The sequence below is a fragment of the Parabacteroides distasonis ATCC 8503 genome (genome assembly GCF_000012845.1).
Taxonomy (GTDB): Bacteria; Bacteroidota; Bacteroidia; order Bacteroidales; family Tannerellaceae; genus Parabacteroides; species Parabacteroides distasonis.
This window is the reverse complement of sequence record NC_009615.1, coordinates 2137501-2195171: the sequence shown is the minus strand read 5'-3', so window position 1 is coordinate 2195171 and position 57671 is coordinate 2137501. Positions and strand designations below refer to the sequence as shown.

The 57671-nt window shown below is 46.4% G+C and carries 45 protein-coding genes, 5 tRNA genes and 2 rRNA genes (2 of these 52 only partly in view); 33 read left to right on the top strand and 19 right to left on the bottom strand.

The genetic code is table 11. The features are described 5' to 3' along the window. The 8 genes from BDI_RS09215 to BDI_RS09180 all read left to right on the top strand — a co-directional run. Nucleotides 1-427, top strand: the end of a protein-coding gene (locus BDI_RS09215; protein ID WP_011966608.1) for a glycosyltransferase family 4 protein. The gene continues 686 nt to the left of window position 1, outside the view; 427 of the gene's 1113 nt are visible here — the last part of the coding sequence; the start codon falls outside the window, past its left edge; it ends in the stop codon at nt 425-427. Between the two features lie 20 nt (nt 428-447). After that, nucleotides 448-1818, top strand: a complete 1371-nt coding sequence (locus BDI_RS09210; protein WP_011966607.1) for a bifunctional cytidylyltransferase/SDR family oxidoreductase — start codon at nt 448-450, stop codon at nt 1816-1818. A gap of 2 nt (nt 1819-1820) precedes the next feature. Further along, on the top strand, nt 1821-2729 hold the full coding sequence (locus BDI_RS09205) for a LicD family protein (RefSeq protein WP_011966606.1): 909 nt from the start codon (nt 1821-1823) through the stop codon (nt 2727-2729). 33 nt (nt 2730-2762) lie between these two features. Next, on the top strand, nt 2763-3590 hold the full coding sequence (locus BDI_RS09200) for a glycosyltransferase (protein WP_011966605.1): 828 nt from the start codon (nt 2763-2765) through the stop codon (nt 3588-3590). Nucleotides 3591-3651: 61 nt separating this feature from the next. Continuing rightward, a complete protein-coding gene (locus BDI_RS09195; RefSeq protein WP_011966604.1) occupies nt 3652-4851 on the top strand; it encodes a DegT/DnrJ/EryC1/StrS family aminotransferase in 1200 nt (399 codons plus the stop codon). A gap of 15 nt (nt 4852-4866) precedes the next feature. Further along, nucleotides 4867-5457: a sugar transferase gene (locus BDI_RS09190; protein WP_011966603.1), complete on the top strand. Its 591-nt coding sequence runs from the start codon at nt 4867-4869 to the stop codon at nt 5455-5457. Nucleotides 5458-5514: 57 nt separating this feature from the next. Beyond that, nucleotides 5515-7428, top strand: coding sequence for a polysaccharide biosynthesis protein (locus BDI_RS09185; protein WP_011966602.1), 1914 nt, complete (start codon nt 5515-5517; stop codon nt 7426-7428). 144 nt (nt 7429-7572) lie between these two features. Next, complete coding sequence (locus BDI_RS09180) at nt 7573-10872, top strand: AsmA-like C-terminal region-containing protein (RefSeq protein ID WP_011966601.1); 3300 nt, start codon at nt 7573-7575, stop codon at nt 10870-10872. Here BDI_RS09180 and rfbB read toward each other — a convergent pair. Together rfbB and rfbC are read right to left on the bottom strand one after the other, a co-directional pair. Next, nucleotides 10864-12003: a dTDP-glucose 4,6-dehydratase gene (gene rfbB, locus BDI_RS09175; RefSeq protein WP_005854971.1), complete on the bottom strand. Its 1140-nt coding sequence runs from the start codon at nt 12001-12003 to the stop codon at nt 10864-10866. The two genes, BDI_RS09180 and rfbB, sit on opposite strands and share 9 nt — an antisense overlap. A gap of 13 nt (nt 12004-12016) precedes the next feature. Beyond that, entirely contained in the window at nt 12017-12574 is a 558-nt protein-coding gene (gene rfbC, locus BDI_RS09170) for a dTDP-4-dehydrorhamnose 3,5-epimerase (RefSeq protein WP_005865007.1), read from the bottom strand. 165 nt (nt 12575-12739) lie between these two features. On the opposite strand from rfbC, the gene BDI_RS09165 reads away from it, so the two are divergent. The 4 genes from BDI_RS09165 (at nt 12740) to guaA (BDI_RS09150) (ending at nt 16213) form a co-directional block, all read left to right on the top strand. Continuing rightward, nucleotides 12740-12811 (top strand) — tRNA-Cys (locus BDI_RS09165). A 59-nt stretch (nt 12812-12870) separates the two neighbouring features. Beyond that, nucleotides 12871-12942: transfer RNA gene (locus tag BDI_RS09160), tRNA-Cys, on the top strand. 391 nt (nt 12943-13333) lie between these two features. Beyond that, nucleotides 13334-14854 (top strand): glutamine-hydrolyzing GMP synthase, encoded by a 1521-nt coding sequence (gene guaA, locus BDI_RS09155; protein ID WP_005854975.1) that lies wholly within the window; start codon nt 13334-13336, stop codon nt 14852-14854. Nucleotides 14855-14905: 51 nt separating this feature from the next. Then, a complete protein-coding gene (gene guaA, locus BDI_RS09150; RefSeq protein WP_005854978.1) occupies nt 14906-16213 on the top strand; it encodes a glutamine-hydrolyzing GMP synthase in 1308 nt (435 codons plus the stop codon). 88 nt (nt 16214-16301) lie between these two features. Here guaA (BDI_RS09150) and BDI_RS09145 read toward each other — a convergent pair whose 3' ends face one another. From BDI_RS09145 to BDI_RS09115, 7 genes are all read right to left on the bottom strand, one after another. Further along, nucleotides 16302-17039, bottom strand: a complete 738-nt coding sequence (locus BDI_RS09145; RefSeq protein WP_005854980.1) for a 3-keto-disaccharide hydrolase — start codon at nt 17037-17039, stop codon at nt 16302-16304. A 109-nt stretch (nt 17040-17148) separates the two neighbouring features. Then, the gene (locus BDI_RS09140) at nt 17149-17847 is read right to left on the bottom strand and encodes a 16S rRNA (uracil(1498)-N(3))-methyltransferase (protein WP_005854983.1); all 699 of its coding nucleotides are present in this window, start codon (nt 17845-17847) and stop codon (nt 17149-17151) included. Between the two features lie 38 nt (nt 17848-17885). Further along, nucleotides 17886-19202, bottom strand: coding sequence for a NupC/NupG family nucleoside CNT transporter (locus BDI_RS09135; protein ID WP_005854986.1), 1317 nt, complete (start codon nt 19200-19202; stop codon nt 17886-17888). Next, on the bottom strand, nt 19199-19840 hold the full coding sequence (locus BDI_RS09130) for a bifunctional nuclease family protein (protein ID WP_005854990.1): 642 nt from the start codon (nt 19838-19840) through the stop codon (nt 19199-19201). Before BDI_RS09130 ends, BDI_RS09135 begins: the two co-directional genes overlap by 4 nt. A gap of 72 nt (nt 19841-19912) precedes the next feature. Beyond that, nucleotides 19913-20521, bottom strand: a complete 609-nt coding sequence (locus BDI_RS09125) for a sensor histidine kinase (RefSeq protein WP_011966600.1) — start codon at nt 20519-20521, stop codon at nt 19913-19915. Nucleotides 20522-20973: 452 nt separating this feature from the next. After that, nucleotides 20974-21771 carry a M48 family metallopeptidase gene (locus BDI_RS09120; protein ID WP_005854995.1) on the bottom strand — a complete coding sequence of 266 codons (798 nt, stop codon included), beginning with the start codon at nt 21769-21771 and terminating at the stop codon, nt 20974-20976. Between the two features lie 8 nt (nt 21772-21779). Continuing rightward, entirely contained in the window at nt 21780-22703 is a 924-nt protein-coding gene (locus tag BDI_RS09115) for a DUF5106 domain-containing protein (RefSeq protein ID WP_005854998.1), read from the bottom strand. Nucleotides 22704-22790: 87 nt separating this feature from the next. On the opposite strand from BDI_RS09115, the gene BDI_RS09110 reads away from it, so the two are divergent. From BDI_RS09110 to BDI_RS09085, 6 genes are all read left to right on the top strand, one after another. Further along, nucleotides 22791-23678: a LysR family transcriptional regulator gene (locus tag BDI_RS09110; protein WP_005855000.1), complete on the top strand. Its 888-nt coding sequence runs from the start codon at nt 22791-22793 to the stop codon at nt 23676-23678. A gap of 109 nt (nt 23679-23787) precedes the next feature. Continuing rightward, entirely contained in the window at nt 23788-24843 is a 1056-nt protein-coding gene (locus BDI_RS09105) for a YeiH family protein (protein ID WP_005855002.1), read from the top strand. 86 nt (nt 24844-24929) lie between these two features. Beyond that, on the top strand, nt 24930-27275 hold the full coding sequence (locus BDI_RS09100; protein WP_005855004.1) for a transglycosylase domain-containing protein: 2346 nt from the start codon (nt 24930-24932) through the stop codon (nt 27273-27275). A 230-nt stretch (nt 27276-27505) separates the two neighbouring features. Next, on the top strand, nt 27506-29071 hold the full coding sequence (locus BDI_RS09095; protein ID WP_011966599.1) for a glycerol-3-phosphate dehydrogenase/oxidase: 1566 nt from the start codon (nt 27506-27508) through the stop codon (nt 29069-29071). Nucleotides 29072-29103: 32 nt separating this feature from the next. Next, on the top strand, nt 29104-30603 hold the full coding sequence (gene glpK, locus BDI_RS09090; protein ID WP_005855008.1) for a glycerol kinase GlpK: 1500 nt from the start codon (nt 29104-29106) through the stop codon (nt 30601-30603). A 56-nt stretch (nt 30604-30659) separates the two neighbouring features. Then, entirely contained in the window at nt 30660-31397 is a 738-nt protein-coding gene (locus tag BDI_RS09085; protein ID WP_005855011.1) for an MIP/aquaporin family protein, read from the top strand. Here BDI_RS09085 and BDI_RS09080 read toward each other — a convergent pair. The 7 genes from BDI_RS09080 to BDI_RS09050 are packed head-to-tail and all read right to left on the bottom strand — an operon-like array spanning nt 31363 to nt 37801. Next, entirely contained in the window at nt 31363-31842 is a 480-nt protein-coding gene (locus BDI_RS09080) for a HyaD/HybD family hydrogenase maturation endopeptidase (RefSeq protein WP_005855012.1), read from the bottom strand. The two genes, BDI_RS09085 and BDI_RS09080, sit on opposite strands and share 35 nt — an antisense overlap. Beyond that, the gene (gene cybH, locus BDI_RS09075) at nt 31839-32576 is read right to left on the bottom strand and encodes a Ni/Fe-hydrogenase, b-type cytochrome subunit (protein WP_008773316.1); all 738 of its coding nucleotides are present in this window, start codon (nt 32574-32576) and stop codon (nt 31839-31841) included. The genes BDI_RS09080 and cybH overlap by 4 nt, the downstream gene beginning before the upstream one ends. Before the next feature lie 14 nt (nt 32577-32590). Next, a complete protein-coding gene (locus BDI_RS09070; protein WP_005855015.1) occupies nt 32591-34312 on the bottom strand; it encodes a nickel-dependent hydrogenase large subunit in 1722 nt (573 codons plus the stop codon). A 15-nt stretch (nt 34313-34327) separates the two neighbouring features. Continuing rightward, the gene (locus BDI_RS09065) at nt 34328-35425 is read right to left on the bottom strand and encodes a hydrogenase small subunit (RefSeq protein WP_005855017.1); all 1098 of its coding nucleotides are present in this window, start codon (nt 35423-35425) and stop codon (nt 34328-34330) included. A gap of 19 nt (nt 35426-35444) precedes the next feature. Further along, nucleotides 35445-36494 (bottom strand): hydrogenase expression/formation protein HypE, encoded by a 1050-nt coding sequence (hypE, locus tag BDI_RS09060; RefSeq protein WP_005855019.1) that lies wholly within the window; start codon nt 36492-36494, stop codon nt 35445-35447. Between the two features lie 6 nt (nt 36495-36500). Then, nucleotides 36501-37580: a hydrogenase formation protein HypD gene (gene hypD / locus BDI_RS09055; RefSeq protein ID WP_005855021.1), complete on the bottom strand. Its 1080-nt coding sequence runs from the start codon at nt 37578-37580 to the stop codon at nt 36501-36503. Then, nucleotides 37568-37801 (bottom strand): HypC/HybG/HupF family hydrogenase formation chaperone, encoded by a 234-nt coding sequence (locus BDI_RS09050; protein ID WP_005865048.1) that lies wholly within the window; start codon nt 37799-37801, stop codon nt 37568-37570. Before BDI_RS09050 ends, hypD begins: the two co-directional genes overlap by 13 nt. Nucleotides 37802-37960: 159 nt before the next feature. Here BDI_RS09050 and hypF point away from each other — a divergent pair, with 159 nt between their 5' ends. The 4 genes from hypF (at nt 37961) to BDI_RS09030 (ending at nt 43525) form a co-directional block, all read left to right on the top strand. Then, complete coding sequence (hypF, locus tag BDI_RS09045; protein ID WP_005855025.1) at nt 37961-40243, top strand: carbamoyltransferase HypF; 2283 nt, start codon at nt 37961-37963, stop codon at nt 40241-40243. Nucleotides 40244-40255: 12 nt separating this feature from the next. After that, on the top strand, nt 40256-40603 hold the full coding sequence (hypA, locus tag BDI_RS09040; protein ID WP_005855027.1) for a hydrogenase maturation nickel metallochaperone HypA: 348 nt from the start codon (nt 40256-40258) through the stop codon (nt 40601-40603). Nucleotides 40604-40632: 29 nt separating this feature from the next. Further along, nucleotides 40633-41385: a hydrogenase nickel incorporation protein HypB gene (hypB, locus tag BDI_RS09035; protein WP_011966598.1), complete on the top strand. Its 753-nt coding sequence runs from the start codon at nt 40633-40635 to the stop codon at nt 41383-41385. Nucleotides 41386-41464: 79 nt separating this feature from the next. Then, nucleotides 41465-43525 (top strand): acetate--CoA ligase family protein, encoded by a 2061-nt coding sequence (locus tag BDI_RS09030; protein ID WP_005855031.1) that lies wholly within the window; start codon nt 41465-41467, stop codon nt 43523-43525. Between the two features lie 62 nt (nt 43526-43587). Here BDI_RS09030 and BDI_RS09025 read toward each other — a convergent pair whose 3' ends face one another. Together BDI_RS09025 and BDI_RS09020 are read right to left on the bottom strand one after the other, a co-directional pair. Next, the gene (locus BDI_RS09025; RefSeq protein ID WP_005855033.1) at nt 43588-44205 is read right to left on the bottom strand and encodes a recombinase family protein; all 618 of its coding nucleotides are present in this window, start codon (nt 44203-44205) and stop codon (nt 43588-43590) included. A 139-nt stretch (nt 44206-44344) separates the two neighbouring features. After that, a tRNA-Ser gene (locus BDI_RS09020) sits at nt 44345-44431 on the bottom strand. A 139-nt stretch (nt 44432-44570) separates the two neighbouring features. Here BDI_RS09020 and mltG point away from each other — a divergent pair. From mltG to BDI_RS08985, 7 genes are all read left to right on the top strand, one after another. Beyond that, the gene (gene mltG, locus BDI_RS09015; RefSeq protein ID WP_009018288.1) at nt 44571-45620 is read left to right on the top strand and encodes an endolytic transglycosylase MltG; all 1050 of its coding nucleotides are present in this window, start codon (nt 44571-44573) and stop codon (nt 45618-45620) included. Nucleotides 45621-45724: 104 nt separating this feature from the next. Continuing rightward, entirely contained in the window at nt 45725-47326 is a 1602-nt protein-coding gene (locus BDI_RS09010; RefSeq protein WP_005865058.1) for a thiamine pyrophosphate-dependent enzyme, read from the top strand. Continuing rightward, the gene (locus BDI_RS09005; protein ID WP_005865060.1) at nt 47323-47904 is read left to right on the top strand and encodes an indolepyruvate oxidoreductase subunit beta; all 582 of its coding nucleotides are present in this window, start codon (nt 47323-47325) and stop codon (nt 47902-47904) included. Before BDI_RS09010 ends, BDI_RS09005 begins: the two co-directional genes overlap by 4 nt. Before the next feature lie 213 nt (nt 47905-48117). Next, nucleotides 48118-48627 (top strand): TlpA family protein disulfide reductase, encoded by a 510-nt coding sequence (locus BDI_RS09000; RefSeq protein ID WP_008778142.1) that lies wholly within the window; start codon nt 48118-48120, stop codon nt 48625-48627. A 5-nt stretch (nt 48628-48632) separates the two neighbouring features. After that, entirely contained in the window at nt 48633-49421 is a 789-nt protein-coding gene (locus BDI_RS08995) for a 4Fe-4S binding protein (RefSeq protein WP_009275908.1), read from the top strand. A 121-nt stretch (nt 49422-49542) separates the two neighbouring features. Then, nucleotides 49543-51969 (top strand): alpha-L-rhamnosidase N-terminal domain-containing protein, encoded by a 2427-nt coding sequence (locus BDI_RS08990; RefSeq protein ID WP_011966597.1) that lies wholly within the window; start codon nt 49543-49545, stop codon nt 51967-51969. Nucleotides 51970-51987: 18 nt separating this feature from the next. Then, nucleotides 51988-53718 (top strand): bifunctional metallophosphatase/5'-nucleotidase, encoded by a 1731-nt coding sequence (locus BDI_RS08985; protein ID WP_011966596.1) that lies wholly within the window; start codon nt 51988-51990, stop codon nt 53716-53718. A 240-nt stretch (nt 53719-53958) separates the two neighbouring features. Here the strand turns inward: BDI_RS08985 and BDI_RS08980 are convergent, their stop codons facing one another. After that, on the bottom strand, nt 53959-54183 hold the full coding sequence (locus BDI_RS08980) for a hypothetical protein (protein ID WP_005865070.1): 225 nt from the start codon (nt 54181-54183) through the stop codon (nt 53959-53961). Nucleotides 54184-54712: 529 nt separating this feature from the next. On the opposite strand from BDI_RS08980, the gene BDI_RS08975 reads away from it, so the two are divergent. The 4 genes from BDI_RS08975 to BDI_RS08960 form a co-directional block, all read left to right on the top strand. After that, nucleotides 54713-56237: ribosomal RNA gene (locus BDI_RS08975) — 16S ribosomal RNA — on the top strand. A 151-nt stretch (nt 56238-56388) separates the two neighbouring features. After that, nucleotides 56389-56462, top strand: a tRNA-Ile gene (locus BDI_RS08970). Between the two features lie 10 nt (nt 56463-56472). Then, nucleotides 56473-56546: transfer RNA gene (locus BDI_RS08965), tRNA-Ala, on the top strand. Between the two features lie 150 nt (nt 56547-56696). Next, a 23S ribosomal RNA gene (locus BDI_RS08960) occupies nt 56697-57671 on the top strand; it runs 1904 nt beyond the window's last position. Together the 16S and 23S rRNA genes with 2 tRNA genes alongside form the textbook arrangement of a ribosomal RNA operon.

Below are 57671 nucleotides of genomic sequence, written 5' to 3'. Positions count from 1 at the left end.
GATAGAAAAAAATGACCGATATATATGGGTAATTATTGGTGATGGCCCTTATTTGCAATCGTTGAAGGAAGAGGTTAAAAGAGAAGGGTTAGATACATCTGTTATTTTTTTAGGAAGAAGGAATAGGGATGAGTTGAGTTATTATTATTCTGCGGCTGATTGTTTTTGGTTACTGTCTAATTATGATGAATGTCTTCCTTTGGTTTATTTAGAGGCTCAAGCTTGTGGTATTCCTGCGATCGGACGTAAGAAAGGGGGGACGCAAGAAACGATCCGGAATCGTAGAACTGGTTTTCTTGTTAAGTCTGATGAGGAGTGCCTTGAGATTCTTTTAAATAGAGAATATAGGTATATTGAGAAAGATGCGCTTCGTGATTTTTCTGCTTCTTTTGATAAAATACAAGCGACTCAAAGTTTAATATCTTAAAGATTCATATTCTATACATCATGAGAAATATAGCTGTGGTTTTGGCCGGTGGTTTCGGTCAACGTTTAGGAGATGCGACACCTAAACAGTTCTTGAAGTTAGCGGGGAAAAAAGTGATTGAACATACGATAGATGTTTTCCAAAATCATCCGTTAATAGATGAGATCGTTGTGGTTTCTAATCCTAATTATGTGCAGGAGGTAGAGAATATCTTGGTGAAGAATGAATATTCCAAGATGAAGAAAATCCTCAAGGGAGGAAAGGAACGTTACCATTCAAGTTTAGCGGCGATTAATGCTTATGAGGAAGAGGTGAATATGATTTTCCACGATGCGGTTCGCCCATTGGTCAATGATCGTATTATATCTGATTGTATCAATGCCTTGAAAACGTATAATGCGGTGGATGTCGCAATCAAGACGACTGATACGATCATTCAAATTGATGCGGCGGACCATATTACCGGAATACCTGCTAGGGAGTATTTGCGTAACGGACAGACTCCGCAAGCTTTTAAGCGTTCTACGATAAAACGAGCTTATGAATTGGCTTTAAAGGATGTTAGTTTTCAAACGACAGATGATTGTGGGGTTGTCTACAAGTATCTTCCGGAAGAATTCGTGTATGTAGTCAAGGGTGAACAGTTTAATATGAAATTGACTTACAAAGAAGATCTGTTTTTATTGGATAAATTGTTTCAGCTAAAATCAATCGCTCAACAGAATGAAACGGTAACTCCTAAGACTATAGCCGCTTTGCCTTCATCGGTTATCGTTGTTTTTGGCGGAAGCTATGGGATTGGGCTTGATATTATCCATATTTGTCGCCAGTACGGGGCGCATATCTATTCTTTCAGCCGTTCAGAGAATGGAGTGGATGTCTCCGATCCTGCTCTAGTGGCTGATGCTTTGAGAACTGTCATGGATAAGGAAGGACGTATAGATGCGGTTGTCAATACGGCTGGAGTCTTGAATCGGGAGCCATTGGCTACAATGACATATGAGGAGATTTGTAAAAGTATTCATGTGAATTATCTTGGAGCTGTTATTGTAGCAAGGGAATCTTATCCGTATTTAAAAATGAGCAAAGGGGCGTTGCTGCTGTTTACTTCCAGTTCTTATACGAGGGGGCGTCAATTATATAGCTTGTATTCATCTTCTAAAGCCGCTATCGTGAATTTTGTACAAGCGTTGAGTGAAGAGTGGCAGGATAGTGGTATTCGTATCAATTGTATTAATCCGGAACGGACTAAGACCCCTATGCGGGAGAGAAATTTTGGCATAGAACCGGAGGATACCTTGTTGAAATCAAGTGTTGTTGCGTCTGTGTCGGTGAATACTATATTTTCTTCCCTGACCGGAGAAGTGGTGGATGTTAAAAAAAGACCGTAAAGATGAAATCTGATAGTGAATTGATGAATGAGTTAGCTCATAAAACGAATTATTTACATGAGATGACATCTTCGGAGTCTTCTGCCATGAAGCGAGCTTTGTTGGATATATACAGGGATGTAGCGAAATTATGTGAAAAAGAAGGCTTGACATTAATGCTCAGTGGTGGAAGTTGTTTGGGAGCAGTCCGACATAAAGGTTTTATACCTTGGGATGATGATTTAGACGTAATGATGAGACGTGATGATTATGAAAGATTGATTCGATTGTGTAAGGAGGGGAGGTTAGGTGATAAATATGAGTTTGACTATCCTAATAAGGATGCTGATGCGAAAACAGTATTCTTGAAGATATATAGAAAGAACTCCTTTAATATAGAACTTTTCAATGAAAACTCTCCCTTCCCTAAAGGTTTATATATTGATGTATTTGCTTTAGATTCAGTACCTCAGTCTAAGTTCATGCAAGCCATGAAAGGTTTTGTTGCCAATGTAATCCAGTTTATATCCATTATGGTTTTGTATGCGCAGTATCCTAGTAAGTCTTTGTCTGAATTTGTATCTCTAGATTCATCGTTAAAGAGAAGATATCAGATTAAGAAAATCATGGGATCTTTCTTCGGAATTATTCCACATGCAAAATGGGTTTATTGGTTTGATCGTTTTGTGGCTTCTTCAAAGAATGGTAACCCTCTAGGTATTCCTACTGGTAGAAAATATTATAATGGAGAAATATTTGATGCTTCTGTATATTTTCCTCCAAAAGAGGCTTTGTTTGAAGGAGAAATCGTTTATATACCTGCTGACTATGATCGGTATTTGACAAATCTTTATCATGATTATATGCAATTGCCTCCAGTAGAAAAAAGAGAGAGGCATTTTATTTTGAAGTTTCAATTGCCTAATGATTGAAGCATAGAAAATTTTTGTATTCTATTATTTAGAATGAAAAACAAGCTATTTAGCGTACTTATTTCTGTTTATAAGAACGATAACCCTGATGATTTTAGAACAGCTATCGAGAGTGTGACCATTAAGCAGACGGTACAACCGGATGAAGTGTTCGTCTATGTGGATGGACCTGTACCTAATGCTCTGGCGAGTACTATCAAACAACTTGAAATGGAGATTCCGGCTGTTTATGTACATTGGGAGGTTGAGAATAAAGGTCTCGGCAGGGCTTTGCAATATGGTATGGAACATGTGAAGCATGAGTTGGTCGCACGAATGGATGCAGATGATATATCTGTTCCGGACAGATTTGAATGTCAACTTTGTCAGTTTGAGAAAGATCTAGAGTTGAGTGTTGCAAGTGGGCACATTGTTGATTTTATTGGTACTCCTGAAAATGTTATCGGTAAACGTACAGTTCCCATAGGTAGTGAGACATGTATGCAATATATCAAGAAACGCGATGTAGTTAATCATCCTGCGGTGATGTTCCGAAAGTCGGAAGTGTTGCGAGCTGGTAACTATCAGGATTGGTATTTAAACGAAGATTCTTATTTGTGGTTGAGAATGTATCTAGTGGGATGCAAATTCAATAATTTAGATAGAGTACTTGTATATATGCGTTCGGGCGAAGGACAGTATGCTAGACGTGGTGGTTGGAAATACTTCAGGAGTGAAGCTGGTTTACAGAAGTTGCGTTATAAACATAGAATCATCAGTTTTCCTCGATACTTATTTAATATGACAGTCCATTTCACAGTGAAAGTGTTGATGCCAAACAGTGTAAGAGGGTGGGTATTTCAGAAGTTGTTAAGAGAATAAAATTATATCTAACAAAAGGTTTAGGTACTATTTGTGTTATTTTATAGTGTTGTTGTATTTTATGAAGAAGATACCTTTTTCGCCTCCCGATATGTCAGAGGCAGAGATCAATGAAGTTGCAGAGGCTCTTCGTTCCGGTTGGATCACTACGGGGCCTAAGACAAAAGAATTTGAGAGATTAATTGCCTTGTGTTGTCAGACGGAGCAAGCTGTATGCTTGAATTCGGCTACGGCTTGTATGGAGTTGATATTGCGTGTTTTGGGCGTTGGACAAGGAGACGAGGTGATTACTCCCGCTTATACGTATACCGCTACCGCAAGTGTAACTTGTCATGTGGGGGCAAAGGTTGTCATGGTGGATACCGCTCCTGATTCGTTTGAGATGGATTATGATAAGTTGGCAGATGCGATCACGGAGAGGACAAAGGTGGTTCTGCCTGTTGATCTTGCCGGTGTGGTTTGTGATTATGATAAGATATTCGCTGCCGTAGAGAGCAAGAAACATTTGTTTTCGCCAGCGAACGATATCCAGAAGGCATACGGTCGGGTTATCGTACTTGCGGATGCCGCTCATGCTTTTGGTGCCAAATGGCATGGAAAGATGTGTGGCGAGATCGCTGATTTTACTTCGTTTTCCTTCCATGCCGTGAAAAACCTTACGACCGCAGAGGGAGGTGCGTTGACTTGGAGAAATCATGATGGGGTTGACAACGAGTCTCTTTATAAACAGTTTCAATTGCTTTCCCTTCATGGGCAGAACAAGGATGCGTTTGCTAAAACGAGGTTGGGGGCATGGGAGTATGATATTGTGGCTCCGTATTATAAGTGTAATATGACGGATGTGATGGCGGGTATTGGCCTTGCGCAGTTGAAGCGTTATCCGGAAATGCTGTATCGTCGTCGTCAGATTATTGAGAGGTATAATGAAGGACTGAAGGGGTGTGATGTGCAGGTCTTGGATCATTTTGGTGATGACCATTCTTCGAGTGGGCATTTGTATCTTGTACGTTTGCTTGGTGAGGATGTGGAATATCGAAATGTTGTGATAGAACAAATGGCTGAACGTGGGATCGCTTGTAACGTACATTATAAGCCTTTACCTATAATGACGGCCTATAAAAATTTAGGCTTTGATATCGCAAATTATCCGAATGCTTATAACCAATACCATAATGAGATTACTTTACCTTTACACACCAGTCTTACGGATGAGGATGTGGAGTATGTGATTTCCAATTTTGTTGACATTATTTCCCAATAAAATAACCCAAACGATTTGAAACGTATATTTGATATTGTTGCGAGCGGGATAGGGCTTATCTTGCTTAGTCCTCTATTTATCATTTTGACAATTTGGATTAAGTGTGATTCTATCGGTCCAGTCTTTTATAAGCAAGTTCGTGTGGGGCGTAATAATATGGATTTTCAGCTATTTAAATTCCGTAGCATGCGTGTGGGTTCAGATAAGAAAGGACTTATTACTGTAGGTGGACATGATCCTCGGATTACTCGGTCCGGCTATTATATCCGTAAATACAAATTGGATGAATTTCCTCAATTGATTAATGTGTTTAAAGGGGATATGAGTTTGGTTGGTCCTCGTCCAGAAGTTCGTAAGTATGTTGATATGTATACGGAAGAACAAATGCATGTGTTGGATGTTAGGCCGGGCATTACTGATTTGGCTTCTATTCGGTATCGAAATGAGAATGAACTTCTTGAACGGGTTAATGATCCAGATAAGTATTATGTTGAAGTAATAATGCCAGATAAATTGCGTATTAATCTGGAATATGTTGCCAGACATTCCTTTACTTTCGATATAAGATTGATATTTCAAACATTTAGAGCTATTGTATCGGAATAGCCCAAAAGAGCTTTTATTCTATAGATTATTCGTGTAACTATATAAACAAGAATTGATATGAGGGATCCTTTTTCTCGACTATCTACCTGGTACTTTTCCAAGAAATCCTTACCCTATTGGGGTATTATCTTGCTGGATTGCTGCTTGATCTTATTTTCCGGCTTGTTGGTGTATACCTTGAATAATGGCGTATTATCAACCTTGGATATCTTGGGGCACCTGCTGGTCACGCTATTGGTATGCCTGATTCCTTATCTGGTAGGCTTTCGCCTGTTCCATACCTATTCGGGGATTATACGTTATTCCTCTTTCGTGGACTTGCAAAAGGTGGGATTCGCCGTCTTGTTTGGCTTGATTTGCGTGGTCGTGTTTCAGGCGTTGACGGACTTTTCTCCTTATTTGGTGTATATCCGTAAACGGGATCTGATCCTCTCTGCGTTGTTGGCTATGAGCTTGATGTGGATGATGCGTGTGTTCGTGAAATATTTTTATGTAAGTACTTTTCGTGTGGCTAAGGCGGAACGAGCCTTTATCTATGGCGTGAAGCAAGGTGGGGTGAGTTTGGCGAAGAGTATCCAGAATCAGGATCCGGCCCGGTTTGTGCTGGCTGGATTTATCTCGGACATGGCTGAGATTGGGAATCGGTATTTAATGGGAGTCAAGGTTTATCCGAATAACGAGGATTTGATTGGTGTGATGAGAAGGCTGCAAGCCGATGTCTTGCTGGTGTCTCCATTGAAAGTTGAGGCGATCCGGAATAATCAGGAGATGGTGGACAGGCTGATCAAGGCGAATATAAAGATCTATATGACTCCTGCCGCCCAAGAGTGGGACGGGAAGAGCGACTTGAGCCATACCCAGCTGAGGGAGGTGAATATAGAGGATTTACTGCCCCGTGATAAGATCGAGATAGACTTGGAGGCTGTGAGGAAGCAGCTTACCGGTAAGCGGATTCTGATAACAGGAGCCGCCGGGAGTATCGGTAGCGAGATCGTGCGGCAGGTAGCCCAGTTCGCCCCGGAACGTATGGTCTTGATAGATCAGGCGGAGACCCCCTTACACGATGTCCGCTTGATGATGGCTCGTCAGTGGTCGAATATAGAATCCTATACGGTTGTGAGCGATATTTGTGTGCGTGAACGCATGGAGGAGCTGTTCGAGGAGCATCGTCCGGATTACGTGTTTCATGCCGCGGCCTACAAGCATGTACCTATGATGGAGGATAATCCGGAGGAGAGTGTCCGTAACAACGTGGACGGTACCCGGGTGATCGCAGACTTGTCGGTGAAATACGGCACGAGGAAGTTTGTGATGGTATCGACTGACAAGGCGGTGAATCCCACGAACGTGATGGGCTGCTCGAAACGTATTTGCGAGATCTACGTGCAGAGCTTGGATCAGGCTATCAAGGATGGGAAGGTGAGGGGGCGTACGCAATTCGTGACGACTCGTTTCGGTAATGTGCTGGGATCGAACGGTTCCGTGATCCCGTTATTCAAGGAACAGATCAAGCGGGGCGGTCCGGTTACGGTGACGCACAAGGATATCATTCGTTTCTTCATGCTGATACCGGAGGCTTGTAAGCTGGTCCTAGAGGCCGGTACGATGGGTAATGGGGGAGAGATCTTCGTGTTCGATATGGGTAAACCTGTACGGATCGTGGATCTGGCTGAGCGTATGATCCGTCTGAGCGGGGTGAAGGGAATCGAGATCCGGTTCACGGGATTGCGAGACGGGGAGAAGTTGTATGAGGAGGTACTCAATGAGGAGGAGACCTCCAAGCCTACTTTTCATCCGAAGATCAAGATCGCCCAAGTCCGTGCGTATGACTATGCTGACGCCAATCTGCGGATTGATGCCTTGGTACATGCTTGTGCCGTGGAGGGGGATATGCAGATCGTGAAGCGGATGAAGGAGATTGTTCCTGAGTTCAAGAGCCAGCATTCTAAATACGAGGTTCTGGATAAATAAATTGTAGAAAAATAAATAAGATACAAAAAGAAGGTCTCTCATTGCGGGGGACCTTTTTTTATGAGATAAGCGTTGTCTTTGGGATAGTATTTCGTATTTTTGCTCATACAATTTAATTAGTGTTGTTTGTGATAAGATGAAGGAATGAGTATGGTACGAATAAGAAAGATATTGCTGGTTGTTGTGTCTGTGTTGGTCGGGATCTTTTTCATACTTCCCTTGATCGGGGTTGGTATACTGAAATGGGCGGTCTTACCTCCGGAGAAGCTGACACCGCTGGTCGTAGAAAAAACAAACGAATTCATAGAGGCGCACTTGGAATGTGAGCGGGTGGAGTTGACTTATTTCGAGACGTATCCTTATCTGGGAGTGAAGTTGACGAATGGACGTTTGATCTCACATCTGGCTGAGGATTCTATAGGCTATCAGGAGGATTTGATGATTCCTTCGGATTCTTTGTTGTCTTTCAAAAAAGCGATCGTCGTATTTAACCCTACGGATTATCTGTTTAGCGGGAAGGTGACGATTCCTCGGGTTATCATGGATAGTATCCGTTTTTATGGTTATGTGAATGAGGAGGGAAAGGCGAATTGGGAGATTTATCAAAGTGAGATGGATTCGGTAGACGAATCATCGTCATCTCCATTGCCTAAAATAGATTTGCAGCAAGTGCATATTACGAATGGGCACTTTGTCTATGATGACCGCCAGCAGGATTTATATACGGCGATCGATGGTTTCTTTTTACATATAGATGGCCTTTTGACCCAACGAGGAAATAAGTTGGATGTGGAGACCGGTTCTTCCTCGATCGTATTCCGTAGCCCGTCTTATTCTTTGGCGAATAAGTTAGCGTTACGCTTCAAGGGACGTTTGTTGTTGGCTGATGGACTTCGCCGGATTGGGTTGAGGGACGCGGAGTTGCTGGTGAATAATCTGCCTTTTACGGCGGATGGCTTTATGGTGCCGGCTACCGAGGATAATCCGTCACGGATCGATATGACTTTCGGGTTGAAGGTTTCCGATATGAATGATCTCTTACATTTTATTCCGGATGAATATTTTAAGGATCGGGATAAAACACTTGCTGAGGGACGTATTATTTTGGAAGGGGATATCCGTGGAGAATTAGGGGATAGTATCGTTCCGACCGTGAACTTATGCTGCAAGATAGAGGATGGTTCTTATCATGTAAAAGGTATTGAACAGGGGATCGATACCTTGCGCATGGACATGGATTTACATTTGAATGGCGCTTACCCAGATTCTTCTTATGTCTCTTTGGAGGAGCTGACATTGATCGGGTTGAATACCTCGCTGACCATGAGTGGAGAGGTTAGGGATATCTGGAGGAATCCCGCGATTCGGGCGGAGATGAAAGGGCAGGTCGATTTTACCCGTTTGGCTAAAGAGTTCTTGAATCCCGACACACTGCTGCTGGAGGGTACCATGATGGCTGATTTATCTACGGTGTTTAAGGTGGATGATATCGTGAATAGCCGCTTCGCCAAGGTCAAATCATCCGGCAATTTGACGGTTGATCGCTTCAAGGCGTTTAGTAAGCCGTTAGGCGTGGATATGTATATCGCTGGGGCGAATCTGTTTGTAGGATCTACGGAAAATGAAAGTAAATATCTGAATGCGAAAGGATTGTTGAGCGCTAATCTATCGGTGGATACCTTGAATATAAAGTATAAGGATGAGATCAGTACGAATATCGGTGGATTGAAGATGGTAGCCAATACGACGCCGGTTATTGATACAACGGCTGTTATCCCTATGACCGCAGGGTTGGAATTTGATCATTTACGCACCAAGTTGCCGGATTCTACCTGGATGGTGGCCGGTAAGACCGTGTTGAAAGGGGGCATCAAGGCTTCTTCTACAGATAAGCGGATCCCTATGGCGGGAGCTACGATCTCGGTGGACACCTTAAAATATATTCTTATCCCTTTACGGACGGGTATGGTTCTGACGGAAAGCCAGTTCTCTTTGGAAGCATTACCTTATCGGCAAGCGATTCGTCAACAACGTGAACGCCGTATTGCCGCCGGTGATACCTTGCGCAGGCGCACGCAGACCACCCGAAGGGCGAATAGACAGCGGTCGCAAGTGGATTCGGTCGCTTCCTCAAACAGTGTCTTACGCCAATGGGAGGCTCGGGGACAAGTGAGGTTTAAGCAATTGAGGGGCTTTAGCCGCTTATTCCCCATTCCGATGTATATTGATGAGACAAGCGTGAAATTCAATACTAACAATATGACGTTGAGTGGTGCCCGCCTGCATTTAGGAAAGAGCGATTTTACTTTGAGCGGAGAGCTTAGCGACATCCGGCGGGCCATGCTACGGGGAGGAAAGCTGAAAGCGAATTTCGAGTTGGAATCCGATCTGATCGATTGTAACCAGTTGATGCTAGCTATAGGTAAAGGTTTGCAGTTTTCAGATCAATTGGCATCCAATTCAGTTGGGGCCTTCTCGGAAGACAGTATCTCCGTACTGGAGACGGATCATCTATTAGCGAATACCGTGGATAGTGTCGCTACGGATTCGATCTCTCAACTATTTGTCGTTCCGAAATTCTTGGATCTGACGCTTCATACAAATGCTAAAAAAATAGATTTTAAGGATCTGAAGTTGGAGGATGTGAAAGGTGAGGTTGTAATCCGGGATCAAAGTATCAATCTGAGCGATTTATGTATGAGCTCGAATATCGGTTCTGGAGATCTGACGATGGTTTATACGACCAAAACAGATCAAGAGGCGACTATGGGATTTGAGTTGTCCTTAAATGATATTTTAGTGGAACGGTTAATCAGTTTATTCCCGGATATTGATACATTGGTCCCTATGCTTCGTTCGTTCGAAGGCATGGTAGATTGCCAGATGACGGCGACTTGCAAGGCGGATTCTACGATGTCCGTGTTGCTGCCGTCTGTAAATGCCTCTTGCTACCTGAGCGGAAAGAATATGGTGCTGCTGGATGGTGAGACATTTACCGAGATATCGAAGACGCTGATGTTCAAGAATAAAAAACGGAATATGATTGATAGTATAGCGGTAGATTTAGCGATCCATGATAACAAGATCGAGGTATTCCCATTCTTGGTGGAGATGGACCGGTATAAAGTAGCCGTAGGAGGAACGCATAATTTGGATATGACGTTCGATTACCATCTCTCGGTTTTAAAATCGCCGGTGCCGTTTAAGCTGGGTATCGATATAAAAGGGAATCTGGATGATTTCAAGTTCAAGATAGTGAAATGTAAATATAAAGATTTCTTGAAACCTACCAAGCAAGCGGAACTGGATAGTACCCGCAGGAATGTGCGTGAGGAGATACGCGAGACGATCCGGAAACAAATAAGAGAGGCCGCTCCCGAATTAGGAAACAGCCTCTCTGAGATTCATCCACATACACACGGTCACGTTGAGGAATCAACGTGATCCATACATTTGCTCGTAATATTTCATGTAATCTCCACCGGTGATATCCTCCACCCATTTCTGGTTCTCAAGATACCAACGGATGGTTTTTACGATACCAACCTCGAAGCAGGTCTCTGGTGTCCAGCCTAATTCGTTGGTGATCTTCGTCGGGTCGATTGCGTATCGTTGATCATGGCCCAGACGGTCTTTTACGAATGTAATCAAGCTGTCGTTGATCCAGTCGATAGAGATTTCTCCATCGGCACCGATCTCTTTTTTCTTTAATACTTGGCGATATTCCGGTTGTTCGGTCATTAGTTGATGGATCGTCCGGATCGTGAGTTTTACGATCTCGATGTTCTGCTTCTCGTTATGACCGCCTACGTTGTAAACCTCTCCCACACGTCCGTGGTGGATGACGGCGTCGATCGCCTTGCAATGATCCTCTACATATAACCAGTCGCGTACGTTTGTGCCGTCACCATATACAGGTAGGGATTTACCTTCCAATATGTTCTTTATAATTAAAGGAATCAATTTTTCCGGGAAATGGTAAGGTCCGTAGTTGTTGGAACAACGGGTAATAGATACCGGCATCTTATACGTCTCGTGGTAAGCCTTTACGAATAAGTCCGCGCTTGTCTTGGAGGCGCTGTATGGGCTTCGGGGATCTAAAGGCGTGGTCTCGTGGAAATACCCTTCGGCACCTAGGCTTCCATAGACCTCATCGGTAGAGACTTGATGGAAACGTACACCTTCACGCCATACCGGATAACCAGTCTCTGCCTTACCGGTAACCCATGCTTTTCGTGCGGCGTCCAATAGGTTTTGTGTACCAAGGATGTTGGTTTGCAGGAATAGCTGGGGATTTTCGATGCTTCGGTCTACATGACTTTCAGCGGCGAAGTTCACGACATAATCGAAGTTGTATTTCTCGAATAGCTGGTCGGCCAAGGCACGGTCGCAAATATCGCCTTTCACGAACTCGCAACGTACTCCATCGATATCCTCGGCGATGGTGCCTAAATTACCTGCGTAAGTCAGCAAGTCTAGGACAACGATCTTGATATCGTCATATTTCGCCAGCATATGTTTGATGAAATTGGCACCGATAAAACCGGCGGCACCGGTAACTAGGTAAGTTTTCATATCTGTACAGTGTTTAGTATTTGAAATTAAGCTCAGCGTCTTTCAGCAATGGAGCCTTGGTGTCTTTCTCGGATAGGTTGATCGATTCCGGATCTGTGATGCTCCAATCTACATGGACCGTGGGATCGTCATAGCGGATTCCCCGTTCATGCGTCGGAGTATATGGATTATCTACTTTATAGGTAAAGATAGCCTCGTCACTTAATACATGGAATCCGTGGGCGAATCCCTGTGGAATAAATAACTGGCGTTTATTCTCGTCCGATAACTCTACAGCTACATATTTGCCGAATGTGGGCGAGCCTTCACGTACGTCTACGGCTACATCCAATACCCGTCCTTTGATCACCCTGACTAATTTAGATTGAGAATAGGGCGCTAGCTGATAGTGTAATCCTCGTAATACGCCTTTAGAGGAGCAAGATTCGTTGTCTTGCACGAACTGGATTTTTCCGATATGCTCCTCGAATTCCGCTTGCTTAAAAGCTTCCATAAAGTATCCGCGCGCATCTTTCAATACCTTTGGCTCAATGATCCATACGCCCGGTATTACAGTTTCTGTATAAGTCATTTTTTCGTTATTTATCTATTTGATAGGCAAAGGTAAGCTCATTTTCTCTACTTCTATAATATTCGGAGGGAAAAATAAAAAAGAAAGGAAAAGTTTGGTAATTCCAATATTATTCTCTTTCTTTGCACTCGCAAAACGAAAGTAGTTGTTTTGTGTTGAAGTTATGGTTCCTTGGATGAGTGGCTTAGTCAGCGGTCTGCAAAACCGTGTACGGCGGTTCGAATCCGCCAGGAACCTCTTGGTAATTGAAAATTCAGTATTAAGAATTGAAAATTACTTTTATTTTTGATTGATTCGGTTCCTTGGATGAGTGGCTTAGTCAGTGGTCTGCAAAACCATGTACGGCGGTTCGAATCCGCCAGGAACCTCGGAGGAAAGCCTCGAAGTTGTTTGTAATGAACGCTTCAAGGCTTTTTTTGTTTTGTCCGTTTGTAACTCTCGCCGGGTTGTCGGGCGGTTCGCTGTTTTCATGGCTTCCCTTGGCCGGATCCTTAGGGGGATTTGTGGTTTTCCTCTTGAGGTATTCATCTTCTAATGGCTGTTGCATGATCGTCCACCATCCGTTGCATGATCATGTAACAGTTGGTGGACGATCGTGCAACGGATGGTGGATAATGAATGTCTCAGGAGGAAAGGCGTAATAGGACAAAGGAAGATCCTTTAAAAGTATCGTGATAAGGAAGAATATTTGCCCAGTGTGTTTATGCTTCCCGAATTTATTACTACCTTTGCGCCACTCAATTAAATAATCATAATTGCATGCACGAGAAACTTATTATTCTTGATTTCGGCTCGCAGACAACCCAGCTTATCGGCCGTAGGGTCAGAGAGTTGAATATGTATTGTGAGATCGTTCCTTATAACAAATTCCCGCATGACGCTACCGACGTGAAAGGTGTGATCCTTTCCGGAAGTCCTTATTCCGTATACGACGAGAATGCCTTTAAGGCTGATTTGACCGAGATACGGGGGAAGTATCCCGTCTTAGGTATTTGTTATGGAGCGCAGTTTCTAGCTTATACATCCGGAGGTAATGTGGAACCGGCTAATTCACGTGAGTATGGACGTGCTAATTTGTCGCACATTGATGGTGAGGATGAATTACTGAAAGGGATCCATGTGGGTTCACAGATATGGATGTCTCATGGGGATACGATTACCGTATTGCCGGATAATTTCAAGGTGATCGCCAGCACGGACGACGTGAGGGCTGCCGCTTACCATGTGGAAGGTGAGCAAACGTGGGGCGTTCAGTTTCATCCGGAAGTATTCCATTCGACAGACGGTACGAAGTTGCTGGATAACTTCTTGAATATTTGCGGATGCGCCAAGGATTGGACACCGGCTTCCTTTATCGAATCTACCGTAGCTGAGTTGAAGGAGCAATTGGGAGATGACAAGGTGATCTTGGCTCTTTCCGGCGGTGTGGATTCATCTGTTACGGCCGTATTGCTGAATAAGGCGATCGGTAAGAACTTGACTTGCATTTTCGTGGATCATGGTTTGCTGCGCAAGAATGAGTTCGAGAACGTAATGAGGGATTATGAGCATTTAGGATTGAACGTGATCGGCGTAAACGCAAAAGATAAGTTCTATAAAGAACTAGCGGGCGTTACGGAACCGGAGAAGAAACGTAAGATCATCGGCAAAGGATTTATCGATGTCTTCGATGAGGAGGCGCATAAGCTGAAAGATATCAAGTGGCTGGGGCAAGGTACGATTTATCCGGATGTGATCGAGTCGCTTTCTATCACAGGTACGGTTATCAAGAGCCATCATAATGTGGGCGGACTTCCGGATACGATGAACTTGAAACTCGTCGAGCCGCTTCGTCTTCTTTTCAAGGATGAGGTTCGCCGTGTCGGTATGGAGTTGGGTATGCAACCGCATTTGATCAAGCGCCATCCGTTCCCGGGACCGGGATTGGGTATCCGTATCTTGGGTGATATCACGCCGGAAAAGGTACGTATCCTGCAAGACGCTGACGATATCTATATGTCATTGATGCGTGAGTGGGGACTTTACGATAAGATTTGGCAAGCTGGGGTAATCTTACTTCCGATTCAATCCGTAGGTGTAATGGGCGATGAGCGTACCTATGAGAATACGGTAGCTTTACGTGCGGTCACTTCCACGGACGCTATGACCGCCGATTGGGCGCAGCTTCCGTACGAGTTCCTCGCCAAAGTTTCCAACGAGATTATCAATAAGGTGAAAGGCGTGAATAGAGTCGTGTACGACATCAGCTCGAAGCCGCCTGCAACCATCGAGTGGGAGTGACATTTGTCTTAGGTATAACAAAGTGTAAAATCAATAAAATTTAAAAGTCACATGAAGCAAGATATGATTGTTATCTTGGATTTAGGTAGTCATGAGAATACGGTGTTGGCTCGTGCTATTCGTGCGTTAGGCGTTTATAGTGAGATTTATCCGCATGACATCACGGTTGAGGAATTAAAAGCCTTGCCAAACGTGAAAGGTATCATTATCAATGGTGGCCCAAACAATGTTATCGACGGTGTAGCTATCGACGTGAATCCGGGTATTTACGAGATGGGCACTCCTGTAATGGCCGCAGGTCATGATAAGGCGTTGTGCGAGGTTAAATTACCGGAGTTTACGGATGATGTCGAGGCGATCAAGGGCGCTGTCAAGTCTTTCGTGTTCGATACTTGCAAGGCTGAGGCAAACTGGAATATGACGAATTTTGTCAATGACCAGATTGAATTGGTAAAGCGTCAGGTAGGGGATAAGAAAGTTCTGCTGGCCTTGTCTGGAGGTGTCGATAGCTCTGTAGTAGCCGCTTTACTTTTGAAAGCGATCGGCGATAAATTGGTTTGCGTGCATGTGAACCATGGTTTGATGCGTAAGGGCGAGTCCGAGGATGTCGTTGAGGTCTTCAAGAACCAGTTGAATGCCAATTTGGTGTATGTAGACGCTACCGATCGTTTCTTGAATAAGCTAGCTGACGTGGAAGATCCGGAGCAAAAGCGTAAGATTATCGGTGGTGAGTTTATCCGTGTATTTGAGGAAGAAGCTCGCAAATTAGATGGAATCGATTTCTTGGCTCAAGGAACGATCTATCCGGATATCGTGGAGAGTGGAACGAAGACGGCTAAGATGGTGAAATCCCATCATAACGTAGGCGGTCTGCCGGAAGATTTGCAATTTGAGTTGGTTGAGCCTTTGCGTCAATTATTCAAGGACGAGGTTCGTGCTTGTGGCGTAGAGTTAGGTTTGCCTTATGATATGGTTTATCGCCAGCCGTTCCCCGGACCTGGTTTAGGCGTACGTTGCTTGGGCGCTATCACTCGTGACAGACTGGAAGCGGTACGTGAGTCGGATGCGATCTTACGGGAGGAGTTCAAGAACGCCGGATTGGATAAAAAGGTATGGCAATACTTTACGGTAGTACCCGACTTTAAGTCGGTTGGCGTACGTGATAACGCCCGTTCTTTCGAATGGCCCGTGATTATCCGTGCCGTCAATACGGTAGATGCCATGACCGCTACGATCGAACCGGTTGATTGGCCTATCTTGATGAAGATTACGGATCGTATTTTGAAAGAGGTGAAGAACGTGAACCGTGTATGCTACGATATGTCTCCGAAACCGAATGCGACAATTGAGTGGGAGTAATTAGGCTTACTTATTAAACAGATATAAAAAGGCCCGGTGATTTATCTGAATCCCGGGCTTTTTATTTATATACGATAGATTCGAAGAACTATTTTAGTTCACGGATCTTGATATTACGGAACCAGATCGGATAGCCATGATCTTGCAGACCGATATAACCTTCTTTAGAAATACCTTCGGTAAAGCCCGGGAAGTTCTTGAATTTACTGTTAGCTACCAAATCATCCCACTCTTTGCTCCATAAAGTATACTCAACAACTTTCTTACCATTTTGGGTATGCGTTACCTTTCCATCTTTTACACGGATTACGATCGTATTCCACTCGCCGGCAGGATTAACTGTTTTCGGATCTGCGGGAAGCATGTCATATAGAGAACCTGCTAGGTGGTTCGCTAATTTGTTGTCGGTTGCGTCCACGTTATCTAGTACCTGTACTTCGGGAGCCGCATAATAAATAGGTTTGCCGGGTACTTCGCGTACATAATAGAAGATACCGGAGTTGCCCATCTTGCTCGCTTTCCAGTCTACCGAGAGCTCGAAGTTTTTGAATTTCTTGTTCTGGTAAAGGATATCGCCATTAGCGCCTTGTCCCGGTTTTTTGCCTTCGCCGGTAAATACTTTCATGGCATTGTCTTCTATAACCCAGTTCGCGGGCATAGCGGTACCGTTACATTGGCGCCATCCAGAGAAGTCTTTTCCGTTGAATAATAATTCCCAGCCAGCTTTTTTTTCCTTCTTAGTCAATGTATTCGGAGTTTGAGCGAAACAGGGGATAGCCATAGCTATGGCCGAAAGAATCAAGAATGATTTGAACAACTTTTTCATGTTACTTAAATTGTTATTAGATTAGATTTGTTAATATCATTACAAATGTAGCAATTTGCTTAATAACCCTTATGAGGATTAACGTATTTTTAATGGAAATAGGATTATTCTATTGATTTAACACATGAATCGTATGGCAAGCCACTAGCGCGGCCGTTTCCGTACGCAGTCGGCTCTCTCCTAAAGAGATCGGCTCGAAGCCATTCTCTTGAGCCAGTTTGATTTCTTCCGGGCTAAAATCACCTTCCGGTCCGATGAGGATTAAGGCATTCTCTCCCGGCTGATACGTATGTTTTAATAGTGGCTTCTCGCCTTCCTCGCAATGGGCGATAAACTTACGCCCATCAAAGGGAGTGGCGACAAACTTCTTGAAATCTGTCATTCCTTCTAACGCCGGCAAAGTCGCTTTCTGGGATTGCTTCATGGCACTGACCAATATCTTCTCCAATCGAATCGGCTTGATCTCTTTACGCTCCGAGAAACGACAATTCAAACAGGTGATCGCATTGATCCCTATTTCCGTCGCTTTCTCCACGAACCACTCCATCCGGTCCATGTTTTTGGTAGGAGCTATGGCTATATGGAGATTGAAGTTCCAGAGATCGGGTTGTTTCCAACTCTCTAAGAGGGTCACCTCACAATGTTTGGGATGCGCCCGGCTAATAGCCGCTTTATAAAAAGAGCCTTGCCCATCCGTCAATACTATCTCATCGCCTTCACCTAGACGAAGTACCCGTATACAATGTCCTGCTTCTTCTTCCGGTAATTCCGGCTTGATAGCTATATCTGGTGTATAAAAAATCTGCATGACCATCTAATTTTCAATTCTCAATTCTCAATTTTCAATTACCCAAGGATCATACCAATTATAGTAGCCGATAGCACAGAGACCAAGGCTCCGCCGATCATAGCCGGTACGCCGATACGTGAAATTAATCCTCGTTTTTCCGGGGCTAATACGCCCAATCCGCCTAATAAGATACCGATAGACGATATATTAGCGAATCCGCAAAGGATATAAGTAGACATCAAGATCGATTTCTCATACATGAATAATCCGGCATCTTTCCATTGCTGTAATTGGAAATAGGCGACAAATTCGTTCAATATGGTCTTTTGTCCCAATAAAGAACCAACTAACATGATGTCTTGGCTGGGAACCCCGATCAACCACATGAAAGGAGAGGTGATTACGCCCAGTATAAATTGGAAGGTCAAGCCCTGCGCCTTACCGTCCGTAATCTTTACAATCCAGTCATTCAGTCCGGTATAACGCCCTATCACACCTTCCGTAATATAATTCGCTAACGCTACAAGGGATATGAATACCAATAACATCGCGGCAATATTCGTCATCAACTTTACGCCGGTAACCGTACCCGATGAGATGGCATCTAGAATATTCGAGTTCTCTTTTTCCTTGCCGGAGATAGCTACATGGTCCGTGGCTTCTTCCGTCTGCGGACAAAGCATTTTCGCTAAAACGATTGAACCCGGTACTGCCATTACGGAAGCCGAGAGCAAGTGAGTGGCGAATAAAACCTTCGCCGCCGGGTCTGTTCCTCCCAACATACCTATGTAAGTACCCATTACGGAACCGGCGATCGTACCCATTCCGGATACCATGACCAAAAATATCTCCGAACGATTCATTGTCGGCAGGTAATTCTTGATCAACACAGGAGATTCTGTCATTCCCATAAAAATATTACCGGCGGCCACTAATCCCTCCGAGCCGGATATATTCATGAATTTACGCAATACCCACGCAAAGGCACCGACTACTTTCTGGATAATCCCCCAATGGTAAAACATGGAAACCAAGGCGGAGAAGAAAATAACAATCGGTAGCGAATGAAGCAAGAAACTGAATCCTGCCGCTTTAGAGGCATACGGGCCTAATAAGAAAGTAAGACCGGCATCCGTGAAGTCCATCAACTTAACAAATATCTTGCCACATCCTTCCAATAGGCTTCCGACGAACGGCACATATAAAACCGCCAAGGCGAATACGATCTGCATGAACAAACCTCCACCTACTAATTTCCAATCGATCCGTTTACGATCATAACTCATCGCATAGGCGATACCTAAAATCGTAATGATCCCAAGCAGACCTCTTAAAAGTGAGACCAGTCCGAATCCTCCTTGTTCTCCAATCATTTGTTTGTGTCCTCCTCTTCTTCTCGACGGCGCAACTCGTCTTTATACATTTTCGCGTATTCGTAATTTTCGTCCGCTATAGCGTCTTCCAATCGCTCGTTTATTTCTTGGATATCCAATAGGCTTAACCATTTCTTTAACTGGGCTTCGTCCTTAATCTCATCCGGTTCTAATTCTAATAAATTGTCATCCTCCTCCGGTTCGTCAGCGGGGATGGACAGGGTGTCTTCCAGTACGACACCGCATTCCTTTACAATCTCCTCGGAAGTAAAGATGTCGCAATTTACCCGAAGCGCTATGGCAATCGCGTCGGAAGTGCGAGAGTCCAGCTTTATCGAGCGCTCACCGTCGCTAAACTCTAATTCTGAGTAAAACACACCATCTTCGAATTTGTATATGTAGACTTCCTTAAGAATGACGTTGAAGGCTTGCGCAAAAGTGGCGAATAAGTCGTGTGTTAATGGACGAGGAGGTACGATATGCTCCAATGCGATCGCTATAGACTGTGCTTCAGCGGTTCCTACGATGATTGGAATTCGCCGTGGACCATTTTCCTCTGCCAAAATTAACGCATAGGCCCCGGATTGAATTTGGCTGTTCGCTAATCCTTGAACCCTTAATTTTATTCTTGTACTCACAGATCTGAAATTTAAAATTGTATACAAAAGCAAAAGTAATATTATTTTCGGGATTATTGCGAATAAATGTGATTAATCACTTTCAGTGTGTTTGGGGTTAAGGGGAAGGATAATGGAAAAACGGCTTCCTTTTCCTATTTCGGACTCTACGGCGATATACCCATCGAAACGTTCGGCTATCACTTTGCAAATGGATAGTCCCAAGCCGGTACCTTTGGCGAATTCATCCAGTTTCGTGAAACGATTGAAAACGGCGTCTTGCTTTTCTTTCGGGATACCAATGCCGGTATCTTCTACGAAAATATGTACATGCCGCTCTTCCTCTCGGTATTCATAACCAATCAATATATATCCCTTTTGCGTGAATTTAATAGCGTTGCTAAGAAAGTTGGTAATCACTTGTGTCAACCGAAACTTATCCGTGGGAATGGATATGCTTTTTTCCGGTATTTGCATACGAAGTTCTACGTTCTCCGGCATTAAAACTTGGAAAGTCTGGTAAATCGTGCTTATTAATTCATTTAGAGAATATTGCTGGAAAGAGAATGACATACGGCCCGATTCGATACGGGAAAGATCTAAGATATCATTGATAAGGTTCAATAACAGATCGCTGTTCGTATTGATTAACTCGGTAAAGTTTTCCCGTTCTGCCTTACTGAGCTCGATGTCTGTGTTCATAAGATTCGAGAATCCGACAATAGCGTTCAATGGAGTCCGGTTTATCGAATGTTCGTTTCAGTGTTTCATTAAAAATCGGGTAGGTATCTTTCTTTTGCTCAAAAGAATGGATAAGCACGATTTTCTTTTCTTCTTTTTCTTGGCAACCTAGGGTTAACAAAGAGACAAGAAATATGGATATGGCAAAAATTAAATATTTATGTGTGTGTTTCATGATTCTTAATAGATAGATCTTTTGCAAAGGTAGAAGTTTTTTTGACTATCAAAGCAAAAAAAAATGGTCATCCGTCACGGACAACCAATCTTCATTGCTAACCTTAAATCTAATACCATGAAAAACACGGTGCAAATATATAGTATTTTATGTTGTACAGCATGATTTCGTGGCGTAAATCCTTGATACGTTAGCTTTATTTTAATAATAGTCCGTCCTGCTAAAGGACCGTTAACAGTTATTGCTTGCTTTTCACGTACTCATCGGCCTTCTCTTTTACCCGATCGGCACGTTTTTGAGTCTCGGGATGGCTTGAGAACATCTGCATAAACTTGGACGATTTAGCTTCCGACTCACTCAGTTGTAACAATTTATTTAATGAGTTAGACATTCCGTACGGATCTCGCCCGTAATCTATACAAAACTGGAAACCGAATTCGTCCGCCTCATACTCTTGTTTCTGGGAATATTGAGCGCCAGCCAATGCCTGTGCCATGTCTCCCAGTTGAGAGTCGGTCAGCTTGGATACGGTTCCACTTACGGCTCCGGCGGCGTTTTTAGCGGCGGAGGTCAAGTAAGCGTTTTTCATGGCGTCTTTAGAGTCGGAATGAACGACGTGCCCGATCTCATGACCGATAACGGCGAATACCTCGTCATCGTCCATGATTTTCATCAATCCGCCACATACGCGTACACTTCCGTCTCCACAGGCGAAAGCGTTTACATCTACTACATTATATACTTTAAAGTTTAAGTCTAGGCCGGAAACTTTTTTTACATTGGCGGTCAAGCGTTCCAAGCGTTGTCCCATTTCCGTATCCGGGCCCGCTACCTCGTTATGAGTGTCCATCCATTGGATGTACTCTTTTGCCATTTTGGCTACATCCTCGTCGGATAGAGTAGCGGCATGCGCTACATCAGTCGCGGCATTAATCACTTTTTTCGTATTAATGGTCTTGCCGCCAATCTTGAATTGGGCGGAAACTGTTAGGCTCACTCCTGCTAAGAAAGCCAAGGACAATAAGATTTTTTTCATGTTTTAAATTAGTTAGTTGTTTGTGATAAATAATTTTCGATCTGTTGAAAAGTAGCATCTTTCAACAATACTTTCTTCTCTTTGTTCAATAGGTATAATGTGGGTATCGCTTTTAAGTCGTAGATCTCGTCGTTTTTAAGCGAAACACTTTTGTCGTATGAGTTGATCCAATCTTTAGGCATGACGGAAACGTGTTCTTTCCATGCGTCCAGATCCTCGTCCGGATAAACGGCTAAGATCTTTAGTTTGTTGCTTTTTGAAAATTCATTGATCAAGAAGGACGATTCCATTTGTCTGGTTATTTCTTGACAAGCATGACAGTCCGGATTATAGAAAAATAATAATAGATAATCCGCTTTTATATTGTATAATTTCCCGGTTTGTCCGTTCGCTAATGTGTACGTGAAATCGGTCGCAGGCGTCCCGATTCTGTTTTTTAATGCGAGCTCTAGCAAATGGGCGGGACGTATCTTTTCCACATCGCTTAATGACGAGGATTCGGTAAGATATTCCAATACCGCTATATACATTTCCTCATTCCTTAAGGGGGAGTTCGGGTCGTATAGATATTTCTCCATCATCTCGGAAAAGTACTGAAACATGGCACTGTCTTGTTCTGTTTGTTTCATCATCGCTTTTACGGAAGAAGACATAGCCGCAGGCGAGACATAGTTCATCAAATCTATATAGTTGGATAATGCCTGCTCGGTCACTTGAGGTTCATGGATATAGGTCGTATCCTTGAAGTCGAATTTATCCCAATAATGTTTCACTAAATATTCGGCCCTTTCCACCGGGTCTGTGATTAGGGTGGGGACTGAGACCATTTCAAAGGTGGGTGGCGCTACATTGGATTCTTCCGTTTTTTGATTGCGTTGACCACTGCATGCATTGACGGTCAACGTCAACAATAAAACATATAGATATTTCATATTTATTCATATATTTATGTTTCAATCCACAAATATATAGTATTATTTTTATCTTTGTTAAATTAAAACGGCAAAAGATAGAATATCATGGATTTTCGATTAAAAGTATTTCATAGCGTAGCTTGTAACCTAAGTTTCACGAAAGCGTCCCGGGAGTTGTTCATTAGTCAACCCGCTATTAGTAAGCATATCCATGAGTTGGAGGTTCAATATAAGACGCCTCTCTTTGAACGAACAGGTAGCCAGATCCGTTTAACTCGTGCGGGCGAGTTGTTGTTTTCGCATACCCATTCCTTATTGGCTTCGTATCGTCAATTGGATTTCGAGATGAATCTGTTGACAAATAATTTTCTGGGGGATTTACATTTAGGTGCCAGTACGACAATATCCCAATATGTTCTTCCGCCCGTGCTTGCTTTATTCATTAAGATGTTTCCGGATATACATGTATCTGTATTGAATGGGAATAGCCGGGATATAGAGTTGGCTTTGCGAGATGGAAAAATAACGTTAGGATTGGTGGAAGGGACTACCCGTCAAAATACGATGCATTATATACCTTTTATGAAGGATGAGTTAGTGGTTGTCACTCATGTAGGGTCTAAGTTGGCTGCTTATGACGAACTGACGTTGGAACAACTTTGTGCTTTGCCCGTAGTACTTCGTGAAAACGGCTCCGGTACGCTTGAGGTCTTGGAGGGGGCTTTAGCAAAACACCAGATCAAACTGTCGCAATTGAACGTATTATTGCAGCTAGGTAGTACGGAGAGTATCAAATTATTCTTGGAAAATTCCGATGCTTTGGGAATTCTTTCTATTCGGGCGGTGACACGTGAGCTGATGGCTGGACGTTTGAAAGTGATAGATATTGAGGGCTTTAAGGCCGAACGAACTTTCTCCTTTGTGGAGCCGCAGGGACAGAACAGCGGTATGGAAGAAAGTTTCATGCGTTTTGCCAGTCAACATTGGCAATAACTTTAGGTTATTCGCTATAAAAACTTGTGAAGTAAGGGATCGGATGAAAATATGTACTTTCGCGAACGAAATCAAATGATGATATGTTGTACTAAATAAATCAATAATTATGTTTAGCGAAAAACGAGGTAACGTATTACATGGTGTCTTGCTGATAGCCCTTTTCTCTTGTTCCGCATTCTATATCGCGGAGTTCCAGTTTGTTAAACAAATGTCATTCAGTCCGCTGATTGTCGGTATTATTTTAGGTATGTTATACGCCAACAGCCTGAGAAACCATTTGCCGGAGACGTGGGTTCCGGGTATCCTGTTTTGTACTAAGCAAGTACTTCGTGCGGGTATCGTACTATATGGGTTTAAGCTGACCTTCCAGAGCGTGATTGCGATCGGCCTTCCGGCAATCCTGATCGATATGGTGATCGTGGTGCTTACCATCTTGATCGGTGTTTGGGTGGGACGATTGATGAAAATGGATAAAGACCTTGCTTTACTGACTGCCACGGGTAGCGCTATTTGCGGGGCTGCCGCGGTATTGGGCGCTGAACCGGTCGTGAAGTGCGAGGCTCATAAGACGGCGGTTGCCGTATCGACAGTCGTGATTTTCGGTACGCTTTCTATGTTTATTTATCCGGTGATGTATCGTGCGGGTATTCTTGATTTAGACCCGGAGCAAATGGGACTTTATACGGGTGCGACCTTGCATGAGGTAGCTCATGTGGTAGGAGCCGGTAACGCTATGGGAAAGGAAATTTCGGATGCGGCTATTATCGTGAAAATGATTCGTGTGATGATGTTAGCTCCTGTGCTAGTGGTCATGAGTTTCATGTTGGCTCGAACCGCCGTGAATTCCGTGGTTAACGGGGGGAGGAATGGCGGAGGCGTTGCCCCTTCTCGTGGTAAGATCACTATTCCTTGGTTTGCGTTTGGTTTCTTGGCCGTGATTGGTTTCAATTCGCTCGACTTGCTTCCTCATGCGGTTGTAGATGGGATCAATCAGGTAGATACATTCATGCTGACAATGGCCATGACTGCTCTTGGTACGGAGACAAGTATCGAGAAATTTAAGAAAGCTGGCGCTAAGCCCTTTGTTTTGGCCACTATTTTATATGTTTGGTTACTAGCTGGTGGTTATTTGTTGGCGAAATATGTGCCTCAACTTGCATAAGATCGTATTTTCCTCTATTTTTGTGATCTTAAATAGGTCGTTGTGGATAAGATGAGTCTCTTATCCATACCGTGAAATATAAAAAGATGGCATCAAAGATTACAAAAGGTATCCTTATTTCTTGTTGGATAGTATACCTCGCTATATTAGGGGCGGTGGTAATGGTGTTTATGGCGATAGCGAATGGTTCAATTGGTTATATGCCTCCGGTGGAACAATTGGAGAACCCGATTGATAAATATGCTTCCCAAGTTATCTCCTCGGACGGAAAGGCGTTGGGAGCCTATGCGCATAGCAAAGACAATCGTATTTACGTGAATTATGAGGATCTTTCGCCGGATTTGGTGAAAGCCTTGATCGCTACCGAGGATATCCGGTTCGCCGAACATAGCGGTATCGATGCGCAGGGTTTGTTTCGTGCTATCGTGAAGCGGGGTATCTTGATGCAAAAAAGCGGTGGTGGCGGTAGTACCATTACCCAGCAATTAGCGAAGCAATTATTCTCGCCGAGTGCCGATAATATGATGGAACGTCTTTTCCAGAAACCGATCGAATGGGTGATCGCGGTTCAATTGGAACGTTATTACACAAAGGAAGAGATTATAAATATGTATCTGAATAAGTTTGACTTCTTGTACAATGCCGTGGGAATCCAATCCGCGTCTCGTGTGTATTTTGGAAAGACCCCTAAAACCTTGAAGATCGAGGAAGCCGCCACGTTGGTAGGCATGTGCAAGAACCCTTCTTATTTCAATCCGGTTCGCCATAACAAGCGTACCATCGGCCGTCGTAATACGGTTTTGGAGCAGATGGAAAAGGCCGGGTACATAACCAAGGCGGAATGTGATTCGTTGAAGGCTTTACCCTTGGTCGTACATTTTACCCGTATGGACCATAAAGACGGTTTGGCTCCTTACTTCCGTGAATACCTTCGTCTGACAATGACCGCGAAGAAACCGGAGCGTAAGGATTACGCCTCTTGGCAATCTCAGAAATTCAGTGAGGACTCATTATCTTGGGCGACGAATCCATTATATGGATGGTGTAACAAAAATAAAAAAGCCGACGGGGAATACTATAATCTTTATACGGATGGCTTGAAAATCTATACGAGTATCGATTCCCGTATGCAGAAATATGCGGAAGACGCTGTCCGTGAACATATGAGTAAAGATCTTCAACCGGCTTTCTTCCGGGAAAAGAAGGGACGTAGCTATGCTCCGTTCTCAAGAGACGTAAGTGTCGGTCAAGTAGACACGATGTTGATGCGTGCGATGCACCAGACAGATCGTTACCGGGCGATGAAAAAGAGTGGAATGGCTGAGGCCGATATGCGCAAGGAGTTTGAGAAGCCTGTCGATATGCGTGTGTTTAGTTGGGATGGTCCGATCGATACGATCATGTCTCCCTTGGATTCGATTCGTTATCATAAGAGTTTCTTGCGTACGGCGTTTATGTCGATGGACCCTCGCACCGGGCAGGTCAAGGCATATGTAGGTGGTATTGACTATAATGACTTCCAATATGATATGGTGAATGGCGGTCGCCGTCAGATCGGTTCTACCATGAAACCGTTCCTTTATTCGTTGGCGATGATCGAGGGGATCAGCCCTTGCGACCAGATGCTACATGTGCAGCAGCAGTTGATGGACGAGAACGGTCGTTTGTGGGTTCCCCGTAACGCCAGCGCGAAGCGAATCGGCGAGATGGTTACGATCAAGTGGGGATTACAGAACTCGGATAACTGGGTAACCGCTTATCTGATGAGCCAGCTCTCACCTTATACGTTTGTTCGTTTGCTTCATTCTTTCGGTTTGAAGAATCATATCGATCCGGTTATCTCGGTCTGTCTGGGTACTCCGGATGTATCGGTGGGTGAGATGGTCGGAGCCTATACGGTATTTGCCAACAAGGGCATCCGGGTAGAACCTTTATTCGTGACCCGTATAGAAGATTCATATGGAAATACAATCGCGAACTTTACCCCACAGATGAGTGAGGTGCTGACGGAAGATGCTTCCTATAAGATGCTACATATGTTGAAAAGCGTAATCGACGGTGGTACCGGAGGACGTGTACGTTTCCGCTACGGTATCAAGGCGGAGATGGGTGGTAAGACCGGAACGACCCAGAATAACTCCGACGGTTGGTTCATGGGATTTACGCCTAGCTTGGTTTCCGGCTGCTGGGTAGGCGGCGAGGATCGTTCCATCCATTTCGATCGCTTGGCGGAAGGGCAGGGAGCGAGTATGGCGTTACCGATTTACGCCCTTTATATGCAAAAGGTTTATAAAGATAAAACGTTAGGCTACTCGGAAGACGAGACTTTCGAGATCCCCGAGAAATACGCGAACCCATGTAGCGAAGGTGGGGAGGAAGATAGCCCCACGACCCCACCGGATACGGGAGGCATCGATAAGATGTTTGAGTGATAATAATCAGACTATTACAGTTTTTTTTAATTCCTCGTAAGGAAAACTTTTGTTTCCCTATAGCAAAACAAAAGTTTCTTCAGCAGGAAACTTTTGTTTCTTCCAATAGAAACTGCAGTTATCTTTATGGAAAACAGAAAGCGCTACTGATCCTTTTTCCCAAATCCTTTGTTATACTAAGAATTAATGGTTAGATTTGTGACTGTTAATCTTAATAAAGGAGGAGCTATATGGACCGTAGTAAAATGATTTCTCAGTTGGAAGACCCGTCTGAAGTCTTTGATTTTCTTGTGATCGGAGGAGGAGCTACCGGCATAGGTATCGCTCTGGATGCTTCGACAAGAGGATATAGAGTCGCCTTATTCGAACAATCGGACTTTACGAAAGGAACTTCCAGCCGTAGCACGAAGTTGGTCCATGGCGGTGTCCGTTATTTGGCGCAAGGAGATGTCTCCTTGGTTCTGGAAGCTTTGCGCGAACGAGGCCTGCTACGCCAGAACGCTCCCCATTTGGTAAAAGATCAAACCTTCTTAATCCCTTGTTATCGTTGGTGGGAAGGCCCGTTTTATACGATAGGCCTGATCCTGTATGATGTGATGGCCGGAAAATTAGGTCTGGGACGTTCGGTTTGTATCGGTCCGAAACGGGCGCTCCGTACCATTCCGATGCTTCGTCCGAAAGGGATGACCGCCGGGGTGCTTTATCACGACGGCCAGTTCGATGATTCCCGCCTTGCGATTAATATGGTCCGCAGCTCTATCGACGCTGGCGCTTGTATCTTGAACTACGCGAAAGTCATAGGGCTTCTGAAGGATGGCGACCGCAAAGTATCCGGCGTTACGGTTCGAGATGAGGAGACCGGTACGGTTTATCAAGTAAGATCCCGTTGCGTGATCAACGCTAGCGGTGTCTTCGCCGATGAGATCTTGCAAATGGACGAGCCGGGCAAACGCCCGACCGTTCGCCCCAGCCAAGGAGTCCATTTGGTATTGGATTCCTCTTTCTTGCAAAGTGATTGCGCCATTATGATTCCTAAGACATCGGATGGACGTGTGTTGTTCGCCGTACCTTGGCATGATAAAGTCGTGGTAGGGACAACGGATACCTTGATGGAATCGCCGGAAAAGGAGCCGGTAGCCTTAGAGAAAGAAATCCAATTTATACTCGATACGGCCGCTAATTATTTGACCCGGCCACCCAAGCGAAGCGATGTCTTATCCGTGTTTGCGGGGCTTCGTCCGCTCGCCGCTCCCCGTAGCGAAGGTAAAAAGACAAAAGAGATATCACGTAGCCATAAATTGATCCGGGAGAAATCCGGCTTGATCACCATTATCGGAGGCAAATGGACAACCTACCGGAAAATGGCCCAAGATACCCTAGACCTAGCGATACGTTACATGCATATTCCTACAAAAGATTGTATTACCGAGCGTTACCAAATCCATGGTAGCCGGAAGAATCCGGATTTCTCCGATCCTTTATACGTATATGGTACGGATGCCGACGAAATCCGTAACTTAGTGGCCTCTTCCCCCGCTATGGCGGAGAAGTTGCATCCGGACTATGCCTATACGGTAGGAGAGGTAACTTGGCTGGTCCGTAATGAGATGCCTCGTACTTTGGAGGATGTATTGGCCCGCCGTTTGCGTATCTTATTCTTAGACGCACGGGCGGCGATGGCGATGGCTCCTAAAGTAGCGGGGATTCTGGCTACGGAATGGGGAAAGGACGAGACTTGGACCTCTGCTCAGGTAAAGGCGTTTAATGAGGTTGCCTCGAATTATATACTGAATTGACAAATTGATAAACGATACTAATATAGAAGGATATGAATTTTCGAAATAAATATGTGTTGGCGATCGATCAGGGAACCACTAGCTCCCGGGCTATCCTGTTTAATCATCAAGGAACTATTATTACGTTGGCTCAGAAGCCATTCCAACAGTATTTCCCGAAACCGGGCTGGGTAGAGCACGACCCGAATGAGATTTGGTACACCCAATCGTCTGTCATCAAGGAGGCGATGGCAAAAGCGGATGTCACGGATAGCCATATCGCCTGTATCGGAATCGCTAACCAACGGGAGACTACCATCATCTGGGACCGGGAGACTGGCTTTCCCGTATACAATGCGATCGTATGGCAGGATCGCCGTACGGCGGATTATTGCGAGGAACTTAAATCCCAAGGCTGGGCGGAACGTATCCTGCAGAAGACCGGGTTGGTGATCGACGCTTATTTCTCCGCCACGAAGATAAAATGGATATTGGATAACGTAAAGGGTATCCGGGAGCGTGCGGAGCGGGGAGAACTATGCTTTGGAACGGTAGATACTTGGCTGGTTTGGAAACTTACCCGGGGCGCTCAATTCATTACGGATGTGACGAACGCTTCCCGTACCATGCTTTTCAATATCCGTACTTTGCAATGGGACCAAGAGTTATTGGACTTGTTTACAATACCTGCCTCGATGTTACCGCAAGTGAAAGCCTGTAGCGAGGTTTACTGCGAGACATCAACTCCTATTTTTAAGAAAGGCATTCCGGTATCCGGTATGGCCGGCGACCAACAGGCGGCTCTGTTCGGCCAGCTCTGCGTAGAGGATGGTATGATCAAGACAACCTACGGAACCGGCTGCTTTATGATCCTGAATACCGGTAAGGAACCCGTTCTTTCCCAGAATAACCTATTGACAACGATCGCATGGAAATTAGGGGATCAGACGACCTATGCGCTGGAAGGTAGTGTCTTTGTGGGAGGTGCCGTCGTTCAATGGTTGAGGGATGGGATCGGCTTGATTCCGAATGCCTCGATTACGGAGCAAATGGCGAAATCCGTCAGTGATAATGGGGGCGTTTATTTTGTGCCGGCGTTAACAGGCTTGGGTGCGCCGTATTGGGATCAATACGCACGTGGCGCTATTATCGGGATTACCCGCGGAACTACGGCGGCCCACTTGACCCGTGCGGCTTTGGAGGGCATCTGCTATCAAGTATATGATGTATTGATGGCCATGGAAAACGATATTCACGCCAAGCCGAAAGAGATTCGGGTAGATGGCGGTGCTATCGCTAATAACTTCTTGATGCAATTCCAGTCCGATATCTGCCGCTGTCCGGTCGTACGTCCGAATGTATTGGAGACGACTGCTTTGGGAGCCGCTTATTTGGCGGGCTTGGCGATCGGCTATTGGAAGGATATCGATGAACTGAAAGAACAATGGTGCTTGGATAAGGTCTTTAACCCACAAATGAAAGAGGATACCGCCCGTAAATTATTGAACGAATGGCATAAGGCGGTGGGGCGTTCTCAGAATTGGGCTGAATAATGAAAATCATCTTATAGGCAGATTAACAAGTTAACAAATTCTTAAATTATTATCTTATGTCTCCATTTTTAGCGGAATTATTAGGGACTATGCTCTTGATCCTGATGGGAGGAGGAGTTGTAGCGAATGTCTGTTTGTCGAAAACAAAAGGCAATGGAGCGGGCTGGATAGCGATAACGACCGCTTGGGCTTTAGGCGTATTTATCGGTGTTGTGGTAGCCGGCCCTTATAGTGGCGCACATTTGAATCCGGCGGTATCGATCGGCTTGGCGATCGGAGGGACTTTCCCTTGGTGTGATGTATGTACTTATATAGCCGGGCAAATGATAGGTGCCGCTTTGGGCGCTTTATTGGTCTGGCTGGTTTATAAGGATCACTTCAACGCTACGGATGATCCGGATGCGGAATTAGGCGTATTCTGTACGAGTCCTGCTATCAAAGATTATCCAATTAATTTCTTAGGTGAGATGATCGGTACGTTCGCCTTGATGTTTGTCGTATTTTTTATAACGGACGGAGAACTAACCTACGAAAGCAATAGTACCTTGCCGATAGGTTTAGGTTCGGTAGGTGCCATTCCGGTAGCGTTTACGGTCTGGGTAATCGGCCTTTCCTTAGGTGGAACTACCGGTTACGCGATTAACCCTGCCCGTGATTTAGCTCCCCGGTTCATACACTTTATTTTGCCGATCAAGGGAAAAGGCAGCAGCCATTGGGAGTATGCTTGGGTACCTGTTTTAGGGCCGATAGCTGGGGCCGCTATTGCCGGTATGCTCTATTATGTATTGAAATAATCTCTTGTATCATCCGGATCACTTTCGGAACCGCCGCTTTTACCTCGGGTGTCAGATCCATTCCGACCTCGTTGATATTGAGGGCGGAGATGACAATGAGATGGGTTTCCGGGAGATCGTCGGTCAGGATCATGGCGTCGATCATATCTTTTAGACCGATCTCGTGGGCGCTCATAAGCGGGGGAAAGTCGGTAGCGTAACGAGGTTGGATCAGACGGACGGTGCCCGGAGGGTTATTATCCAGCGTGGCATCGATCATGATGATACGGTCATATCCTTGCAGCCAACTTAATAAATGAAGCCCTCCCGTGCCCCCGTCCATCAAATGGACGTGAGCCGGGAGCTTCTCGTTTTCTAAAGCCTTGATAACGTGTATGCCTACCCCTTCGTCTTTCAGCAATAAATTGCCTACTCCTAATACTAATGTTTCCTTCTCCGCTTTCATCCTTTTTTAGCGATCTTAGTGATAGTCTCGGCAGTCTCGGTTACCTCTTCCTTGTCCGCTATGTCTTCCTCGATAAACTTCCAGCCACCGATGATGGACGAAGTCTCGCCACGTTGCTCGATATAGTCATGATAAAATACCAGATAAATATGAACGATAGCGAAAAGGATGAAGAACCACATCAGGAAATGATGGATCTGGCGAGCCATCAAATCCCCGCCCATCAAGGGAACTGTCCATGCGAACAGTTGCGGGAAGAAGGACTGGCTCATCTTCGCGTACAGGCCGAATCCTGTGATACTTTGTAACAAAAATGCCCAGAAAGTTCCGAAATAAATCAAGCTAGCCAAGGCGTTATGCCCGATACTGTCTACCGGTTTGTTCTTAATCATCAAGATATCTACCTTGATCACCTCCAATACCTCTTTCCATTGGGATTTCTTTAAAGGGATGAAGTTATTCCATCTGGCATAACGATTCCCGACGAATCCCCAATAAAGCCGGAATACGAAATTGAAGAAGAATACGAACGCTGTTACGAAATGGATAAACCGAACCACGCCGAACCAATAGCTGAAATAAGCCTCCGAAGCGGACATGATTGCGGGAGGATCGGCGATGATAAAGCCTGTCACGCAGAGTATGACGATACAGAGCGCATTCACCCAATGATAGATACGTACGGGTAATTCCCATACATACACTTCTCTTAAACGTTTCTTACGACTCTTCATGGCTCTATTGTTTTTTAGAATGTATCAACTTGGTGCACATATTTTCCTTCCTCGTCATACAGATGCACGGCACAAGCCAGACAAGGATCGAAAGAGTGGATCGTCCGAAGAATCTCTAGGGGTTGCTTCGGATCGTATATCGGCGTACCGATCAAAGCGGATTCGTAGGCGGACAATACGCCGTTCTCATCCCTCGGTGAGGCGTTCCAAGTAGTAGGCACTACCATCTGGTAGTTCTTTACCCGGTTCTTGTCGATCACGATAAAATGGGCTAATGCTCCACGGGGAGCTTCGGCCAATCCTACGCCTTGCTCATGATCGGGCCAGTTCTCCCGTTCCCATTCGGCACTGTTTGCCATCCGGGAATCCCCGTTCTCGAGGTTCTTGATCAATTGGTTGAAAAACTCAAGGGCCCAGTCTGCTGCCATTCTACATTCCAATCCACGAGCGGCGGTACGTCCTAGGGTAGAGAATAAAGCATCTACCGGTAAGTCAAGCTGACGTAAAGTCTCGTCTACGATACTCTTTTGAGGTTCCTTCCCTGCGGCGTAAGCTACGATCAAACGGGCTAACGGACCCACTTCCATTGGTTCCTGTTTCCACCGTGGCGTCTTGATCCAACTATATTTATCCTCTACGTCCAATAACTTATAGGGGGGACGAGGGCCAGTATATTCCAGATGGGTCTCTCCCTCGTAGGGATGCAAACCGGCTTTGTCTCCTTGCGTGTATTTATACCATGAATGATAAATGTACTCCTTGATTTCTTCCGGGGAGTTAGCGTCTACGGGATGTACCTTGCTAAGGTCACGATCCAAGACGATTCCTCTGGGGATCTTATAACTTTCCACTTCCCCGAGATCGAACACCGGGTAGTCTCCGTAAGACAAATAGTTTCGTACGCCTCCGCCAATCTTACTCCATTTGTCTTTATAGACGTTGGCGATCATCAATAAATCTGGGATATACACTTGATTAATGAAAGTTTTCGCCTCCTCTAGTTTCTGCTTTACCAGAGCGAGTCGATCTGCGTTGATCGCATTGGCCTCATTTAAGTCGATGCTGCAAGGCATACCGCCTACGATATAGTTTGGATGCGGATTCTTGCCCCCGAACACAGCGTGTACCTTGACGACCTCTTTCTGCCATTCCAATGCGTCCAGATAATGGACGGTAGCGATAAGGTTCTGTTCCGGCGTAAGTTTATAGTCCGGATGTCCCCAATACCCATTGGCGAATATACCAAGCTGCCCGCTGGCAACGAACTTCTTTAGTCGTTCTTGAGTGGCGGTGAAATACCCCTCGGTATTCTTTGCCCATGGAGAAAGTTGCTGGGCAAGTAAAGCGGCGGCTTTTGGATCGGCTTTTAAGGCGGATACCACATCTACCCAATCCAATGCATGCAATTGATAGAAATGCACCGTATGGTCATGCATGTACAATACGGCTTGCATGATATTACGAACCATACTGGCGTTGGGAGGGATCACGATACCCCGTGCGTTCTCGACCGCCCGTACCGAGGCAAGCGAGTGGATGGAAGTACATACGCCGCAAACACGGCCTACGAAAGCCCATACATCCCGGGGATCCCGGTCTTTTACGATATTCTCGATGCCCCGCACCATAGTACCCGAGCTATAAGCGTTCTTGATCGTGCCACCTTCTATTTCAGCCTCTACCCGCAGGTGGCCTTCTATACGGGTAATGGGGTCTATGACAATTCTTTCTGACATGATAGTAGTGTTTTATTAGATCGTAGATTTACTTTCCGGCTCATCATTGTCGATAAGCTCTTTTTTCCGTATGTTAGTTGCTACGGCATGTACGGCGATACCGGCGGCGGTAGCGGCTCCTAGAGCCAGACCGATCTGATCCGCCGTGGCCTCGATACCGAATCCGTGTATATCGGGCATACGTTTATAGAACGGGCTGTTGTCCCAGAAATTCTCCTCGCTGCAACCCAAACAGGGGTGACCGCTCTGGATCGGGTAACTGGTGCCCTCGTTCCATTTGATGATACCGCACGAGTTATAGGTGCTCGGACCTTTGCATCCCACTTTATACAAGCAGTAGCCATGCTTGGCGTTCTCATCGTCGAAGCTCTCCACGAACAAGCCGGCGTCGAAATTCGCACGGCGGTAGCACGTATCATGTACTCGGCGGGAGTAGAACATCTTCGGACGGCCCAATCCGTCCAATTGCGGCATGCGTTCGAAAGTCAACATATAAATAATGACACCCGCCATCACGTCGGCGATCGGAGGACAGCCTTGTACATTAATAATAGGTTTACCTTTGATGACTTTATGAATACCTTTAGCGCCGGTAGGATTCGGGTTCGCCGCTTGCACGCAACCGGCGGAAGCGCAGTTGCCCCAAGCGATGATCGCTTTAGCTCCTGCGGCGGCCTCTTCGGTGATCTGCAAGGCACTCTTGCCGCCTACGCAACAATAAGCCTCGTCCTTGGTAGGTAGCGACCCCTCGATCATCAGTAGATAATTGCCGTAATACTTTTTCATGGTCTCTTCCTTAGCGGCCTCGGCCTGTTCGCCGGCGGCGGCCATCAGCGTCTCGGTATAGTCTAGGGAAATCTTGTCTAACAACAAGGTCGCCACGATCGGGTGGGCGGCACGGATAAACGATTCGGTACAACAGGTACATTCCTGTAGGTGTAGCCAGATGATCGGAAGGCGGGGTTTCGTCTCCAAGGCATTTACTACCTGTGCCACTCCCGAAGCCTCCAATCCCATAAGGGCGGCCATGGTGGTACAGAACTTCAGGAAGTCCCGGCGGGAGATGCCTTTCTGACGGCACTCTTCGTAAACGGACGGTCTTTTATTTTCCATATCTCAGCAATTAAGTATTCTAACAAATACGGGGGAGTTGTTCCCCGCTTAGCATATCGATGATCCGGTAGTTACCGTATAATGTCTTCATCTTGACCCGGGCTTGCTCTCCGCTTTGCTTGGTGATACGACCGATAACGGTCGCTTGCCTGCCCTCCTCGAAACCTCTCATAAGGGGTAACGCTTGTTCCGCACGGCTTTCCGGCAGGATCACAAGAACTAATCCTTCGTTCGCTATATAGAGCGGGTCTAATCCTAGCATCTCGGATGCGGCACGTACCGCTTCAGGAATAGGCAGGGCGTCTTCGTCCAGCAGGATATCCACACCAGCGTCTTGGGCGATCTCGTTGAGGGTTCCGCTTACGCCACCTCGGGTGGGATCACGTAAGACATGTACCTCTCCTATAGTATGTAACAGCTCAGAAATCATAATGTTTAGCGAAGCGGTATCACTTTTTAGATCCGTCTCGAATCCCAAGCTTTCCCGTGCGGAAAGGATCGTGATACCATGTAGACCAATCGGGCCGCTACAAATGACGACATCGCCGGGAGTGGCTTGGTCTGGGGCGATTCGTATGCCCGGAGGGACGATCCCGATCCCACTGGTGTTGATAAACAATTTATCGCACTTGCCCCGTTCCACCACTTTTGTGTCCCCGGCTACGATCTGTACGCCGGCACGCTCCGCCGCACGTTTCATGGATTGTACGATACGCTGAAGATCTGCTAGAGGCAAGCCCTCTTCCAGTATAAACCCGGCGGTCAGATACAAAGGACGGGCACCGCAACAAGCCAGATCGTTAACGGTCCCGTTGATCGCCAGATCACCGATATCTCCTCCGGGGAAAAAGATCGGGTCTACCACGAAGGAGTCGGTAGAGTAGGCCAGTCGCCCTTCTTCCATAAGAAACACGCATCCGTCATGATCCTGCTCCAATAATGGGTTCCGGAAAGCCGGATAAAATACTTGGCTGATCAGTTGGTGTGTCATGCGTCCTCCTCCTCCGTGCGCCAGTAGCACACGGTCTGAGTCGGTAAAAGGAATCGGGCAATTCAAGTGTATATCCATATCTTTCTATTTATATCTATAATAAGCGGCACAAACCCCTTCCGAGGAGACCATCGGGGCTCCCAGCGGATGGGTGGGATGGCAGGCCTTCCCGAAATGGGGACAGTCCGAGGGGTGTCTCAAACCTCTCATAATCAGTCCGGCGATACATTCGGATGCGATCTGGTTTTCTTCCGGACACAATTGAAATCTCATTCGGGAGGAATATCTTTTATATTCGGATCGAAGTTGAAGCCCGCTGGAGGGGATGATTCCGATGCCCCGCCAGTCTTGGTCGCAAGGTTCCAGCATCTCGTCCATAAGTTGGCGGGCGGCGGCATTCCCTTGTTCGGGGACGGCCCGTTTGTAAGCGTTCTCTACCTCATAACTTCCGGCTTCCAACTGGGAGACACAGCGGTAGATACCATATAATAGATCTACCGGCTCGAATCCGGTGACGACCATCGGGATTTTATATCGGGCGGTTAATCGGTGATAGGCCCTGTTGCCTGTGATGGCGCAGACATGTCCGGCTGTCAGGAAACCGTCTACTTTACTTTCCGGATCGGATAAGATAGCCTCGATAGCGGGTGGTACCGTGAATAGGGAAGTCAATATGGAAAAGTTCGGAAGTCCTCGGCGTATGGCCTCTTTCAAAGCCATGAGGTGAACAGGTGCGGTCGTCTCAAAACCAATTGCGAAGAATACGATTTCCTTATCCGGGTTCTCCTCGGCCAGTGATAGGGCATCCAAGGGCGTATATAGCATACGGATATCCGCTCCTCTCGCTTTTACGCTCAATAAATCCTCCTTACTTCCCGGAACTCGCATCATATCCCCGAAAGAGGCTAAGATCACATTCGGCTGTGTCGCCAACTTCAAGGCGTAGTCGATTGTCTCGACCGGTGTTACACAGACCGGGCAACCCGGCCCATGGAGCAGTTGAAGATCCGGCGGCAACATCTCTTCCAGCCGATAACGGGCGATAGCATGTGTTTGCCCGCCACAAATCTCCATGATATACCAAGGTCGTGTCACCTTTTTGCGGATGGCCTCCAGAAGAGTTTGTACCTTCTCGTTGCTTCTATATTCGTCTACGAAACGCACTTTTGTAATTCTTTAAGGTCTTTCAGTGTTTCCTCCGCTTCTTTCTCATCTACAACAGATATAGCGATCCCTGCGTGAGCGAGGATATAATCCCCCTGTTTCACATCCACCCATTCAATACATATATTCTTTAGGATGCCTCCGAAATCAACTTTAGCCATGGTCATTTCGGGGATGCTTCGATCGATTGAGATAATCTTTCCGGGTACCGCTAAACACATATCGTTTCAATTTATTTAGTAACCTCAAAGATACTTAATATGTTTAAGAGGGAAAGATAAAATTGATAAATATTATTTATAAGATGATAGGTAATATCTCTTTAGTAAATACGATAGTCGATTCGTGTCTGATTAGACATTTATTCCTATATTTGTGCTATGGCGAAGAATAAAGTATATGCGTTGATTATTCAAGGCTTGGTTCAAGGGGTTGGTTTTCGCCCTTTTATCTACCGGATCGCTAAAGATCTGGGGATGAAAGGTTGTGTGGAGAATATGAATAATGGAGTACGTATATTGGTTGCCGCTACTCCGGATGATCGGGATTTGCTGATAAGTCGTATACGGACCGAGCATCCTCGTGTCGCTTATATCCATCGGATCTCCTATACATCTACGGAAATGGATGAAGATGATTTTGACGATTTTACGATTACGCCCAGCCATTCAGAATCGGATGAGGTCACGCAGGTCTCCCCGGATATCGCTGTTTGTGCGGATTGTATGCGAGACCGGACTACGCAACCCCATCGAATCGGATATCCTTTTATTAATTGTACGCATTGTGGCCCTCGTTTCTCTATTATCCGGGACCTTCCTTACGACCGTTCGCAGACAACGATGGGCGGTTTCCTTATGTGTCCCGATTGTGAGAAAGAATATACGAATGTTATCGATCGCCGTTTCCATGCCCAACCGGTCGCTTGCAATCATTGTGGCCCGACTTATTACGCGACTTATAACGAGGAGACTTATATCGATTATGAGACCTTATTGAAACTTACCTCTCGTCTATTGCTTGGTGGAGAGGTTATTGCGGCTAAAGGAATCGGAGGCTATCATTTGATTTGTGATGCCTCGAACGAGAGAGCGGTTGCCCGTCTGCGAGAGATAAAGCAGCGGGATACCAAACCATTCGCTGTTATGTTCCGTGATCTGGAACATTTGCAAGTCTATACGGCAACGGAGCCGATGGAGGAGCGATGCCTCGTCTCTTGGCGCCGTCCGATCGTGCTGCTGAGGCAACGGAGCCGGTTAGCTTCCGGAATCAATCCGGGCATGCATACGCTAGGATGTATGTTGTCTTATATGCCGATTCATTACGATTGGTTTGCTCGTACAGGGATACCTGCGTTGGTAATGACCAGCGGGAATCTAAGCGATTTGCCGATAGCGATCACCCCAGAGGATGCGGAGGCGCAATTAGCGGGAAAGGTAGCGATCCTCTTGCATCATAATCGCCCGATCCATAACCGGGTAGATGATTCTGTGTTGCAGGTCTGCGGAGGACAACCCTGCTTGATCCGTCGTTCCCGAGGCTATGTGCCGGAACCCTTTTTCACGGATACAAATGTGGAAGGGATCATGGCTTTCGGTGCGGAGAAAGTGAACACGTTCGCTTTGGGAAAAGGAGAGACGATCCTGCAAAGTCAATATATTGGCGACTTAAAGAACTGGGAGACTTTCCGGTTCTATACGGAATCTATGGAGCGGTTTCGTCATTTGTTTCGTTTCAATCTCCAGCGATTGGTTTGTGATCTGCATCCGGATTATCTTTCCAGCCAAGAGGCGGAACGTATCTCGAAATCTCTTTCCTTACCTTTATTAAAGGTACAACATCATCATGCTCATGCCGCTGCTTGTATGTTGGAGCATGGATTGAATGAGCCGGTTCTCGCTATCGTGATGGATGGGACAGGTCTGGGTGATGATGGTAAGGTTTGGGGAGGCGAGTTCTTCTTTTGTGACCGAGCGAAATACCGTCGCCTTTCCCATTTTGAGTATGTCCCGTTACCGGGAGGCGACAAGGCGGCTGAGGAGCCATGGCGAATGGTTGTCGCCTATTTGTGGCATTATTTCAAGGACGAACCGTCGGGTATTCCTTATCCGGCCGATTTCGTGGAACGCATAGGCACGGAAAGGATCGCTATGCTTGAACGAATGATGGAGAAAGGTGTGAATACACCCTATACATCCAGCGCTGGCCGGCTGTTTGATGCGGTAGCTTCTTTATTGGGGATTTGCGATGTCTCCAGCCACCAAGCGGAGGCTCCGGTCTTATTGGAGCAGGCGGCGATGGGAGAGAGGAACGCTTATGCGTATCCAGTCTCGGCGGAGGGAGAGGAAATCTCTTTTTATTCTTTGTTTGAGGCATTATTGCATGATAAGACGAACGAGGTCCCGGTGAGCTTGATATCCGCCCGTTTCCATACGACATTGGCTTCCTTGTTTGTGCAGAAAGCCCGCTTGTTGATTAAACGGACGAAAGCGACACAAGTGGTTATCTCGGGAGGATGTTTCCAGAATAAATTATTGACGGAGTCGATGAGGAGACAGTTCATCATGGCTGGGGTCCCCGTCTATATTCCGTCTCGTATACCTTGTAACGATGGGGGGATAGCCGTGGGGCAATTAACGATCGCCTCGGTGACTCCCTTTTAAAAGAGATCAGATATGCATGAGTTGTCTATAGCCCGTAGCATCGTGGAGCTGGTCGAGGAACAAGCGGATAACCGGGGAGCCTCGGTGGTCGAAGAGTTGGAGTTAGAGATAGGACATTTGTCCGGCGTAGAGATCCAAACCTTAGAGTTCGCATTGGATAGCGCCATAAAAGGTAGCAAGCTGGAAAAGGCCCGGATTATCCGTCATTATATTGAGGGGGAAGGACAGTGTAGCGACTGTGAGACCATTTTCCCAATGAACGCCTTGTTTTCCCCTTGTCCCCATTGTGGCTCCTATTTAGTTAAAATCCTTAAAGGGAAGGAACTTCGGGTGAAGTCGATTGTTATTAAAAAGGAATGATATATTAATGAAATAAAAACTTAAATACTATGTGCGGAACTTGCGGATGCGGAGAGCATCATCACCATCACGATCATATGCATGAGCATTCTCATGGCCATGAACATCATCACCATCCTGATGAAGGGATCGTAATCAATCTGGAACAAGATATACTTCAACGTAACAACTTATTGGCGGAGCGAAACCGGGGATATTTCGAGGCTAAGAACCTGTTCTGCCTGAACTTGATGAGTTCGCCCGGATCCGGTAAGACAACCTTGCTGGAAGAGACGATCCGCCGTTTGAAAGCGAAGCGATCGATCTATGTGATAGAAGGCGATCAACAAACCTCAAACGATGCCGACCGTATAGCGGCGTTGGAGATTCCCGTGTTTCAGGTAAATACCGGTACCGGCTGTCATTTGGAAGCCGACATGGTCAATCATGCCGTTAAGCATCTGAATCCGAAGGAGGGAGCGATCCTTTTTATAGAGAATGTCGGCAATCTGGTCTGTCCGGCCATGTTCGATCTCGGAGAGTCCAAGAAAGTCGTTATCGTGAGTACGACGGAGGGAGATGATAAACCGTTGAAATACCCACATATCTTTCAGGAGGCAGATATCTGCGTAATCAACAAGATTGATCTGGCTCCTTATCTGAATACAAAAGTGGAAGTGCTTCGGGAAAACGCCTTGAAGGTAAATCACCGTCTCCAGATATTCGAGGTATCCGCCACGAAAGGAGACGGGATGGATGCATGGTGTGACTGGTTGCAGACAGAGAGTGCAAAGTGTAAATAAATACCCCGGGTTTTAATGAATAAATGGAGAAAAAAACTATATTTGCTCCCATTCATTGAATCTAACTAATCAAAATGTTATGATTAACCGAGAATTGATTAATCCTCAAAGCATCGTAGTGGTGGGAGGTTCCAACAACGTACATAAACCGGGCGGTCGTATCGTGCGAAACCTGTTGGATGGAAAATATAAAGGAGAATTATGTGTGGTAAACGCCAAGGAGACAGACGTGCAAGGCGTCAAGTCTTATCCTTCTGTACATGATATCCCGGAGACGGAGTTGGCGATCATCTCGATTCCGAGTAAATCGTGCCCCGAGGTGATGGAAGTGCTGGCCCGGCAAAAGGGGGTAAAAGCTTTTATCGTGATCTCAGCCGGTTTCGGCGAGGAGACACACGAAGGCGGTATCTTGGAACAACAGATGCTGGATGTCGTGAATGAGGCGGGAGCTTCCTTGATCGGCCCGAACTGTATCGGGTTGATGAATATGAATTATCATGGCGTGTTTACGCAACCGATACCGGAATTCCATCCCGATGGCGTGGATTTCATCTCTAGCTCCGGCGGTACGGCCTTGTTCATTATCGAGTCGGCGCTGACAAAAGGGCTGCGTTTCTCTTCTGTTTGGTCGGTTGGAAACTCCAAGCAGAATGGAGTAGAGGATATCCTTGAATATATGGATCGGAACTTTGATCCGGTATTGGATTCCAAGATCAAGATGTTGTATATCGAGCAAATCAAGCAACCGGATAAATTGTTGTATCATGCGTCTTCCTTGATACGTAAGGGATGCAAGATCGCCGCTATCAAGGCGGGAAGTACGGAGTCGGGAAAGCGAGCTGCCTCTTCGCATACGGGCGCTATCGCTAGTTCGGACTCTGCCGTGGAGGCTTTGTTCCGTAAGGCGGGTATCGTGCGTTGTTTTAGCCGTGAGGAATTGACTACCGTGGCGAGTATCTTTACCTTGAAAGACGTGAAAGGGAAGAATTGTGCGATCGTGACACATGCCGGAGGGCCTGCGGTAATGCTGGCGGACGCTTTATCCAAGGGGCGTTTGAATGTTCCTAGTTTGGAAGGCCCTATCGCTGATGAGTTGAAATCCAAACTGTATCCGGGTGCCGCTGTCGGTAATCCGATTGATATTATCGGTACGGGGACACCGGAACATTTGGCTACAGCCATCGATTTCTGTGAGAATCGTTTCGATAATGTGGATTTGATGATGGTCATCTTCGGTAGTCCCGGTTTGGTAAAACTTTATGATACCTACGAGGTACTTCATAAAAAGATGGAAGAGTGCAAGAAGCCGATCTTCCCGATATTACCGTCTATCGTAACGGCCGGACCGGAAGTGAAGAGCTTTGTCAAGAAAGGCCATGTGAACTTCTCGGACGAGGTGACATTGGGTACCGCCCTTTCACGGGTGATCAATACGCCGAAACCGATGAGCACGGATATCCAGCTATATGGCGTGGATGTACCGGAAGTTCGTCGTATCATAGATCGGTTGCCGGGTAGCGGTTATTTAAATCCGGAGGAAGTGCGTACATTGTTGCGTGCCGCTAATATCCCGTTAGTGGAGGAATATGCTTCGGATGATAGGGATGCGTTGCTGGCTTTTGCCAAGAAGGTGAAATATCCGGTGGTAGCCAAGGTTGTAGGGCCTGTGCATAAGAGCGATATCGGTGGTGTGGCCTTGAATATCCGTGGAGAAGAGCATTTATTGTTCGAGTATGAACGTATGATGCGTCTGCCGGGTGTTACGGGCATCATGGTACAACCGATGTTGAAAGGACAGGAATTATTCTTGGGAGCTAAATATGAGGATCGTTTCGGCCATGTGGTACTTTGCGGGTTGGGTGGAATCTTCGTGGAGGTATTGAAAGATGTGTCTTATGGTTTGGCTCCGTTGTCATACGATGAGACTTATTCAATGATTCGTTCTTTGAGAGGGTATCCGATCATTAAAGGTACACGTGGGCAAAAGGGTATCGACGAGCAACAATATGCGGACATTATCGTTCGCCTCTCTACCTTATTGCGTTTTGCCAGCGAGATAAAGGAAATGGATATAAATCCGTTGGTGGCTACGGATAGAGGCTTGTTCGCTGTAGACGCCCGTATCCGTATAGAGAAATAAAAAAACAAGCTCCTTTCACTACTGAATGCTAATATACTTAGCAGAGGTGAAAGGAGCTTTTCTTATTTTTTAGTCTTCTTCTTTTTCTTATCGGGAAGATACTCTTTCAGAAAGCGTTTGAAGCTACTTAACGATACATTGTATTTCTCCGCTATCTGAGCGTAAGTCAAGCTCGGGTCTTTCAAGTCTTTCTCGATTTGTTCCTTATAAGGCTCCAAGCGTCCCATTTGTTGACTACCTTTCGGACGGCCCAGCACCACACCTTTACTTCTGATCAAGGCAAGGGCTTCCTTCGTACGGATAGAGACCAGCTTTCGCTCGATCTCAGAGACCAGACCGAAGGTAAAGGCCAAAGTCTTACTGTCGATATTATCCTCGAACACATATCCGTCGCTTACGCTACGGAGCGTTACCTTTCGCTCTATACAAAGCAAAATGATATGGATGATCTCGATCATCTTACGGCTCACACGGGATATATCGGACACAAGTATCTCATCCCCGGGACTTAAAGATTTGACAATACTTTCCAGTCTGCGGTTCGCACGAGGACTATTTCCCACCTCTTTAGCCCACTTCCCGATCTCTATCTTCTGAGATTCTGCAAATTCCCGGATCACAGCTTCTTGGACCTCGGAGTTTTGCTTATTGTTATATGTTCGGATAAAAGCAATTGTCATAATGTATATATTTAATTATCTCCTTTTAATAACAGATCGACTTACGATAAGTTCAAATATGACAAATATATGAAACACTTTAATTCGGTTGGCTTAAAAACAAAAAAACCAACTAATAAATTTATTAGTTGGCTCTTTGCGGAAGCGGGGGGATTCGAACCCCCGGTACCCTAACGAGTACGTCAGTTTAGCAAACTGGTGGTTTCAGCCACTCACCCACACTTCCTTGTGTGTTCTGTGCTTCTTCCTTAGAATTGCGATGCAAAGGTAGAACTATAATTTTAAATAAACAAGGCTTTGCACATCATTTTTTTCGAAAAAAGATACTACTTTTGTGCCTTATTCTGATATTCAATAGATTATTCATGGATTTGAACAAACAAATTTTATCGAGGCGTCCGATAATTATCGCCTTGATAGCGATTCTCGTTGTTTTGATAGGCGGTGGAGGCTTTTGGGTGTACCGTTTGGCTTGGGCTCCGAATTTTAAGCCGGATAAGACGGTCTATGTCTATATAGATGATAAAAAGGATTTTGATGATCTTTGCCGGCAGTTGAGTGATTCGGCGAACTGTCTCCGTATCGGTAGCTTTAAGCAATTGAGTGGATTGTTGAAGTATCCTGCGTCCATGCGTACCGGTCGATACGCCGTGAAACCCGGCATGAGTAATTTAACCTTATTGAATGACTTGCGGAGAGGACATCAAGTAGCGACCCGGGTTACTTTTAATAATATCCGTTTCAAGGAAGATTTGGCGGAACGTATAAGTGATCAATTGATGTTCGGGAAGGAAAATCTCCTGCGTCTATTGAATGATTCCGTGTATTGCGACTCTTTAGGTTTTACCCCGGAAACGATCCATGCCCTTTTCATTCCTAATACCTATGAGATTTATTGGAATATATCCGCGGATAAATTTATACGTCGCATGAAGCGTGAATATGACGCTTTCTGGACACCGGAACGATTGAAAAAGGCAGAGGAGATCGGGCTTACTCCAGTTGAGGTATCTATCTTGGCTTCTATCGTAGAAGAGGAGACGGCGGCATCGGACGAATATCCAATCGTGGCGGGTCTTTATATCAACCGCCTTCGTGCCGGTATTCCTTTACAGGCGGACCCTACCGTAAAGTTTGCGGTGGGGGATTTTTCTTTGCAACGTATCTTATTTGAGCATTTGGAAATAGATTCTCCCTATAATACCTATAAATATGCGGGCCTACCTCCCGGTCCTCTACGGATTCCTACTATCAAGGGCTTGAATAGCGTATTGAATCATACGAAACATAAATACTTATACATGTGCGCTAAGGAGGATTTCTCGGGACGGCATAATTTCGCCGTGACGTTGGCGGAGCATAACCGCAATGCCAACCGGTATCGGGCGGAGTTGAATAGGCGCCGGATACGGTAATGGATCTAGTATAAATCATAAGTCTCTCATTCTAAATTGAACATTTTTCATTACCTTTGGCAGCTAAATAGTGTGAATAGTCAATATTAAGAAAACAGATACACATGGAAAAACATTTATTTTTGGGGGACGAGGCCATAGCGCAAGCCGCTATAGACGCTGGAATCTCCGGGGTGTACGCATACCCGGGAACCCCTTCTACTGAAATCACAGAATATATCCAAGGTTCTCCGGTAACGAAGGAAAGAGGTATCCATTGTCGCTGGAGCGCAAATGAGAAAACCGCCATGGAAGCCGCTTTGGGTATGTGCTATGCCGGTAAACGTGCGCTTTGCTGCATGAAGCACGTGGGTTTGAATGTAGCCGCCGATTGCTTTATGAACGCCGCTATGAGCGGTATCAACGGAGGTATGATCATCCTTACGGCCGACGACCCATCCATGCACTCTTCCCAGAATGAGCAAGACAACCGTGTTTATGGCAATTTCGCCATGATCCCGATGTTTGAGCCATCCAGCCAGCAAGAGGCTTATGATATGGTATATCATGGATTCGAGTTATCCGAGAAATTAGGGTATCCTATCTTGCTGCGTGTAACGACCCGTATGGCGCATTCTCGTGCCGGTGTCGTAACCAGCCCGTTGAAGCCGGAGAACCGGATGAATTGTCCGGAAGACGGTCGTCAACGTTTTATCTTACTCCCGGCATTGGCCCGTAAACGTTTCAAGAGTTTGCTGGCGTCTCAAGAGGCTTTCACGGAAGCTTCCGAGAATTCAGCGTATAATAAGTATTTCGATGCCCCGAATAAAGACTTGGGTATCATCACGACGGGTATCGCTTTCAATTATCTTTCCGAGAATTATCCGGACGGTTTCGAGCATCCCGTATTGAAGATCTCCCAGTATCCGCTTCCGAGAAAGCAAGTGGAGAAGATCGTTGGCGAGTGTAAGGAGATCTTGGTGTTGGAAGAGGGATATCCGGTCGTTGAAGAGCAATTAAAAGGTTTCTTGGCGAAAGGCGTGACGGTTCATGGCCGTCTGGACGGTACGCTTCAGCGTGACGGCGAGCTTACGCCAGACGCGGTAGGCAAAGCCTTGGGTAAGGAGATCCAGAGCTATTACGCGATCCCCGAGGTGGTTGAGCAACGTCCGCCCGCATTGTGCCAAGGTTGTGGACACCGGGATATGTATGAGGCCTTGAACGAGGTGATCGCCGAGTATAACGGTACGGCTAAGGTGTTTGGCGATATCGGCTGTTATACCTTGGGAGCTTTGCCTCCTTTCCGTGCGATCGATTCTTGTATCGATATGGGCGCCTCCATCACGATGGCGAAGGGCGCTTCCGATGCGGGTGTATTCCCTGCTATCTCCGTGATCGGCGATTCTACGTTTACCCATTCCGGTATGACTGGTTTGCTGGATTGCGTGAACGAGAACACGAATATCACCATCGTTATCTCCGATAATGAGACGACGGCCATGACCGGAGGGCAGGATTCCGCCGGAACAGGACGTCTGGAGTCTATCTGCGCCGGTATCGGTGTGGATCCGGCTCACATCCGTGTGATGGTTCCTTTAAAAAAGAACTTCGAGGAGATGAAGTCTATCATCCGTGAGGAAATCGAGTACAAGGGCGTATCCGTATTGATCCCCCGCCGTGAGTGTATCCAGACATTAACCAGAAAGAAAAAAGCAAGCAAGAAATGAAAACAGATATTATACTATCAGGTGTAGGAGGACAGGGTATCCTTTCTATCGCCGCCGTTATTGGAGAAGCCGCCTTAAAAGAAGGTCTGTATATGAAGCAAGCGGAAGTACACGGTATGAGTCAACGGGGTGGAGACGTGCAGTCTAACCTGCGTCTTTCCGACGAGCCGATCGCCTCGGACTTGATCCCGAAGGGCCACGCCGATTTGATCATCTCCTTGGAACCGATGGAGAGCTTGCGTTATCTGCCTTACCTGAAGAAAGAGGGTTGGCTGGTGACGAACTCCCGTCCGTTCGTGAACATCCCGAACTATCCGGAGATCGAGAAAGTGAACGCCGAGTTGGACAAGCTCCCTCACAAGGTCGTATTGGACGTGGAGGAGATCGCCAAGGAAGCGGGTTCTGTCCGTGCCGCCAATATCGTGATGCTGGGGGCTGCTACCCCATTTATCGGGATCGAGTATGATAAGATCGAGGCGGGAATCCGTCAGATATTCGGTCGTAAGGGCGAGGATATAGTTAATATGAACCTAAAGGCATTGAAAGCCGGTTATGACTTAGCGCAAAGTCTGCGGTAAATCTTTCTCCGGGTTTGCATGGTATCAGCGTACGTGACATCTCCGGGTTTCACGTACGTTTTTTTTAACATCTAACCCCCTAGAACTTTTAGAAGAGCTGTCGAGGGGTAGGTACAGCATCGTAGAACTTTCGTAAGCCTTAGAATTATGCGGTTTGATGAGAATTTTAATGTATCTTTGTCGCTGAATCCTAAACGAGAAATGATTAAGGTTATGAAGAAGTATTTATTGGCTAGTTTACTAGCGTTATTGGCTTTCGTAGGCAAAGCTCAGGAGGATAATTCCGATATCGTGAAGGTCGGTGATACCATGCCGTCATTTACGATTGTTTCCGACAACGGGAGTAAGTTGCAGTCCGCTTCGTTAAAGGGAAAAGTGATCCTCGTGAATTTCTTCGCCACTTGGTGTCCTCCCTGCCAAAAAGAATTGGCCGCTGTCCAACAAACCCTCTGGCCGAAATACAAGAACAACAAGGACTTCGTTCTCTTGGTGATCGGGCGTGAGCATTCCGATGCCGATCTACAGAAATATAACGAGAAAAAAGGCTTCGATTTTCCTTTGTATCCCGATAAGGACCGGGCTATTTTCGGCGCTTTCGCCAAGAACTTGATCCCTCGTGGCTATTTGGTCGGAAAAGACGGGAAGATCATTTATACGAGCAAAGGCTATACCGATGAGGAATTTGCTGAGTTAATGACTAAAATAGAGGGTGCGTTAAAATAAGAATCATGAAATATAGTAACATACATTTAATTTATTTTTCTCCGACACACACGTCCGCCAAGATCGTTTACGCGATAGCGGAAGGAATGGGTGCCACTTCGATGTCCGAGTCGGATGTCACTTGTGAGAGTCTGGATATGGAAGAGTATATTGATGATGAGCTGACGATTATAGCCGCTCCTGTATACGGTGGCCGTGTGGCGGAGACTGCCATGGAACGTTTTCGCATGTTCCGTTCTGCCCACCATGCGCCGGTAGTCCCCGTGGTATTGTATGGGAACCGGGATTATGAGGATGCCTTGAAAGAGCTCTGTGATTTAGTGTCGGAGCAGGGGTTCGTACCTGTGGCTGCCGGAGCGTTTATCGGCGAGCATTCTTTCAGCCGCAAGGGGATGCCCATTGCCGAGGGGCGTCCGGACGAGTCGGATCTTAAGCAGGCTACGGAATTCGGGAAAAAGATTATCGAGGAGCTGGAGAAGGTTTCCTGCATGGAATGCTTGTCCGCCTTGGAGGTGAAAGGTAATTTCCCGTATCGGGTGAAAGGCCCTTCCACTCCTCAAGCTCCTGTTACGGATAACGATTTATGTACGCAATGTGAGTATTGCGTGGATGTGTGTCCTACACATGCGATATCCTTGGCAGACGAGGGTATGTATAGCGACCCGAACCTATGTATCAAATGTTGCGCCTGCGTGAAAGAGTGTCCCGAGGGCGCACGTACTTTCGATACTCCTTACACGGCGATGCTCCATAAGAACTTTAGCGCACGCCGGGAGCCGGAGATATTCTTCTAATGGAGGACCGGGTATCCGGTATATTGTGAGGGAAAGCGTCAAAAGGCAAAAGTTCTTTTGGCGCTTTCTCTTTTTTTGTACCTTTGTTCGGATCGTTAATCTCAAATAATACCGTGTTTGTATGAAAACCTATTTATTCCTTTTGCTTTTTGTGTTTCAAGCCTTCTCCCTTTCCTCCCAGATTAGCCTGAAAGGGTATAATCAGGAGAAGATCGATCCTTCTCTTTTCGAGGGACGATGGAAAGCCCGTTGGATCTCCTACCCGGGTGAGGCTCCGAATGTATATGGGGTCTATCATTTTCGTAAATCGTTCGATCTGGAGGTGGTTCCTTCCCGGTTTATCGTCCATGTTTCCGCCGATAACCGTTATAAATTATATGTAAACGGGAAATTGGTATCCTTGGGTCCGGCCCGTGGGGATATCTATAACTGGAGTTTCGAGACGGTGGATCTGGCTCCTTATCTGAGGAAAGGGAAGAATACGCTGGCCTCCGTTGTCTGGAATTATGCCGAGCGTAAACCTGTCGCCCAGATCAGTTACGATCAGACGGGTTTTATCCTGCAAGGCAATACGGGGCATGAGGCGGTGGTAAATACGGATACCACTTGGGTCTGCCTGCGTAATAAGGCGTATGCTCCTTGGACCGAATGGCAGGTATTGGGGTATTACGTGGCTGGCCCGGGCGAGGAACTGGAAGCCTCCGCTTATCCTTGGGGCTGGGAACAACCGGATTACGACGACAGGAAATGGGAGAAGGCCGTACGGGGCATGGAGGGTGCCACGAAAGGATCGAGAGATTACCCGGGACGGTTGCTGGTTCCTAGCCCGATACCTCCGATGGACAGCCGGATCGAGCGTCTGGCCAAGCTCCGCCGGTCGGAAGGGATCGAATGCCCGCAAGGATTTCCTTACTGGCCAAAAGCTTTGACGATCCCGGCGAATACGGAGGTCCGCTTGCTTCTGGATAATGATTACCTGACGACGGGTTATTTCTCCTTAGCCTTCAGCAAAGGAAAGGAGGCCGAGATCCATATCGGTTATTCGGAAGCCCTCTATAAGCAAGAAGAGGAATCGACCACTAAATCGTATGCGTTGAATGGCAAGGGACATCGGGACGAGTTGACGGATAAGCAGTTTATCGGGTACGGGGATAAGATACTGGCTGATGGGGGAGATAATCGTCTCTTCACGTCCCTGTGGTGGCGTACATGGAGATATGTGGAGTTGAAAGTGAAGACGGCTTCCGAGCCTTTGGTGATCGAGGATATGTATGGGACTTTCTCCGCCTATCCTTTCCGTAACGAGACCACTTTCTCCGCTCCGGGACATGAGGAGCTGGGCCGTATGCTCGAGATAGGATGGCGTACCGCCCGTCTGTGCGCCAATGAGACGTATATGGACTGCCCGTATTACGAGCAACTGCAATATTTCGGGGATACACGCATACAGGCAATGATTTCCATGTATAATACATCAGACCCTTATATGGTGAAGAATGCCATAGAGCAAGGACGGCAGTCCATGGTGGCGGAAGGGATTACGATGAGCCGATATCCGTCTAGCGTACATCAGTTTATATCCTCGTTCTCTCTCTGGTGGATTTGTATGGGGCACGATTATTGGATGTACCGTGGGGATGAGGCATACATGAAGACCTTGCTTCCCGCTTACCGTCAGGTTTTGTCGTGGTACGAGCAATGGTTGAAGCCGGATTATAGTTTGTCCTACGTTCCTCATTGGTTCTTCGTGGATTGGGCGGCCGGTTTTGATTATGGCGAGCCGATACGGGAGAAAGAGGGAAACTCAGCGCTCCAAGATTTGATGTATATAATGACCTTGGAGTTTGCGGCGGAGATGGAACAAGCGATCGGCCTCCCTACCATGGCGGATCATTACCGGAAGATCGCTACCGAGATGCGTAAGACGATCCGCCCGAAATATTGGGACGCTGACCGTAATCTATTCGCCGATACGCAGGATCATCGTGGCTATTCCCAGCATGTAAATGCCTTGGCGATTCTAACTGGGGTTACGAAAGGGGAGGAGGCCGTAAAGGTGATGAACCAAACCTTGGCGGATACGAGCTTGATCCAGTGTACGATCTATTTCCGTTATTACTTGAATCAAGCGTTGAAAGCTTCCGGTTTAGGGGATCAGTTCTTGGATAACTTACAAATATGGCGGGATCAGATGGCGTTGGGATTGACCACATGGGCCGAGATGCCGGAGCCATCCCGTTCTGATTGCCATGCTTGGGGAGCCAGTCCGAATATCGAGTTTTACCGGATCTTGTTGGGGATAGATAGCGATGCTCCCGGATTTAGGAAGATACGGATCGCTCCGTCTTTGGGAAAACTGAAGGAGGTTTCCGGTACGATCCCACATCCGCTTGGAAGCGTGACCGCCGTTTATAAATTGGATGAGAGAGGTGAGGGAACCGCCCGTCTGGTCTTGCCGGAAGGTACTACGGGTATATTTATCTGGGATGGAAAAGAAATCCCGTTGAAACCGGGCGAACAGGTTATTTCGTTATCTTCGCGTCATTAATCTATCTAAAATCCTGATATGAGACGAGTTTATTCAATTGCCTTATTGCTGCTGGTCGCTCTCGGTCTGTCGGCGACAACGAAGGAAGTAAAGTTGAAATTATTGGAAACCAGTGATATTCATGGAAATTTCTTCCCGTATAATTTTATCGAGCAGCGGGAGTGGGGAGGAAGTCTGGCACGGGTATATTCGTTCGTGCAAGAAGAACGCCGGGCGTATGGCGATAACCTTTTGCTATTGGATAATGGCGATATCTTGCAAGGACAACCTTCGGCGTATTATTACAATTTCATGGATACGGTCTCTACGCATATAGCTTCGGCCATGATGAATTATATGGGGTACAATGCGGGAAATATGGGTAACCATGATGTAGAGGCTGGCCATGCCGTTTTCGATCGTTGGATCAAACAATGTGATTTCCCAATCTTGGGTGCCAATATTATCCGTACCTCCGACCGGGAGACCTATTTAAAGCCCTATGAGGTATTTGAGCGTGACGGTGTGAAGATCGTTGTACTGGGGATGATTACTCCGGCTATTCCTGTATGGTTGCCGGAGACTCTGTGGCAAGGTCTTTATTTCGCCGATATGGAAGAGACGGCCCGTAAATGGATGAAGATCATTCAGGAGAAGGAGAAGCCGGATGTTGTGGTAGGTATCTTTCATGCGGGAAACGAGGCTCGTACCATGTCTGGCCAGTACCGTGAGGATGCGTCGATGGAGGTTGCCCAGCGCATTCCGGGCTTCGATGTGGTTATGATGGGGCATGATCATCGCCGGTATTGTGGTAAGGTGGCGAATATCGAGGGAGATTCCGTGTTACTGATAAATCCGGCAAGTAATGGGCGTGTAGTCGGTTCCGTTGATGTCGTGTTAAAGATGGAGCATGGAAAGGTTTTGGACAAAAAAGTATCGGGTGTTTTGACGGATGTGGATAAGTTGGAGCCTAGCGAGGAGTTTATGGAGAAATTCGCTCCGCAATACAAAGCGGTGAATGATTTTGTCTCCGAGAAGGTGGGAACTTTTACGGAGAGTATCGCGACCCGTCCCGCTTACTTTGGGCCATCCGCTTTTATTGATTTTATTCACTCTTTACAATTGGAGTTGACTGGTGCGGACGTCTCTTTTGCCGCCCCGTTATCCTTTGACGCAAAAATAGATAAAGGGGATATCACGATCAGCGATATGTTCAGTCTTTACAAATATGAGAATATGCTTTATACGATGAATTTGACGGGAGCCGAGATCAAAGGCTTCTTGGAGGAATCGTACGCTATGTGGACCAACCGGATGAAATCTCCGGACGATCATCTCTTATTATTGAAAGAGAGAAAGAAAGGACAGGAGAATTACGCCTCGTTCGTCAACTTCAGTTTTAACTTTGACTCTGCGGCCGGTATCATTTACACCGTGGATGTAACGAAACCCAAGGGCGAGAAGATCACGATCTTGAAAATGGCGGATGGTAAGCCTTTCGACGAGAATAAAACGTATAAGGTAGCTCTCAACTCTTACCGGGGTAACGGAGGAGGCGAGCTATTGACGAAAGGGGCCGGCATTCCCCAAGACGAGTTAAAGAGTCGTATCATTCATTCGACCGATAAAGACCTCCGTTATTATATGATTCAATATATAAAGGAAAAGGGCGTACTTAGCCCACAACCTTTAAACCAATGGCAGATGATCCCTCAGGATTGGACGAGACCGGCGGCTGAACGGGATTGTAAGTATCTTTTCGGGGAATGAGTTTCCGTCCTTGAAGTGTCTGGTTTGCGATAGTATCTCAATGGGAAACGGTGGTAAAGTCAATGGAATAGAGATGGTTTCTCAATGACTTTACGGCCGTGTCCCATTGACTTTTTTGTATCCCGTATTAGGGATGTTGCTGATAGGTTAGGGCGCAAGGGGCGCATCTTTACGTATGTTTCTAAAACTTTTTCTGTAAATAACGTTTATACCCCTCTTGTCTGTAGAGTGATGTAAATATTATTTTTCTAAAAATGTTTCTTTGAAAGCGTAAAGATGCGCCTTTTGCGCCCTAGGATTTTTACCGGGGAATTTTCCTGATGCCTTAACATGTGGATATACAGTTGTTTGTGTGGTTCTTCCCTCTTCGGCTTTTTGGGTCTTTGGGGGGCGATATAATGGGTCCTTACCCACGTTTACGTGATCCGAAAGCACTAAAACCAAGTGCATTTCGCATGATTTCATGAGCTAAAAGCCGTTTTTTCTGTGTGATTTCCTATCGGGGCCAAGATCGTTTTTGTCGTTTTCATACGTGCAAATGTACTCGTGGAGCACTTGTTTTAAGTGCACGTGGTGACACGTGAGGCCACGTGGTGGGCCACGTGAGCCGAGAATGGATATCGACGTATTACTCAATGTACGCGATCCCCCTCGTGAAAAAAACTTGAAAAATAATTCCGAAAAAGTTTGGAGGTTATGTTTTATAACACTACTTTTGCACCCGCATTCGAGAGAGAACGCCGGTACAAAATGATGAAACAAACTTTTAGAAAAAAAGTTCCGAAATAATTTGGAGGTTTAAAATAAAAGTCCTTATCTTTGCATCCACGTTCGCAAAACGAAAGCGACAAAAGAGTTCTTTGAGAGATTTACATAATTCAACAAGTAGTACAAGTATTAGGAAAATTAATTTTCCGGATCGATACCGTCAATAGAGTATGACTTTGGACTACAATAACGGATTCCGGAGCGAGGATATTAAGAAACAATTTAAACAACGAAGAGTTTGATCCTGGCTCAGGATGAACGCTAGCGACAGGCTTAACACATGCAAGTCGAGGGGCAGCACAGGTAGCAATACCGGGTGGCGACCGGCGCACGGGTGAGTAACGCGTATGCAACTTGCCTATCAGAGGGGGATAACCCGGCGAAAGTCGGACTAATACCGCATGAAGCAGGGATCCCGCATGGGAATATTTGCTAAAGATTCATCGCTGATAGATAGGCATGCGTTCCATTAGGCAGTTGGCGGGGTAACGGCCCACCAAACCGACGATGGATAGGGGTTCTGAGAGGAAGGTCCCCCACATTGGTACTGAGACACGGACCAAACTCCTACGGGAGGCAGCAGTGAGGAATATTGGTCAATGGCCGAGAGGCTGAACCAGCCAAGTCGCGTGAGGGATGAAGGTTCTATGGATCGTAAACCTCTTTTATAAGGGAATAAAGTGCGGGACGTGTCCCGTTTTGTATGTACCTTATGAATAAGGATCGGCTAACTCCGTGCCAGCAGCCGCGGTAATACGGAGGATCCGAGCGTTATCCGGATTTATTGGGTTTAAAGGGTGCGTAGGCGGCCTTTTAAGTCAGCGGTGAAAGTCTGTGGCTCAACCATAGAATTGCCGTTGAAACTGGGGGGCTTGAGTATGTTTGAGGCAGGCGGAATGCGTGGTGTAGCGGTGAAATGCATAGATATCACGCAGAACCCCGATTGCGAAGGCAGCCTGCCAAGCCATTACTGACGCTGATGCACGAAAGCGTGGGGATCAAACAGGATTAGATACCCTGGTAGTCCACGCAGTAAACGATGATCACTAGCTGTTTGCGATACACTGTAAGCGGCACAGCGAAAGCGTTAAGTGATCCACCTGGGGAGTACGCCGGCAACGGTGAAACTCAAAGGAATTGACGGGGGCCCGCACAAGCGGAGGAACATGTGGTTTAATTCGATGATACGCGAGGAACCTTACCCGGGTTTGAACGCATTCGGACCGAGGTGGAAACACCTTTTCTAGCAATAGCCGTTTGCGAGGTGCTGCATGGTTGTCGTCAGCTCGTGCCGTGAGGTGTCGGCTTAAGTGCCATAACGAGCGCAACCCTTGCCACTAGTTACTAACAGGTTAGGCTGAGGACTCTGGTGGGACTGCCAGCGTAAGCTGCGAGGAAGGCGGGGATGACGTCAAATCAGCACGGCCCTTACATCCGGGGCGACACACGTGTTACAATGGCGTGGACAAAGGGAGGCCACCTGGCGACAGGGAGCGAATCCCCAAACCACGTCTCAGTTCGGATCGGAGTCTGCAACCCGACTCCGTGAAGCTGGATTCGCTAGTAATCGCGCATCAGCCATGGCGCGGTGAATACGTTCCCGGGCCTTGTACACACCGCCCGTCAAGCCATGGGAGCCGGGGGTACCTGAAGTCCGTAACCGAAAGGATCGGCCTAGGGTAAAACTGGTGACTGGGGCTAAGTCGTAACAAGGTAGCCGTACCGGAAGGTGCGGCTGGAACACCTCCTTTCTGGAGCTTCAGGATTCCGTACCGAGGTCATACGAGGTATTGATCGCCTTGTGCTGCTGTTGAGATTATGTTTATATATAGATCTTACAGACCGGGAGGCCGGTCGGAGAGAAAAAGATGAAGCTGGGACGTAAGTCTTGGCAAAGTTGACAGTCCTATAGCTCAGTTGGTTAGAGCGCTACACTGATAATGTAGAGGTCGGCAGTTCAACTCTGCCTGGGACTACTCCGAATGAGGGGGATTAGCTCAGCTGGCTAGAGCATCTGCTTTGCACGCAGAGGGTCAACGGTTCGAATCCGTTATTCTCCACAGTTTATTGAGAGGGATAGGCATCAGCCAATCCCGTCCCGACGACAGTCGGGCTCAGTAAGAAGGATCTTTGACATGTTGGACATCAAAAAGAAGAAACAAGTAGAGCGAGCTTAAGATATATCAACCCGTGCGTCAAGTGCGAGGTGAGAGAAAGTAAGCAAGGGCAGACGGTGGATGCCTTGGCTCTCGGAGGCGACGAAGGACGTGATAAGCTGCGAAAAGCCCGGGGGAGGCGCAAATAGCCCTTGATCCCGGGATATCCGAATGGGGCAACCCGGCAGGCTGAAGGCCTGTCATCCCGTAAGGGAGGCGAACGTGGGGAACTGAAACATCTAAGTACCCATAGGAGGAGAAAATAAACAATGATTCCGTAAGTAGTGGCGAGCGAACACGGAAGAGCCCAAACCCATGTCGTCTAGGCGACACGGGGGTTGTAGGACCACGACGTGGCAAGATAGAGTCAAGTGGAACGCCTTGGAAAGGGCGACCGTAGAGGGTGATAGTCCCGTACACGACTGACGATTGAAGCCTAGTGGTATCCTGAGTAGCGCGGGGCACGAGAAATCTTGCGTGAAACAGCGGGGCCCATCCCGTAAGGCTAAATACTCCCGAGAGACCGATAGCGAACCAGTACCGTGAGGGAAAGGTGAAAAGAACCCCGAGCAGGGGAGTGAAATAGACCCTGAACCCGTCTGCCTACAAGCGGTCGGAGCGTCGTAATGACGTGACGGCGTGCCTTTTGCATAATGAACCTACGAGTTACCTTCCCCGGCAAGGTTAAGTACCTAAGGTACGGAGCCGAAGCGAAAGCGAGTCTGAACAGGGCGCCAAGTCGGGGGGGGTAGACGCGAAACCGAGTGATCTACCCTTGGCCAGGTTGAAGGTTGGGTAACACCAACTGGAGGACCGGATGGGTAAGCGTTGAAAAGCTTTCCAATGAGCTGAGGGTAGGGGTGAAAGGCTAATCAAACTCGGAGATAGCTCGTACTCCCCGAAATGCATTTAGGTGCAGCCTCTTTATAGTATATCGTGAGGTAGAGCGACTGATTGGATGCGAGGGCTTCACCGCCTATCAAGTCCAGATAAACTCCGAATGCGCGATATATATTTACAGGGAGTGAG

Excerpts from the sequence above, each read along its gene's own strand:
- BDI_RS09210 (WP_011966607.1), top strand. The coding sequence starts at position 448 with ATGAGAAATATAGCTGTGGTTTTGGCCGGTGGTTTCGGTCAACGTTTA.
- BDI_RS09205 (WP_011966606.1), top strand. The coding sequence starts at position 1,821 with ATGAAATCTGATAGTGAATTGATGAATGAGTTAGCTCATAAAACGAAT.
- BDI_RS09200 (WP_011966605.1), top strand. The coding sequence starts at position 2,763 with ATGAAAAACAAGCTATTTAGCGTACTTATTTCTGTTTATAAGAACGAT.
- BDI_RS09195 (WP_011966604.1), top strand. The coding sequence starts at position 3,652 with ATGAAGAAGATACCTTTTTCGCCTCCCGATATGTCAGAGGCAGAGATC.
- BDI_RS09185 (WP_011966602.1), top strand. The coding sequence starts at position 5,515 with ATGAGGGATCCTTTTTCTCGACTATCTACCTGGTACTTTTCCAAGAAA.
- BDI_RS09180 (WP_011966601.1), top strand. The coding sequence starts at position 7,573 with ATGAGTATGGTACGAATAAGAAAGATATTGCTGGTTGTTGTGTCTGTG.
- rfbB (WP_005854971.1), bottom strand. The coding sequence starts at position 12,003 with ATGAAAACTTACCTAGTTACCGGTGCCGCCGGTTTTATCGGTGCCAAT.
- rfbC (WP_005865007.1), bottom strand. The coding sequence starts at position 12,574 with ATGACTTATACAGAAACTGTAATACCGGGCGTATGGATCATTGAGCCA.
- guaA (WP_005854975.1), top strand. The coding sequence starts at position 13,334 with ATGCACGAGAAACTTATTATTCTTGATTTCGGCTCGCAGACAACCCAG.
- guaA (WP_005854978.1), top strand. The coding sequence starts at position 14,906 with ATGAAGCAAGATATGATTGTTATCTTGGATTTAGGTAGTCATGAGAAT.
- BDI_RS09145 (WP_005854980.1), bottom strand. The coding sequence starts at position 17,039 with ATGAAAAAGTTGTTCAAATCATTCTTGATTCTTTCGGCCATAGCTATG.
- BDI_RS09140 (WP_005854983.1), bottom strand. The coding sequence starts at position 17,847 with ATGCAGATTTTTTATACACCAGATATAGCTATCAAGCCGGAATTACCG.
- BDI_RS09135 (WP_005854986.1), bottom strand. The coding sequence starts at position 19,202 with ATGATTGGAGAACAAGGAGGATTCGGACTGGTCTCACTTTTAAGAGGT.
- BDI_RS09125 (WP_011966600.1), bottom strand. The coding sequence starts at position 20,521 with ATGAACACAGACATCGAGCTCAGTAAGGCAGAACGGGAAAACTTTACC.
- BDI_RS09120 (WP_005854995.1), bottom strand. The coding sequence starts at position 21,771 with ATGAAAAAAATCTTATTGTCCTTGGCTTTCTTAGCAGGAGTGAGCCTA.
- BDI_RS09115 (WP_005854998.1), bottom strand. The coding sequence starts at position 22,703 with ATGAAATATCTATATGTTTTATTGTTGACGTTGACCGTCAATGCATGC.
- BDI_RS09110 (WP_005855000.1), top strand. The coding sequence starts at position 22,791 with ATGGATTTTCGATTAAAAGTATTTCATAGCGTAGCTTGTAACCTAAGT.
- BDI_RS09105 (WP_005855002.1), top strand. The coding sequence starts at position 23,788 with ATGTTTAGCGAAAAACGAGGTAACGTATTACATGGTGTCTTGCTGATA.
- BDI_RS09100 (WP_005855004.1), top strand. The coding sequence starts at position 24,930 with ATGGCATCAAAGATTACAAAAGGTATCCTTATTTCTTGTTGGATAGTA.
- BDI_RS09095 (WP_011966599.1), top strand. The coding sequence starts at position 27,506 with ATGGACCGTAGTAAAATGATTTCTCAGTTGGAAGACCCGTCTGAAGTC.
- glpK (WP_005855008.1), top strand. The coding sequence starts at position 29,104 with ATGAATTTTCGAAATAAATATGTGTTGGCGATCGATCAGGGAACCACT.
- BDI_RS09085 (WP_005855011.1), top strand. The coding sequence starts at position 30,660 with ATGTCTCCATTTTTAGCGGAATTATTAGGGACTATGCTCTTGATCCTG.
- BDI_RS09080 (WP_005855012.1), bottom strand. The coding sequence starts at position 31,842 with ATGAAAGCGGAGAAGGAAACATTAGTATTAGGAGTAGGCAATTTATTG.
- cybH (WP_008773316.1), bottom strand. The coding sequence starts at position 32,576 with ATGAAGAGTCGTAAGAAACGTTTAAGAGAAGTGTATGTATGGGAATTA.
- BDI_RS09070 (WP_005855015.1), bottom strand. The coding sequence starts at position 34,312 with ATGTCAGAAAGAATTGTCATAGACCCCATTACCCGTATAGAAGGCCAC.
- BDI_RS09065 (WP_005855017.1), bottom strand. The coding sequence starts at position 35,425 with ATGGAAAATAAAAGACCGTCCGTTTACGAAGAGTGCCGTCAGAAAGGC.
- hypE (WP_005855019.1), bottom strand. The coding sequence starts at position 36,494 with ATGGATATACACTTGAATTGCCCGATTCCTTTTACCGACTCAGACCGT.
- BDI_RS09050 (WP_005865048.1), bottom strand. The coding sequence starts at position 37,801 with ATGTGTTTAGCGGTACCCGGAAAGATTATCTCAATCGATCGAAGCATC.
- hypF (WP_005855025.1), top strand. The coding sequence starts at position 37,961 with ATGGCGAAGAATAAAGTATATGCGTTGATTATTCAAGGCTTGGTTCAA.
- hypA (WP_005855027.1), top strand. The coding sequence starts at position 40,256 with ATGCATGAGTTGTCTATAGCCCGTAGCATCGTGGAGCTGGTCGAGGAA.
- hypB (WP_011966598.1), top strand. The coding sequence starts at position 40,633 with ATGTGCGGAACTTGCGGATGCGGAGAGCATCATCACCATCACGATCAT.
- BDI_RS09030 (WP_005855031.1), top strand. The coding sequence starts at position 41,465 with ATGATTAACCGAGAATTGATTAATCCTCAAAGCATCGTAGTGGTGGGA.
- BDI_RS09025 (WP_005855033.1), bottom strand. The coding sequence starts at position 44,205 with ATGACAATTGCTTTTATCCGAACATATAACAATAAGCAAAACTCCGAG.
- mltG (WP_009018288.1), top strand. The coding sequence starts at position 44,571 with ATGGATTTGAACAAACAAATTTTATCGAGGCGTCCGATAATTATCGCC.
- BDI_RS09010 (WP_005865058.1), top strand. The coding sequence starts at position 45,725 with ATGGAAAAACATTTATTTTTGGGGGACGAGGCCATAGCGCAAGCCGCT.
- BDI_RS09005 (WP_005865060.1), top strand. The coding sequence starts at position 47,323 with ATGAAAACAGATATTATACTATCAGGTGTAGGAGGACAGGGTATCCTT.
- BDI_RS09000 (WP_008778142.1), top strand. The coding sequence starts at position 48,118 with ATGAAGAAGTATTTATTGGCTAGTTTACTAGCGTTATTGGCTTTCGTA.
- BDI_RS08995 (WP_009275908.1), top strand. The coding sequence starts at position 48,633 with ATGAAATATAGTAACATACATTTAATTTATTTTTCTCCGACACACACG.
- BDI_RS08990 (WP_011966597.1), top strand. The coding sequence starts at position 49,543 with ATGAAAACCTATTTATTCCTTTTGCTTTTTGTGTTTCAAGCCTTCTCC.
- BDI_RS08985 (WP_011966596.1), top strand. The coding sequence starts at position 51,988 with ATGAGACGAGTTTATTCAATTGCCTTATTGCTGCTGGTCGCTCTCGGT.
- BDI_RS08980 (WP_005865070.1), bottom strand. The coding sequence starts at position 54,183 with ATGAAATCATGCGAAATGCACTTGGTTTTAGTGCTTTCGGATCACGTA.